Origin of the sequence: Kitasatospora sp. NPDC001527 (assembly GCF_040298605.1) — a bacterium.
Classification (GTDB): Bacteria; Actinomycetota; Actinomycetes; order Streptomycetales; family Streptomycetaceae; genus Kitasatospora.
Genome location: NZ_JBEPAM010000048.1, coordinates 1 through 57164, shown reverse-complemented (window position 1 = coordinate 57164; position 57164 = coordinate 1). Strand labels below are relative to the sequence as shown.

General features: G+C 71.9%; 51 protein-coding genes and 2 riboswitches (1 of these 53 running past the window's edge). Of the genes, 32 read left to right on the top strand and 19 right to left on the bottom strand.

Annotation, left to right across the window (positions count from 1 at the left end; genetic code table 11):
- The 7 genes from ABT238_RS31470 to ABT238_RS31440 all read left to right on the top strand — a co-directional run.
- On the top strand, nucleotides 1-21 hold the 3' end of the coding sequence (locus ABT238_RS31470; RefSeq protein WP_344337269.1) for a response regulator transcription factor. 717 nt of this gene lie to the left of the window's left edge; only the last 21 of its 738 coding nucleotides appear in the window; its start codon lies beyond the left edge, outside the window; the stop codon is at nucleotides 19-21.
- Nucleotides 22-104: 83 nt separating this feature from the next.
- On the top strand, nucleotides 105-1235 hold the full coding sequence (locus tag ABT238_RS31465) for a HAMP domain-containing sensor histidine kinase (protein ID WP_350562702.1): 1131 nt from the start codon (nucleotides 105-107) through the stop codon (nucleotides 1233-1235).
- 287 nt (nucleotides 1236-1522) lie between these two features.
- Nucleotides 1523-5284 carry a multifunctional oxoglutarate decarboxylase/oxoglutarate dehydrogenase thiamine pyrophosphate-binding subunit/dihydrolipoyllysine-residue succinyltransferase subunit gene (locus ABT238_RS31460; RefSeq protein WP_350802202.1) on the top strand — a complete coding sequence of 1254 codons (3762 nt, stop codon included), beginning with the start codon at nucleotides 1523-1525 and terminating at the stop codon, nucleotides 5282-5284.
- A 290-nt stretch (nucleotides 5285-5574) separates the two neighbouring features.
- Nucleotides 5575-7596, top strand: coding sequence for a serine/threonine-protein kinase (locus ABT238_RS31455; RefSeq protein WP_350802201.1), 2022 nt, complete (start codon nucleotides 5575-5577; stop codon nucleotides 7594-7596).
- A gap of 48 nt (nucleotides 7597-7644) precedes the next feature.
- Nucleotides 7645-7824 carry a DUF6104 family protein gene (locus ABT238_RS31450; protein ID WP_030309148.1) on the top strand — a complete coding sequence of 60 codons (180 nt, stop codon included), beginning with the start codon at nucleotides 7645-7647 and terminating at the stop codon, nucleotides 7822-7824.
- 212 nt (nucleotides 7825-8036) lie between these two features.
- Nucleotides 8037-8954 (top strand): DUF4097 family beta strand repeat-containing protein, encoded by a 918-nt coding sequence (locus ABT238_RS31445; RefSeq protein WP_350802200.1) that lies wholly within the window; start codon nucleotides 8037-8039, stop codon nucleotides 8952-8954.
- 1 nt (nucleotide 8955) lies between these two features.
- On the top strand, nucleotides 8956-10056 hold the full coding sequence (locus ABT238_RS31440; RefSeq protein ID WP_350802199.1) for a PadR family transcriptional regulator: 1101 nt from the start codon (nucleotides 8956-8958) through the stop codon (nucleotides 10054-10056).
- 102 nt (nucleotides 10057-10158) lie between these two features.
- On the opposite strand, the gene ABT238_RS31435 is transcribed toward ABT238_RS31440, so the two are convergent.
- Complete coding sequence (locus tag ABT238_RS31435; protein WP_350802198.1) at nucleotides 10159-11121, bottom strand: zinc-binding dehydrogenase; 963 nt, start codon at nucleotides 11119-11121, stop codon at nucleotides 10159-10161.
- Between the two features lie 93 nt (nucleotides 11122-11214).
- A complete protein-coding gene (locus ABT238_RS31430; protein WP_350802197.1) occupies nucleotides 11215-12411 on the bottom strand; it encodes an NAD(P)-dependent malic enzyme in 1197 nt (398 codons plus the stop codon).
- A gap of 621 nt (nucleotides 12412-13032) precedes the next feature.
- Between ABT238_RS31430 and ABT238_RS31425 the strand changes: the two genes are divergently transcribed.
- The 5 genes from ABT238_RS31425 to ABT238_RS31405 all read left to right on the top strand — a co-directional run bounded on the left by ABT238_RS31425 (nucleotide 13033) and on the right by ABT238_RS31405 (nucleotide 17834).
- Complete coding sequence (locus tag ABT238_RS31425; RefSeq protein WP_350802196.1) at nucleotides 13033-13959, top strand: ABC transporter substrate-binding protein; 927 nt, start codon at nucleotides 13033-13035, stop codon at nucleotides 13957-13959.
- Nucleotides 13960-14340: 381 nt separating this feature from the next.
- Nucleotides 14341-15276: an ABC transporter substrate-binding protein gene (locus tag ABT238_RS31420; protein ID WP_350562718.1), complete on the top strand. Its 936-nt coding sequence runs from the start codon at nucleotides 14341-14343 to the stop codon at nucleotides 15274-15276.
- Nucleotides 15277-15373: 97 nt separating this feature from the next.
- Complete coding sequence (locus ABT238_RS31415; protein WP_350562720.1) at nucleotides 15374-16285, top strand: amino acid ABC transporter permease; 912 nt, start codon at nucleotides 15374-15376, stop codon at nucleotides 16283-16285.
- Nucleotides 16282-17085 carry an amino acid ABC transporter ATP-binding protein gene (locus ABT238_RS31410; protein ID WP_502891479.1) on the top strand — a complete coding sequence of 268 codons (804 nt, stop codon included), beginning with the start codon at nucleotides 16282-16284 and terminating at the stop codon, nucleotides 17083-17085. Before ABT238_RS31415 ends, ABT238_RS31410 begins: the two co-directional genes overlap by 4 nt.
- A 158-nt stretch (nucleotides 17086-17243) precedes the next feature.
- Nucleotides 17244-17834, top strand: a complete 591-nt coding sequence (locus tag ABT238_RS31405) for a CGNR zinc finger domain-containing protein (protein ID WP_350562722.1) — start codon at nucleotides 17244-17246, stop codon at nucleotides 17832-17834.
- Here ABT238_RS31405 and sodX read toward each other — a convergent pair.
- Nucleotides 17831-18211, bottom strand: a complete 381-nt coding sequence (sodX, locus tag ABT238_RS31400) for a nickel-type superoxide dismutase maturation protease (RefSeq protein ID WP_350802207.1) — start codon at nucleotides 18209-18211, stop codon at nucleotides 17831-17833. The genes ABT238_RS31405 and sodX overlap by 4 nt on opposite strands.
- 277 nt (nucleotides 18212-18488) lie before the next feature.
- Between sodX and sodN the strand changes: the two genes are divergently transcribed.
- The 8 genes from sodN (at nucleotide 18489) to ABT238_RS31360 (ending at nucleotide 25088) form a co-directional block, all read left to right on the top strand.
- Nucleotides 18489-18884: a superoxide dismutase, Ni gene (gene sodN / locus ABT238_RS31395; protein WP_350562726.1), complete on the top strand. Its 396-nt coding sequence runs from the start codon at nucleotides 18489-18491 to the stop codon at nucleotides 18882-18884.
- A gap of 124 nt (nucleotides 18885-19008) precedes the next feature.
- A riboswitch (cobalamin riboswitch) is annotated at nucleotides 19009-19136 on the top strand.
- A gap of 106 nt (nucleotides 19137-19242) precedes the next feature.
- A complete protein-coding gene (locus ABT238_RS31390; protein WP_502884191.1) occupies nucleotides 19243-20331 on the top strand; it encodes a FecCD family ABC transporter permease in 1089 nt (362 codons plus the stop codon).
- Nucleotides 20332-20366: 35 nt separating this feature from the next.
- Nucleotides 20367-21137, top strand: coding sequence for an ABC transporter ATP-binding protein (locus tag ABT238_RS31385; RefSeq protein ID WP_350562805.1), 771 nt, complete (start codon nucleotides 20367-20369; stop codon nucleotides 21135-21137).
- A 47-nt stretch (nucleotides 21138-21184) separates the two neighbouring features.
- Complete coding sequence (locus tag ABT238_RS31380) at nucleotides 21185-22183, top strand: ABC transporter substrate-binding protein (protein ID WP_350802195.1); 999 nt, start codon at nucleotides 21185-21187, stop codon at nucleotides 22181-22183.
- Between the two features lie 103 nt (nucleotides 22184-22286).
- On the top strand, nucleotides 22287-22670 hold the full coding sequence (locus ABT238_RS31375) for a nuclear transport factor 2 family protein (protein WP_350562730.1): 384 nt from the start codon (nucleotides 22287-22289) through the stop codon (nucleotides 22668-22670).
- A 10-nt stretch (nucleotides 22671-22680) separates the two neighbouring features.
- Complete coding sequence (locus ABT238_RS31370) at nucleotides 22681-23157, top strand: GNAT family N-acetyltransferase (RefSeq protein ID WP_350562732.1); 477 nt, start codon at nucleotides 22681-22683, stop codon at nucleotides 23155-23157.
- Between the two features lie 278 nt (nucleotides 23158-23435).
- Nucleotides 23436-23846, top strand: a complete 411-nt coding sequence (locus tag ABT238_RS31365; protein ID WP_350562734.1) for an ATP-binding protein — start codon at nucleotides 23436-23438, stop codon at nucleotides 23844-23846.
- 162 nt (nucleotides 23847-24008) lie between these two features.
- On the top strand, nucleotides 24009-25088 hold the full coding sequence (locus tag ABT238_RS31360; protein ID WP_350562736.1) for an RNA polymerase sigma factor SigF: 1080 nt from the start codon (nucleotides 24009-24011) through the stop codon (nucleotides 25086-25088).
- Between the two features lie 87 nt (nucleotides 25089-25175).
- On the opposite strand, the gene ABT238_RS31355 is transcribed toward ABT238_RS31360, so the two are convergent.
- On the bottom strand, nucleotides 25176-25604 hold the full coding sequence (locus ABT238_RS31355) for a hypothetical protein (protein WP_350802194.1): 429 nt from the start codon (nucleotides 25602-25604) through the stop codon (nucleotides 25176-25178).
- 50 nt (nucleotides 25605-25654) lie between these two features.
- Between ABT238_RS31355 and ABT238_RS31350 the strand changes: the two genes are divergently transcribed.
- Together ABT238_RS31350 and ABT238_RS31345 are read left to right on the top strand one after the other, a co-directional pair.
- Entirely contained in the window at nucleotides 25655-26626 is a 972-nt protein-coding gene (locus ABT238_RS31350) for a diacylglycerol/lipid kinase family protein (RefSeq protein ID WP_350562740.1), read from the top strand.
- A gap of 369 nt (nucleotides 26627-26995) precedes the next feature.
- Nucleotides 26996-27247: a WhiB family transcriptional regulator gene (locus tag ABT238_RS31345; protein ID WP_014138019.1), complete on the top strand. Its 252-nt coding sequence runs from the start codon at nucleotides 26996-26998 to the stop codon at nucleotides 27245-27247.
- Between the two features lie 399 nt (nucleotides 27248-27646).
- Here the strand turns inward: ABT238_RS31345 and ABT238_RS31340 are convergent, their stop codons facing one another.
- The 7 genes from ABT238_RS31340 to ABT238_RS31310 form a co-directional block, all read right to left on the bottom strand.
- The gene (locus ABT238_RS31340) at nucleotides 27647-29167 is read right to left on the bottom strand and encodes a sensor histidine kinase (RefSeq protein WP_350562742.1); all 1521 of its coding nucleotides are present in this window, start codon (nucleotides 29165-29167) and stop codon (nucleotides 27647-27649) included.
- Nucleotides 29168-29583: 416 nt separating this feature from the next.
- A complete protein-coding gene (locus ABT238_RS31335) occupies nucleotides 29584-30636 on the bottom strand; it encodes an SIS domain-containing protein (protein ID WP_350562744.1) in 1053 nt (350 codons plus the stop codon).
- Between the two features lie 238 nt (nucleotides 30637-30874).
- A complete protein-coding gene (locus ABT238_RS31330) occupies nucleotides 30875-32170 on the bottom strand; it encodes an extracellular solute-binding protein (RefSeq protein ID WP_350802206.1) in 1296 nt (431 codons plus the stop codon).
- A 448-nt stretch (nucleotides 32171-32618) separates the two neighbouring features.
- Complete coding sequence (locus ABT238_RS31325; RefSeq protein ID WP_350802193.1) at nucleotides 32619-34172, bottom strand: glycoside hydrolase family 3 protein; 1554 nt, start codon at nucleotides 34170-34172, stop codon at nucleotides 32619-32621.
- Nucleotides 34173-34178: 6 nt separating this feature from the next.
- Entirely contained in the window at nucleotides 34179-35006 is an 828-nt protein-coding gene (locus ABT238_RS31320; RefSeq protein ID WP_350562748.1) for a carbohydrate ABC transporter permease, read from the bottom strand.
- A complete protein-coding gene (locus tag ABT238_RS31315) occupies nucleotides 35003-36031 on the bottom strand; it encodes a carbohydrate ABC transporter permease (RefSeq protein ID WP_502884192.1) in 1029 nt (342 codons plus the stop codon). Before ABT238_RS31315 ends, ABT238_RS31320 begins: the two co-directional genes overlap by 4 nt.
- 90 nt (nucleotides 36032-36121) lie before the next feature.
- Entirely contained in the window at nucleotides 36122-37423 is a 1302-nt protein-coding gene (locus ABT238_RS31310; RefSeq protein WP_350562752.1) for an extracellular solute-binding protein, read from the bottom strand.
- Nucleotides 37424-37760: 337 nt separating this feature from the next.
- On the opposite strand from ABT238_RS31310, the gene ABT238_RS31305 reads away from it, so the two are divergent.
- The 4 genes from ABT238_RS31305 (at nucleotide 37761) to ABT238_RS31290 (ending at nucleotide 41718) form a co-directional block, all read left to right on the top strand.
- The gene (locus ABT238_RS31305; RefSeq protein WP_350562754.1) at nucleotides 37761-38552 is read left to right on the top strand and encodes a GntR family transcriptional regulator; all 792 of its coding nucleotides are present in this window, start codon (nucleotides 37761-37763) and stop codon (nucleotides 38550-38552) included.
- 291 nt (nucleotides 38553-38843) lie between these two features.
- Nucleotides 38844-39125, top strand: coding sequence for a DUF3311 domain-containing protein (locus tag ABT238_RS31300; RefSeq protein WP_350562756.1), 282 nt, complete (start codon nucleotides 38844-38846; stop codon nucleotides 39123-39125).
- 59 nt (nucleotides 39126-39184) lie between these two features.
- Nucleotides 39185-40735, top strand: coding sequence for a monocarboxylate uptake permease MctP (gene mctP, locus ABT238_RS31295; protein WP_502884195.1), 1551 nt, complete (start codon nucleotides 39185-39187; stop codon nucleotides 40733-40735).
- A 167-nt stretch (nucleotides 40736-40902) separates the two neighbouring features.
- Nucleotides 40903-41718: a histidine phosphatase family protein gene (locus ABT238_RS31290; RefSeq protein WP_350562760.1), complete on the top strand. Its 816-nt coding sequence runs from the start codon at nucleotides 40903-40905 to the stop codon at nucleotides 41716-41718.
- A gap of 19 nt (nucleotides 41719-41737) precedes the next feature.
- On the opposite strand, the gene ABT238_RS31285 is transcribed toward ABT238_RS31290, so the two are convergent.
- Nucleotides 41738-42709 carry a helix-turn-helix domain-containing protein gene (locus ABT238_RS31285; protein WP_350562762.1) on the bottom strand — a complete coding sequence of 324 codons (972 nt, stop codon included), beginning with the start codon at nucleotides 42707-42709 and terminating at the stop codon, nucleotides 41738-41740.
- 93 nt (nucleotides 42710-42802) lie between these two features.
- Between ABT238_RS31285 and ABT238_RS31280 the strand changes: the two genes are divergently transcribed.
- A complete protein-coding gene (locus ABT238_RS31280; RefSeq protein WP_350562764.1) occupies nucleotides 42803-43162 on the top strand; it encodes a hypothetical protein in 360 nt (119 codons plus the stop codon).
- A complete protein-coding gene (locus ABT238_RS31275; protein ID WP_350562766.1) occupies nucleotides 43105-43599 on the top strand; it encodes a GNAT family N-acetyltransferase in 495 nt (164 codons plus the stop codon). The genes ABT238_RS31280 and ABT238_RS31275 overlap by 58 nt, the downstream gene beginning before the upstream one ends.
- A 19-nt stretch (nucleotides 43600-43618) precedes the next feature.
- Here the strand turns inward: ABT238_RS31275 and ABT238_RS31270 are convergent, their stop codons facing one another.
- The 5 genes from ABT238_RS31270 to ABT238_RS31250 all read right to left on the bottom strand — a co-directional run bounded on the left by ABT238_RS31270 (nucleotide 43619) and on the right by ABT238_RS31250 (nucleotide 50778).
- The gene (locus ABT238_RS31270; RefSeq protein ID WP_350802192.1) at nucleotides 43619-45283 is read right to left on the bottom strand and encodes a glycosyltransferase family 39 protein; all 1665 of its coding nucleotides are present in this window, start codon (nucleotides 45281-45283) and stop codon (nucleotides 43619-43621) included.
- A gap of 2 nt (nucleotides 45284-45285) precedes the next feature.
- Entirely contained in the window at nucleotides 45286-47112 is a 1827-nt protein-coding gene (locus tag ABT238_RS31265) for an ArnT family glycosyltransferase (RefSeq protein ID WP_350802191.1), read from the bottom strand.
- Nucleotides 47112-48206: a glycoside hydrolase family 26 protein gene (locus ABT238_RS31260; RefSeq protein ID WP_350562772.1), complete on the bottom strand. Its 1095-nt coding sequence runs from the start codon at nucleotides 48204-48206 to the stop codon at nucleotides 47112-47114. Before ABT238_RS31260 ends, ABT238_RS31265 begins: the two co-directional genes overlap by 1 nt.
- Nucleotides 48203-49720 carry a glycosyltransferase family 2 protein gene (locus ABT238_RS31255; RefSeq protein WP_350562809.1) on the bottom strand — a complete coding sequence of 506 codons (1518 nt, stop codon included), beginning with the start codon at nucleotides 49718-49720 and terminating at the stop codon, nucleotides 48203-48205. The genes ABT238_RS31260 and ABT238_RS31255 overlap by 4 nt, the downstream gene beginning before the upstream one ends.
- Before the next feature lie 209 nt (nucleotides 49721-49929).
- Nucleotides 49930-50778: a hypothetical protein gene (locus tag ABT238_RS31250; RefSeq protein WP_350562774.1), complete on the bottom strand. Its 849-nt coding sequence runs from the start codon at nucleotides 50776-50778 to the stop codon at nucleotides 49930-49932.
- Nucleotides 50779-51229: 451 nt separating this feature from the next.
- Nucleotides 51230-51358: riboswitch (cobalamin riboswitch) on the top strand.
- Nucleotides 51359-51541: 183 nt separating this feature from the next.
- Between ABT238_RS31250 and ABT238_RS31245 the strand changes: the two genes are divergently transcribed.
- Nucleotides 51542-53947 carry a ribonucleoside-diphosphate reductase subunit alpha gene (locus ABT238_RS31245; RefSeq protein WP_350562811.1) on the top strand — a complete coding sequence of 802 codons (2406 nt, stop codon included), beginning with the start codon at nucleotides 51542-51544 and terminating at the stop codon, nucleotides 53945-53947.
- On the top strand, nucleotides 53947-54963 hold the full coding sequence (locus ABT238_RS31240) for a ribonucleotide-diphosphate reductase subunit beta (RefSeq protein ID WP_350562776.1): 1017 nt from the start codon (nucleotides 53947-53949) through the stop codon (nucleotides 54961-54963). The genes ABT238_RS31245 and ABT238_RS31240 overlap by 1 nt, the downstream gene beginning before the upstream one ends.
- Before the next feature lie 62 nt (nucleotides 54964-55025).
- Here ABT238_RS31240 and ABT238_RS31235 read toward each other — a convergent pair whose 3' ends face one another.
- Both ABT238_RS31235 and ABT238_RS31230 read right to left on the bottom strand, forming a co-directional pair.
- Complete coding sequence (locus ABT238_RS31235) at nucleotides 55026-55247, bottom strand: DUF397 domain-containing protein (protein ID WP_350802190.1); 222 nt, start codon at nucleotides 55245-55247, stop codon at nucleotides 55026-55028.
- Nucleotides 55240-56103, bottom strand: coding sequence for a helix-turn-helix domain-containing protein (locus tag ABT238_RS31230; RefSeq protein ID WP_350802205.1), 864 nt, complete (start codon nucleotides 56101-56103; stop codon nucleotides 55240-55242). Before ABT238_RS31230 ends, ABT238_RS31235 begins: the two co-directional genes overlap by 8 nt.
- A gap of 231 nt (nucleotides 56104-56334) precedes the next feature.
- Here ABT238_RS31230 and ABT238_RS31225 point away from each other — a divergent pair, with 231 nt between their 5' ends.
- Nucleotides 56335-56766 carry an ATP-binding protein gene (locus ABT238_RS31225; protein WP_350802189.1) on the top strand — a complete coding sequence of 144 codons (432 nt, stop codon included), beginning with the start codon at nucleotides 56335-56337 and terminating at the stop codon, nucleotides 56764-56766.
- The gene (locus tag ABT238_RS31220) at nucleotides 56763-57035 is read left to right on the top strand and encodes a hypothetical protein (protein WP_350562784.1); all 273 of its coding nucleotides are present in this window, start codon (nucleotides 56763-56765) and stop codon (nucleotides 57033-57035) included. Before ABT238_RS31225 ends, ABT238_RS31220 begins: the two co-directional genes overlap by 4 nt.
- The last annotated feature ends 129 nt before the right edge of the window (nucleotides 57036-57164 follow it).

The window sequence follows — 57164 nt, the reverse complement described above, 5'->3', positions numbered from 1 at the left end:
CTGGAGGCCCCGCTCTCGTAGCGCTCGCCTCCGGACACCGGGCCGCCGGGGGGCCCGTGTCCCGGACCGCCGTGCGCACCCACGCGGGGGATCACAGGGGACCAATGACCTTTCCACAGCAACGCAACGGGGACCTCGACGGCAGCCGGCCGCCCACCCTGGCCGCCCGCGCCGCGAAACGGGTCTGGGCCGACATCCGGCCGCTCGACCCGGTCCGCTCGATCAAGGGCAAGCTCGCCCTCCTGGTGATCGTGTCGGTCTTCCTGGCCACCGGCATGGTGGTCGTGGCGATCCGGTCCGAGACCCAGATCCGGATCATCATGATCTTCTCGATGATCGCCTCGCTGCTCTTCATGCAGTTCCTCGCGCACGGGCTGACCGCCCCGCTGCGCGACATGACCGCCGCCGCCCGCGCGATGGCCTCCGGCGACTACAGCCGCCGGGTGGAGGTGAACTCGCGCGACGAGATCGGCGAGCTGGCCGCCACCTTCAACCAGATGGCGGCCGACCTGGAGGCCGCCGACCGGCACCGCCGCGAACTGGTCGCCAACGTCTCGCACGAGCTGCGCACGCCGATCGCCGCGCTGCGCGCCGTGCTGGAGAACGTGGTCGACGGCGTCGTCCAGCCGAACCCGGCGACCCTGGGTGCCGCGCTGGAGCAGACCGAGCGGCTCGGCCGGCTGGTCACCCACCTGCTCGACCTCTCCAAGATCGACGACGGCGTGGTCGCCCTGGACGCCCGCCCCTTCGAGGTGCGCGAGTTCCTGGACGGCGTGCTGCGCGGGGTCACCGTGGACGGCGCGACGGCGGGCGGCGCGTTCTCCCGGCGCGGCGACGTCCGGCTCGCGCTGGAGGTGAGCCCGGTGGGCCTGACCGGCGTCGCCGACTCGGAACGGCTCCACCAGGTGGTCGCCAACCTGGTCGACAACGCCTGCAAGCACTCCCCGCCCGGCGGCACCGTGACGGTGCGCGCCCGGCCCGGCGAGGGGCCGGGCGCGCTGCTGCTGGAGGTCGAGGACGAGGGTCCCGGCATCCCCGCGGCGGACCGGACCAGGGTCTTCGAACGGTTCGGCCGCAGCGGCACCGCGACCGCCGCCGGACCGGGCGCGGACGGCGGGACCGGCCTGGGCCTGGCCATCGCCCGCTGGGCGGTGGACCTGCACGGCGGGCGGATCGAGGTCGCCGAGGCCGCCCGCGGCTGCCGGATCGAGGTCCGGCTGCCCGGCCCGCGCTGACCGGGCCCCGGGCGAAGCGGACGAATGTCACAGATCCGACACAGAGCCGCTCCCGGGGCCCAAACCCCCCTTTGTCCTATTTTGTCTGTATTTGGGGGGCGATCAGAACCGGTCGGTTCCCCTCCGGCACGGCTTTCTAACGCACATTTTCAGCCAAACCGCAGGTCAGGACTGTGATCTGGGCGACGCCTGCCCCCCGGGGACTGCGCGATCACTGGTCGGAGGCGTAGCCTTAATCCCCGCTGTCCAAACATCCCAAAAGGAAGCGGAAGAGGGCGGTTGCCGCCGTGTCGCCACAGTCCCCTGAACACCCCAACAGCTCGGCAAGTTCCACTGGCTTCGGCCCCAATGAGTGGCTCGTCGACGAGATCTACCAGCAGTACCTCCAGGACCCGAACTCGGTCGACCGAGCCTGGTGGGACTTTTTCGCCGACTACAAGCCCGGTACCGAGGTGACCCCAGTGACCCAGGCCGCGACCCAGGCCGGCGCTACGCCGACCCCCGCCGCCGCCCCCGCGCCCGCCGCCGCGCCGGCCGTTCAGGCCCCCGCCGCTCCGGCCGCTCCCGCGCCGGTGCAGCCGGCCGCGGCCGCCGCCCCGGCTCCCGCGCCGCTCGCCGCCGCCCCCGCCGCTCCGCCGGCCCCCAAGGCCGCCGCCCCGGCGCCGACGCCCGCCCCCGCGGCCGCCGGCCCCGAGCTGGTCCAGCTGCGCGGCCCGGCCAAGGCCGTCGCGACCAACATGGACGCCTCGCTGGAGGTGCCGACCGCGACCTCGGTGCGCGCCGTCCCGGCCAAGCTGTTGATCGACAACCGCATCGTCATCAACAACCACCTGCAGCGCGCCCGCGGCGGCAAGGTCTCCTTCACCCACCTGATCGGCTACGCCCTGGTCCAGGCCGTCAAGGCCTCCCCGGGCATGAACCACAGCTACAAGGTGGAGGACGGCAAGTCCTACCTGGTCAAGCCCGAGCACGTGAACCTCGGCCTGGCCATCGACCTGGTCAAGCCGAACGGCGACCGCCAGCTCGTCGTCGCGGCCATCAAGAAGGCCGAGACCCTCGACTTCTTCGGCTTCTGGCAGGCCTACGAGGACATCGTCCGCCGGGCCCGCGCCAACAAGCTGACCATGGACGACTTCACCGGCGTCACGGTCTCGCTGACCAACCCCGGCGGCATCGGCACCGTGCACTCCGTGCCGCGCCTCATGCAGAACCAGGGCACCATCGTCGGCGTCGGCGCCATGGAGTACCCGGCCGAGTTCCAGGGCTCCGCCCCGGAGACCCTGGCCCGCCTCGGTGTCTCCAAGATCATGACGCTGACCTCGACCTACGACCACCGCGTCATCCAGGGCGCGGCGTCCGGCGAGTTCCTGCGCACGATCCACCAGCTGCTGCTCGGCCAGAACGGCTTCTACGACGAGATCTTCGAGTCGCTGCGGATCCCGTACGAGCCGGTCCGCTGGGCCACCGACGTGGCCACCACCCACGACGACGAGGTCAACAAGACCGCCCGCGTCATGGAGCTGATCCACTCCTACCGGGTCCGCGGCCACCTCATGGCCGACACCGACCCGCTGGAGTACAAGCAGCGCAAGCACCCCGACCTGGACGTCACCACCCACGGCCTCACCCTGTGGGACCTGGAGCGCGAGTTCGCGGTCGGCGGCTTCGGCGGCCAGCGGATGATGAAGCTGCGCGACATCCTCGGCCTGCTGCGCAACACCTACTGCCGCACCGTCGGCATCGAGTACATGCACATCCAGGACCCGAAGCAGCGCAAGTGGCTGCAGGACCGCCTGGAGAAGCCGTACACCAAGCCGGAGCGCGAGGAGCAGCTGCGCATCCTGCGCCGGCTGAACTCGGCCGAGGCCTTCGAGACCTTCCTGCAGACCAAGTACGTCGGCCAGAAGCGCTTCTCGCTGGAGGGCGGCGAGTCGCTCATCCCGCTGCTCGACGCCACCATCGACGCCGCCGCCGAGCACCGCCTCGACGAGGCCGTCATCGGCATGGCCCACCGCGGGCGCCTCAACGTGCTGGCCAACATCGTCGGCAAGCCGTACGGCAAGATCTTCGGCGAGTTCGAGGGCAACCTCGACCCGAAGTCGATGCACGGCTCCGGCGACGTGAAGTATCACCTGGGCTCCGAGGGCACCTTCACCGGCCTGGACGGCGAGACCATCAAGGTCTCGCTGGCCGCCAACCCCTCCCACCTGGAGGCCGTGGACCCGGTCGTCGAGGGCATCGCCCGCGCCAAGCAGGACATCCTGGACCAGGGCGGCACCACCTTCCCGGTGCTGCCGATCCAGATCCACGGCGACGCGGCCTTCGCCGGCCAGGGCGTCGTCGCGGAGACCCTGAACATGTCGCAGCTGCGCGGCTACCGCACCGGCGGCACCGTGCACGTCGTGGTGAACAACCAGGTCGGCTTCACCGCCGCCCCGGCCTCCAGCCGCTCCTCGATGTACTGCACCGACGTGGCCCGCATGATCGAGGCCCCGATCTTCCACGTGAACGGCGACGACCCGGAGGCCGTGGTCCGCGTCGCGCGGCTCGCCTTCGAGTTCCGCCAGGAGTTCCACAAGGACGTGGTGATCGACCTCATCTGCTACCGCCGCCGCGGTCACAACGAGGCCGACAACCCGTCGTTCACCCAGCCGCTGATGTACGACCTGATCGACAAGAAGCGCTCGGTGCGCAAGCTGTACACCGAGGGCCTGATCGGTCGCGGCGACATCACCATGGAAGAGGCGGAGCAGGCGCTCCAGGACTTCCAGGGCCAGCTGGAGAAGGTCTTCGCCGAGGTCCGCGACGCCGCCCAGGCGCCGGCCGCCGCGACCGGCGGCAAGCCGGTCGCCGACTTCCCGGTCACCATCCGGACCGGCATCTCCCAGGAGATGGTCAAGCGGATCGCCGCCTCCCAGGTCAACCTGCCGGACTGGCTGACCGTCCACCCGCGCCTGCTGCCGCAGCTGCAGCGCCGCGCCTCCTCGGTCGAGGACAACACCATCGACTGGGCGATGGGCGAGACCCTCGCCATCGGCTCGCTGCTCATGGAGGGCCACCCGGTCCGCCTGGCCGGCCAGGACAGCCGCCGCGGCACCTTCGGCCAGCGGCACGCCGTCCTGATCGACCGGGCCACCGGCGAGGACTACACCCCGCTGCAGTACCTCACCGAGGACCAGGCCCGCTACACCGTGTACGACAGCCTGCTGTCCGAGTACGCGGCGATGGGCTTCGAGTACGGCTACTCGCTGACCCGCCCGAACGCGCTGGTCATGTGGGAGGCGCAGTTCGGCGACTTCGTCAACGGCGCGCAGACCATGGTGGACGAGTACATCGCCTCCGCCGAGCAGAAGTGGGGCCAGCACTCGGGCGTCACCCTGCTGCTGCCGCACGGCTACGAGGGCCAGGGCCCGGACCACTCGTCCGCCCGCCCGGAGCGCTTCCTCCAGCTGTGCGCGCAGAACAACATGACGGTCGCCATGCCGACCCTGCCGTCGAACTACTTCCACCTGCTCCGCTGGCAGGCGCACAACCCGCACCACAAGCCGCTGGTCGTCTTCACCCCGAAGTCGATGCTGCGCCTGAAGGCCGCGGCGAGCGCCACCGAGGAGTTCCTGTCCGGCTCGTTCCGCCCGGTCATCGGCGACTCCACCGTCGACCCGGCGCAGGTCCGCAAGGTGGTCATCACCGCCGGCAAGTTCTACTACGACGTCGAGGCGGCCCGCACCGAGCGCGGGATCACCGACACGGCGATCGTCCGGGTCGAGCGGCTCTACCCGCTGCCGGTGGCCGAGCTCCAGGAGGAGCTGGCCCGCTACGGCGACGACGTCCAGTTCGTCTGGGCGCAGGAGGAGCCGGCCAACCAGGGTGCCTGGCCGTTCATCGCCATGAACCTGGTCGACCACCTGCAGGTCGTCATCGGCCGCAGCGCGGGCGGCTCGCGCCTGCGCCGCGTCGCCCGCACGGCCTCCTCGGCCCCCGCGGTCGGCTCGGCCAAGCGGCACGGCGCCGAGCAGCAGCAGCTGCTGGAGGAGATCTTCACGCTCTGACCCCCGGTCGGTCGCGCGGATCCCGGCACCTCGGCCCCCCGTCCCCCTGCACTCCAGGGGAACGGGGGGCCGCCGCCGTTCCCGGGGCCGGGGCGGTCTCCGGCACCGGGCACGCCGGTGCGCGGGCCGTGTGCGAAGGTCCCAGCTCTGCAACCAAACCGGCACCGACCTGCGCGGCGTTCTGACGGGTCGGTAGGTTATGCCTCGCCAGACCGCCGTCCGGGCGCCCGTCGCGCGCCCGCCGCCGCCGGTCCGGTGGACCTCACCGCTCTCCCAGGGGGATCAACCGCATGACCGCCGACACGCCACGGGACGCCACCGCAGCACCGCTCCCGCCGGTCTTCCAGCCGCTGCTTCCGGACGACCCCCGGGAGGTCGGCGGCTACCGGCTGTTCGCCCGGCTCGGGGCCGGCGGCATGGGCCGGGTCTACCTCTCGTACACCCCCGGCGGCCGGCCGGTGGCACTCAAGGTGGTCCGCCCGGAGTTCGCCGAGGACGGCGAGTTCCGCCGCCGGTTCGCCCAGGAGGTGTCCAACGCCCAGCGGATCCACGGCCTCTACACCGCCCAGGTGATCGACTCCGGCGGCCTGGACTCCGACGCCCCGTGGCTGGTCACCGCGTACGTGCCCGGCCCGTCCCTGCAACAGGTGGTGCGCGAGAACGGCGCGCTGCCGGTGCGCACCGTGCTGCTGCTGATGGGCGGCATCGCCGAGGCCCTGCAGGCGATCCACAGCGTCGAGGTGGTCCACCGCGACCTCAAGCCGGCCAACGTCCTGGTGGCCGGCGACGGCCCGCGGGTGATCGACTTCGGCATCGCCCGGGCCGCCGACGCCACCGCGCTCACCGGCACCGGCTACCGGATCGGCTCGCCCGCCTTCATGTCGCCCGAGCAGGCCCAGGGCCGCCCGGTCACCCCGGCCACCGACGTGTTCGCGCTCGGCGCGCTGGCCGCGTACGTGGCCGGCGGCGCGGCGCCGTTCGGCGACGGCCCGGACACCGCCGTGCTCTACCGGGTGGTGCACGAGCAGCCGGACCTGGACGCCGTCCCGGCCGGGCTGCGCGAGCTGATCCTGCGCTGCCTCGCGAAGTCCCCCGAGGACCGGCCGAAGCCGGCCGAGATCATCGACATCGCCCGCAACCACCCGAGTGTCGGCGGGCAGCTGCGGTTCTCCGACGACTGGCTGCCCAAGCAGGTCAACACCGAGATCACCCGCCGCTCGGACCTGCCGAAGACGCCGCCCACCCCGCTGCCGGCCGCGCCCGCCGCACCGCCCGCTCCCCCGGCCGGCCCGCCGAGCGGCGCGTCCTTCGCCGCGGCCCCGCCGGCCGCGCCCCCGACCCACCAGGCCACCGCGCCGTCCTTCGGCCCGCCGCCACCCGGGTTCGGCCCCGCCGCGGCGGACACCCCGCCGCCCGGCTTCGTCCCGCCGCCGCTCGGCGCGTACGGCGCCGCCCAGCCGCCCGCCGAGGCCCCCACCGGCCCGCTGCTCGGCACCCCGCCGACCGTCCAGCTGCGCCCGGAGCCGCCGTCCTACGACACCCCGCCGCCCGGCCCGGTGGTGACCGACACCCCGGCGCCCGCGCCGGAGCCGGCCCGCAAGGGCGGCGTCTCGTGGAAGGTGCTGCTGACGGTCGCCCTGGTGATGGCGCTCGGCGGCACGGCCGGCGGCGTGGTGCTGATGTCCAAGATCGACAAGGGCGACGACAAGCAGAGCAGCGCCCAGGACAAGCCGGCGGGCGACCAGCCCGCCGCCCCGCCGGCCGCCACCACCCCGGCCGCGACCACGCCCTCCGCGACCGCCACCCCGAGCCCCACCTCGGCGGCGGTCAGCGCCGCGCCGAGCACCTCGCCCTCGGCCGGCGGGGTCACCGCGCCGGCCCGGCCGGCCGGCTACCAGCCGGTGATCGAGAAGAAGCCGCTCTCCATCCCGGCCGCCGAGTACTCCAGCGAGGCCTACCGGATCGATCTCACGGCCGGCACCGTGGTGCCGCGCGGCTCCGACCTGAAGTGGGGCCTCGGCCTCAGCCGGGAGTCCACCTCCAGCGGCAGCCGGGCCGACTCCTTCGAGAGCGTCGGCGACAACAAGTCCGACTTCGCGGTGATCACCGAGACCGCCATCACCCCCGAGCAGTGCGCCATCGCGATCGACTCCCGGCCGGACACCGACCTGACGTTCAACCGGGTCACCCCGGGCCGGCTGCTGTGCATCCGCGACCGGGTCACCCGCAACATCGCCATCGCCGCCGTGGACGTCGCGGACCCCACCACGGGCGCCGCCAAGGTCACCCTGAACACCTACCGCGCGAGCTGACCCGGTCTATCCTGACCAGGTCTTATCCCCATCGGACCGGAGCGACCCGTGTACTTCACCGACCGCGGCATCGAGGAACTGGAGAGCCGGCGCGGCGACGAGGAGGTCACCTTCGAGTGGCTGGCCGAGCGCCTGCGCGAGTTCGTCGACCTCAACCCGGACTTCGAGGTCCCGGTCGAGCGGCTGGCCACCTGGCTGGCGCGGCTCGACGACGAGGACGACGAGTGACCGGCTGACCCGGTGAACGGCCGCCGAAAGGGCCCGGAGGCAACCGCCTCCGGGCCCTTTCGCATGCCCCCGTAGGGGCTGACCTCCGGGTCCGCTCCGGGTCCGCTCCGGGTCGGCCTCCGGGTCGGGCTCCCTTGACTTCGCCGTCACGCGATATATCGTCTTTACGAGAGAACGCGATACATCGCGAGTCCGAGAGGGAGGCGGCGGAGATGAGCCAGTGGACGGTCGAAGGACCCGAGAAGATCACCATCGAGGAGGCGGTCCGGACCCTGCAGGTACGCACGGTCGACGGCACGGTCAACGTGGTCGCCGCCGAGGGCCCCGCCCGCCTGGAGGTCACCGAGCTCACGGGCGAGCCGCTGCACGTCACCCTGGTCGACGGCGTGCTCACCGTCACGTACAAGGACCTCAGCAGCTGGAACGAGTTCGGCGACGTCCTCAAGTCGGTCGAGTCGGTGAAGGGCTTCTTCTCCTCCTTCAAGCGCAAGCGGACCGCCGCGGTCAGCCTGACCGTGCCGGCCGGCACCGAGGTCAAGGTCGGCACCGTCTCCGCCACGACGACGGTCTCCGGCTTCACCGGGCACGTCTCGACGCAGACCGCCAACGCCGACATCACCCTGGTCGGCCTGGCCGGCCGCACCGACGCCAAGACCGTCACCGGCGACGTCGACGCCCAGGCGGTGGCCGGACAGCTCCGGCTCAACACCGTCTCCGGCCGGCTCACCGTGGTCGCCGGCACCGCCGAGAAGGTGACCGCCAACGCCGTCACCGGCGCGGTCACCCTGGACCTCGCCGCCGCCACCCCGACCGAGATCAAGGTCAACACGGTCAGCGGCGCGGTCGGCGTCCGGCTCCCCTCGCTGGCCGACACCAGGGTCGAGGCCGGCACCACCAGCGGCGACCTCTCCTCCAGCTTCGAGCAGCTCAAGGTCGGCGGCAGCTGGGGCACCAAGCGCCTCTCCGGACAGCTCGGCGACGGCAAGGGCAGCCTCTCGGTCACCACCGTCTCCGGCGCGGTCACCGTGCTGCACCGGCCGGACGCCGAGGACGACGCCCAGGCCGTCGTCCGGGAGCTGCCCGCCGCGGACGGCCCGTCCACCGGCCCCGACCTCACCAAGGAGTCCTGACATGACCCCCGTCTTCGGCCACGGCCGGCTCCGGCTCTACCTGCTGAAGCTGCTCGACGAGGCCCCGCGCCACGGCTACGAGGTCATCCGCCTGCTGGAGGAGCGCTTCCAGGGCCTGTACGCGCCGTCCGCCGGCACCGTCTACCCCCGGCTGGCCAAGCTGGAGCAGGAGGGTCTGGTCGCGCACAGCACCGAGGGCGGCCGCAAGGTCTACCGGCTCACCGACGCGGGCCGCGCCGAACTCGCCGCCCGGCAGGGCGAGCTCGACGAGCTGGAGCTGGAGATCCACGACTCGGTGGCCCAGCTGGCCGGGGCGATCCGCGAGGACGTCCGGGACAGCGCCCAGGACCTGCGCGAGCAGCTCTGGGGCGCGGCCGAGCAGGCCCGGAGGAACGCCCCGCGACCGGAGGCGGCGGACGGGGACGACGACGGGAACGGGGCCGGGGACGGCGGCGGCAACCCGTGGGCCGGGCCCTGGGGCGACCAGGCCGCCTGGCAGCGCGCCAAGGAGGAGTTCGCCCAGTTCAAGCGGCAGGCCAGGGAGCAGGCCAAGCGGGCCAAGGAGCAGGAGAAGGCCGCCAAGGCCAAGGCCAAGGCGGCCGAGGAGGAGGCCCGCCGGCTGCGCGAGCAGTCCAGGGCGGCCCGGACGGCGGCCCAGCAGGAGGCGCTGCGGATCAAGCGCCGGGTCGAGCAGCAGGTGCGCGACCACGCGGCCCGCGGCGACTGGTCGACCGGACTGGCCGAGGGGCTCTCCGAGCTGACCAAGGGGCTGGCCGGGCTGGCCGACGCCGCCCGCTGGGGCCACCCGGCGGACGAGCGGACCGCGCCCTCCGCCGGCGCGCCCACCGCGGAGCGGGTCACCGTCACCCGGATCGACCTGGACAAGGACGAGCCGACCGGCGGGAGCCCGGCCGACCTGCCGCCGTGGACCGCCACCGACCCGGCCGGCGACCCGGCCCGGGAGCTGGAGCGGCTGCTCGACCGGTTCCGCGACCAGGTCCGCGACGCGGCCCGGGACGGCGGGGTGACGCCCGAGCGCCTCGCCGAGGCCCGCGGCGTGCTCGGCGCGGCCGGCGAACGGCTGAAGCGCCTGCTCGGCTGAGCCGGCCCCCGGACGCCCGGTACCCCGCTGCGGGGTACCGGGCGCCGGCGCGTCGAAGGTCCGTCAGGGGCCGCCGGGGCCGCCGGGGCCGTCAGCGGGCCGTCAGGGGGTGAGGACCAGCTTGCCGAAGACGTCGCCCCCGGCCAGCCGGGCGAGCGCGTCCGCCGCCCCGGCCAGCGGAAGCACCGAGTCGATCACCGGCCGGACACCGGTGGTGGCGCAGAACGAGAGCAGCCCGGCCAGCTCCTCCTTGGTGCCCATGGTCGAGCCGACCACCTTCAGCTCCAGGAAGAAGATCCGGTTCAGCTCGGCGGCCGGCGGGTTGGGGCCCGAGGTGGCACCGGAGATGACGATCGTGCCGCCCGGGCGCAGCGACTTCACCGAGTGCGACCAGGTGGCCGCGCCGACCGTCTCCATCACCGCGTCCACCCGCTCGGGCAGCCGCGCCCCGCTCGGGAAGGCCGCGTCGGCGCCCAGTTCCACCGCCCGGGCGCGCTTGGCCTCGTCCCGGCCGGTGACCCAGACCCGCAGGCCGGCCGCCTTGCCGAGGACCACCAGCGCGGTGGACACCCCGCCGCCGGCGCCCTGCACCAGCACGGTGTCACCGGGCTTCACCCCGGCGTTGGTGAACAGCATCCGATAGGCCGTCAGCCAGGCGGTGGGCAGGCAGGCGGCCTCCTCGAAGGAGAGGCCGGCGGGCTTGGGCAGCAGGTTCCAGGTGGGGACGGCCACCTGCTGGGCGAAGGTGCCCTGGTAGCGCTCGGTCAGGATCGAGCGCGGCTCGTCCGGCCCGACCCCGTGCCCGCTCTGGCCGATCACGGAGTGCAGGACCACCTCGTTGCCGTGCTCGTCCACGCCGGCGGCGTCGCAGCCGAGGATCATCGGCAGCTTCTCGGCGGGCAGGCCGACCCCGCGCAGCGACCAGAGGTCGTGGTGGTTCAGGCTGGCGGCCCTGACCGTGACCACGCTCCAGCCCGGGCGGGCCCGCGGTTCGGGGCGTTCGCCCAACTCCAGCCCGCTCAGCGGGTCGTCGGCGTCGATTCGTGCGGCGTAGGCGGCAAACATGCCCCGGACACTAGCCAGAACGGCCCCGGCCCCGGAACAACGCGGAGCTGTGACGCGTGTCCCGGGGCCGGGAGGGAGACCGTGCGAGGACCGTTACCGGCGCGCGACACCCTCGGCGCGGGCGGCCTCGGCGACGGCCTTGCTGACGGCCGGCGCGACCCGCTCGTCGAACGGCGAGGGGATGACCTTCTGCGGCGTCAGCTCGTCGGCCACGACGCCGGCCAGCGCCTTGGCGGCGGCCAGCTTCATGCCCTCGGTGATCCGGGTGGCCCGGACCTGCAGCGCGCCGGCGAAGATGCCCGGGAAGGCCAGCACGTTGTTGATCTGGTTCGGGAAGTCGCTGCGCCCGGTGGCCACCACGGCCGCGTACTTGTGCGCGACCTCGGGGTGGATCTCCGGGTTCGGGTTGGCCATGGCGAAGACGAACGCGCCCTCGGCCATGGTCGCGACGACCTCCTCCGGCACGGTGCCGCCGGAGACGCCGATGAAGACGTCGGCGCCGGCCATCGCGTCGGCCAGACTGCCCTTGAGGCCGGTGCGGTTGGTCAGCCCGGCGATCTCCGCCTTGACGTCGGTGAGGTCCCCGCGGCCCTCGTGCACCACGCCCTTGCGGTCGCAGACGGCCACGTCGCCGATGCCGGCGGCGAGCAGCATCTTGGCGATGGCGATGCCGGCCGCGCCGGCGCCGGAGATGACCGCGCGCAGCGCGCCGATCTCCCGGCCGGTCACCTTGGCCGCGTTCCAGAGCGCGGCGGTGGTGACGATGGCGGTGCCGTGCTGGTCGTCGTGGAAGACCGGGATGTCCAGGGCCTCCTGGAGCCGGCGCTCGATCTCGAAGCAGCGCGGGGCGGAGATGTCCTCCAGGTTGACGCCGCCGAAGGAGGGGGCCAGCCGGACCACGGTCTCGACGATCTCGTCGACGCCGGTGCAGGCCAGCGCGATCGGGACCGCGTCCACGCCGCCGAACTGCTTGAACAGGATCGCCTTGCCCTCCATGACGGGCAGCGAGGCCTCCGGGCCGATGTCGCCGAGGCCCAGCACGGCGGTGCCGTCGGTGACCACGGCCACCGTGTTGGACTTCCAGGTGTAGTCGTTCACCAGCTCGGGCTGCTCGGCGATGGCCGTGCAGACGCGGGCCACGCCGGGGGTGTAGGCGAGGGACAGGTCGTCCGCGTCGCGCACCGGGACGGTCGCCCTGACCTCCATCTTGCCGCCGCGGTGGAGCGCGAACACGGCGTCGACCGGATCGTCGGTGTCCTGGGTAGTGCTGTGGATGATCTCCGCTGCCACGATGACCTCTTCGTCATTGATCGAGCGAGGACACCCGGCCGACGGAGCGGACGACCCGGCCGGTTCCGGCATCCGGCGACCGGTGGCCGGTAACCGGAACCCGGGAACGCCGAAGCGTCCCCGGGAACGACTGGGTCGGGGCGCCGCCGTCGGACGGACGCCCTCGGATGAGGGTGTATGGATTTGTCTGCGTCTGGTCCGCGCTGTGCTTCCGGGCCGAGCGTAGGTCGGACGAGGGCATCGCACCCATGCCTTTTCGTCCAAGTCACATGGTTGTCGTACGCCTCACAGCCACCTGGGGCGCCAGCCGCCGTGAGAACCGGGCCCCGGCTGCGGCGATGGCACACGCGCACGCGCACCCGCAGGAGTGAACGCAGACGCGGAGGGGAGGCCGGTGCCTCGGATACGGAGTCGTCGTCCTGGACTTCCGTTCCTGCGCACCCCGGGCCTGTTGCGGCCCGGCGGTCTGGTTCGAGCGTCGGGGGTCACCCGGTACCGAATTCTGACACACCCGGCCACGGGCCGGGCAGACCGGGATGGGAGGATCCGTTCTTCCGCCATCTCGCGTACACCTCCGCGACGCCGCGGCGCCGTCCCCTCCCTCCCACAGGAGCAGAACCGATGCAGCACCACCGTGCCCCCTCCCGCCGGCCGACCGTCGCCGCGCTGGCCCTCGCCACCACCGGAGCGCTGCTGCTGAGCGGCTGCGGCGGGGACGACACGGCGGCCAAGGACCCGGTCCAGCAGATCCGGGCCAAGCTGCCGAAGGCCCAGCAGTCGGCCAAGGTGCTGCGGATCGGCATGGACGTGAACTACCCGCCGGTCGAGTTCCGGGGCGCCGACGGCAAGCCGGACGGTCTGGATCCGGACATCGCCGCGGCGCTCGGCCGGATCCTGGACCTGCGCGTCGAGTACGTCGACACCCCCTTCGACAAGCTCCTGCCCGGCCTCCAGAACAAGCAGTACGACGTGGTGATGTCCGCGCTCAGCGACATCCGCCAGCGCCGGGAGGGCGTGGACGAGAACGGCAAGTCGACCGGCCCGGCGGTGGACTTCGTCGACTACTTCATCGCCGGCACCTCGATCGTGGTCGCCAAGGGCAACCCGAAGGGCGTCCGCACCCTGGACGACCTCTGCGGCAAGACCGTCGCGGTGCAGTCCGGCACCACCCAGGACGAGATCGCCGCCCGCCAGGTCACCGCCTGCACCCGGGCCGGCAAGCCGCTCACCGTGCACGAGTTCGACACCGACGCCAAGGCGCTGGCCGAGGTCGCCGCCGGCACCGCGCACGCCGTTCTGAACGACTTCCCGGTGGCGGCCTGGGCGGCGAAGAACACCGACGGCGGCAACCGCTTCGAGGTGACCGGCGCGCAGTCCCGCTCCAACCCTTACGGGATCGCGCTGCGCAAGGAGGACACCGAGCTGCGCGACGGGCTGGCGAAGGCGGTCGACCAGCTGATCCGCAGCGGCGAGTACGACAGGATCCTCGCCAAGTGGAACGTCGCCGCGGGCGCGGCCCAGAACGCGGTGGTCAACGGGGGAATCTGAGTCCGTCCGGGCGGGGCCCGGGCGGGGCTCCGGTCAGGTGGCAGGGTGATCCGCATACTTATGCACAGGGTGACAGGGACACGGTATTCGTCCGAATAGCGGACGGCGCGGCCCCTCGTTATCCGATTTTGATCTGAATGAGGGCCACCCGACCGTCATCAGATGGCAGGATTCCCCCCATCTCGGATCGAGCCGACCACTGGTCGAGGCGGTTCGGTCAACGCCCACCTCGGCGGACGGTGGCGGAGACGCGGTACCCGGAACCACCCCTGCGCAGTTCTCCACGCCCCACCCGTACAGCGCCGTACGGCATCTGCTGCCCCGGTACGCCGCTCCCCCGCGGCGTACCCGCCCGACCTCTCCCTCAGGAGGAGATCCCCCATGATCGCCCGCACCCAGCGCACCCGCCTCCTCGCCACCGCGGCGGTGCTCGCGTCCGCGTCGCTCGTGCTGACCGCCTGCGGCAGCAGCAAGTCCTCCGACAACGGCGGGGGCGCCGGCGCCAACCCGAGCGCCAGTGTCGCCGCCGTCACCGCGGACCCGGCGCTCGCCCCGCTGGTCCCCGCCGACGTGAAGAGCGCGGGCAAGCTCGTCGTCGCCGCCGACGCCTCCTACGCGCCCAACGAGTTCAAGGACGACAAGGGCAACCTCGTCGGCCTCGACGTCGACCTCGCCGGCGCGATCGCCAAGAAGCTCGGCCTGACCGCCGACGTGCAGAACGCCGACTTCACCTCGATCATCCCGGGCATCACGGCGAAGAAGTACCAGCTCGGCATGAGCTCCTTCACCGACACCAAGGAGCGCGAGCAGACCGTCGACATGGTCACCTACTTCACCGCCGGCAGCGCCGTCGCGGTGAAGAAGGGCAACCCGGACAAGATCGACCCGAAGGACCTCTGCGGCAAGAAGGTCGCCGTCCAGACCGGCACCACCCAGGCCCAGGAGATCACCGACGTCCGCAACCCGGAGTGCGCCAAGGCGGGCAAGCCGGCCATCCCGAACGACGGCGACAAGTTCACCCTGCAGACCGACGTGACCACCGCGCTGGTCTCCGGCCGCGACCAGGTGATGATGGCCGACTCCCCGGTCGTCGACTACGCGATCAAGCAGACCAACGGCCAGCTGGAGAAGCTCGGCGAGACCTACGACAGCGCGCCCTACGGCGTCGTCGTCGACAAGGGCTCGCCGCTCGCCCAGGCCGTCCAGGGCGCCGTCCAGTCGCTGATCGCCGACGGCACCTACAAGCAGATCCTGGCGAAGTGGGGCGTCGAGGCCGGCGCGATCGAAAAGTCCGAGATCAACGCCGCCAAGAGCTGATTCCTCGCACCACCACACCCCCTGAGGCCCCAAGGTGAAATCTTCCGAACAGGGGGCGGTGAAATCGGGACGGCCTGAGACCATCAAGGCCGTCCCGGTGCGCCACCCCGGACGCTGGGCCGGAGCCGCCGTCATCGTCGTTCTCGCGGCGATGCTGCTCCACGCCCTGATCTTCAACCCCGCGTTCCAGTGGGACGTCGTCAAGGACACGCTGCAGAACGAGCAGATCCTGCGCGGCATCGTCGTGACGCTGGAGCTGACCGTACTGTCCATGCTGATGGGCGTGGCCGGCGGCGTGCTCCTCGCGATCATGCGGCTCTCGCCGAACCCGCTGCTGTCGGGGACCGCCTGGTTCTACATCTGGATCTTCCGCGGCACGCCCGTCCTGGTGCAGCTGGTGTTCTGGAACTTCCTGGGCGCCCTCTGGCCGAAGCTGTCGATCGGCATCCCCTTCGGACCCGAGCTCTGGTCCGAGTCGACCAACACCCTGATCCCCACCTTCACCGCCGCCCTGCTGGGCCTCGGCCTCAACGAGGCGGCGTACATGGCGGAGATCGTCCGCGGCGGCATCCAGTCCGTCGACGAGGGGCAGAGCGAGGCCGCCCACGCCCTCGGCATGAGCCGGGCGGCCACCCTGCGCCGGATCGTGCTCCCCCAGGCGATGCGGGTGATCATCCCGCCGACGGGCAACGAGACCATCTCGATGCTGAAGACCACCTCGCTGGTCCAGGTCATCTCGCTGTCCGAGCTGTTCACCGCCGGCCACGACATCTACTCGCGGACCTTCCAGACCATCCCGGTCCTCGTCGCGGTCAGCATCTACTACCTGATCATGACCTCGATCCTCACGGTGGGGCAGTACTACATCGAGCGGCACTACGCTCGAGGTGCGAACCGGACGCTGCCGCCCACCCCGCTCCAGCGGCTGCGGCTGCTGTTCGGCGGCAGGCCCACCCCGAAGGCCAAGAACGACGTGGTCCCCGGACTCGAGGGAGGCGGCCACGTATGACCGACCTGACCAAGACCCCTACCGGCGCCGCCCCGGGCGCCGGCCCCATGGTGAAGGCCGAGGCCGTCCACAAGTCCTACGGCCTGGTCGAGGTGCTCAAGGGCATCGACCTGGAGGTCAAGCAGAGCGAGGTCTTCTGCCTCGTCGGCCCGTCCGGCTCCGGCAAGTCGACCTTCCTGCGCTGCATCAACCACCTGGAGAAGATCAACGGCGGCCGCCTCTGGGTGGACGGCGACCTGGTCGGCTACCAGCAGCGGGGCGACAAGCTCTACGAGCTCAAGGACCGCGAGGTGGCGCTCAAGCGGCGTGACATCGGCATGGTCTTCCAGCGTTTCAACCTCTTCCCGCACATGACCGCGGTGGAGAACGTCATGGAGGCGCCGGTCCAGGTCAAGCGGGAGTCCAAGGCGGCGGCGAAGGAGCACGCCATGGCCCTGCTGGAGCGGGTCGGCCTGGCCGACAAGGCCGGGAACTACCCCTCCCAGCTCTCCGGCGGCCAGCAGCAGCGGGTGGCCATCGCCCGGGCGCTCGCCATGAAGCCCAAGCTGATGCTGTTCGACGAGCCGACCTCGGCGCTCGACCCCGAGCTGGTCGGCGAGGTGCTCGACGTCATGCGCGGGCTGGCCGACGAGGGGATGACCATGATCGTGGTCACCCACGAGATGGGCTTCGCCCGCGAGGTGGGCGACGCGCTGGTCTTCATGGACGGCGGCGTGGTCGTCGAGTCCGGCAATCCCCGCGACGTCCTCACCAACCCCCAGCACGAGCGCACCCGCGCGTTCCTCTCCAAGGTGCTCTGAGGGTGCCCTGAGAGTGCTCCGGGCCCGGTGCTCCGAACCGCACCGCCCCACGGCGCCCGGCAGGCCGGTCCTGCCGGGCGCCGGCGCTTTCCCGCTTTCGCCCCCCGGGTAATAGGCTGGAGGCGATCAGCCCGTTACCGATCTCTGGAAGGACCACCGTGGAGCTCGCCTCGTACGCCGATCTGGCCGTCCGGCTGGTGAACACCGAGGAACCCGGGCGCGGCACCGACTCGCTGACCTCGGTGGAGGCGGTGCGCGGCCTGTTCTCGGACGCCGCCCGGGCCCGCGACCTGGCCGACGAGTCCGACCTGCCCCGGCTGCGGGCCGTCCGCACCCGGCTGCGCGGGGTCTTCGAGGCCGCCGCCGAGGGCGAGGAGGTCCGCAGCGTCGACCTGCTGAACAGCCTGCTGATGGAGTTCCCGGTCAGCCCGCTGGTCTCCGGGCACGACTACCTCGACGAGGCCGGCCGGCCCCGCTGGCACCTGCACCTCGCCGACAACTCCCCCACCGCCACCGCGCACTTCAGCGCCGTGGCCTGCATGGGCCTGGCCGTGCACCTGACCGAGCTGGGCGCCGACCGGCTCGGCATCTGCCAGGCCGCGCCCTGCCGCAACGCCTACCTGGACACCTCCACCAACCGGTCGCGCCGGTACTGCTCGGACCGCTGCGCGACCCGCGCCAACGTCGCCGCCTACCGCGCCCGCAAGCGCCTGGAGGCCGCGGCCGCGGCCGGCGGCGCGGAAGGTTAGGGCGCGCCCCGCAGTTCCTCCGGGCGGACCCAGACGCCGAGGCGGCGGGCCAGCCCGGGGACCCTGGCGAGCGGCCCGGAGAGCAGCAGCCGCTCCAGCCGGCGGCCGGGCGCCAGCCAGACCGGGCGCGGGCGCAGCCGCAGCAGCACCCGGCCGAGCACCAGCTCGTCCGGCACCGCGCCGTAGCTGCGGCTGTCGCTGTCCACCGGCCGGTTGTCGGAGAGCAGCCACCAGCCCTTGGGGCGCCGCCCGTCGGCGCGCTTGACCACCAGCAGGTTCTGCTGGAACGGGTGGCGGAAGACCACCACCGCGCCGGGCCGGATCCGCGCGCCGTACCGCACCAGGAGCTGGTCACCGTCACGCAGGGTCGGCACCATCGAGTCCCCCGCCACGTCGATCAGCCCGAACGGCGCGCCGCCCGCCGGGGGCCCCTCCTCCGCTTCCGCGCTCCGTGCCACGACTCCTCCTCCCGGACCGCGTCCCACCGCGTCCCGCTGTCGCACACCAGTCTGCCGCACCGGACACCGCCCGCCGATGTCCGGAATCACCCGGTTCCGGCTCCGCCTTTTGCCCTAGGCCCGCCGCCCGACCGAGAAACCGCAGGGCCCGAAGGGTAATCTCGGGCGCGGGAAGACGATCTAAGGAAGGACTCCCATGTTCTCTCGTCTGTTTGCACCGCGCGCCACCGCCCACGCCCACTGCGACCTGCCCTGCGGTGTGTACGACCCGGCCCAGGCCCGCCTTGAGGCCGAGTCCGTGAAGGCCACCCAGGAGAAGTACCAGGCCAACGAGGACGCGCACTTCCGCGCCCGCGCCATCATCATCAAGGAGCAGCGCGCCGAGGCCGTCAAGCACCACATCTCGGTGCTGTGGAGCGACTACTTCAAGGCCCCGCACTTCGAGAAGTACCCGCAGCTGCACCAGCTGATCAACGACACCCTGAAGGCCGCCTCGGCCGCCAAGGCGTCCACCGACCCGGCCACCGGCCAGGCGCTGCTCGACCTCATCGCCGAGGTCGACAAGATCTTCTGGGAGACCAAGCAGGGCTGATCCCCGCTCACTCCATCTTTCGAGCGCCCCCCGTCCGCACGCCGGACGGGGGGCGCTCGTGTGGTCCCGGCCGCAGTGCTCTCACCCGCTCGCCTCCGGGGCGCTCGGGGCGGGGCGGTAAGGGATGCCTGCCCTTGGCGCTTGTTATGCTGCCAGGGCGTCCCGAGGGGGAAGCCGGTGAGAATCCGGCGCTGACCCGCAACGGTAAACGGTGCCCCGCGCCCGTGAGCCCGATCGCCCGAGGACGCCGACCTCCCGACAACTCGCCGTGGACTGCGAGGGGATGGCGCCCCGGCACACCCGCGCCCGGGCGTGCCGCCCCGTGCCGTGCGCGGCCCGAGGCAAGGCGCGCCCACCAGTGAGCAGCACCGCGACCGCACCGGCCACCGCCGCGGCCCCACCGGGCCCGCGCCGAACACCCGCGGTCCCGCTGGCCGCCGCCCTCGCCCTGGCGCTGCTGGTCTCCCTGGTCTGCGCCGTCGCGGTCGGCTCCTCCGGACTCGGCTGGAGCCAGGTCCTGCGGCTGCTGCGCGCCGGACTGACGGGCGGCCGGCTGGAGGCCGACGAGGCCGCCGCCTACGCGATCGTCTGGGAGATCCGGCTGCCGCGCGCCGTCCTGGCCGCGGTGGTCGGCGCCGGACTCGCCGCCACCGGGGTCGCCGTCCAGGCGATGGTCCGCAACGCGCTCGCCGACCCCTTCGTGCTGGGCATCTCCTCCGGTGCCTCGGTCGGCGCCAACGCCGTGCTGATGCTGGGCGCCTTCGCCTCGCTCGGCGTCTGGGCGCTGTCCGCCTCCGCCTTCGCCGCCGCCCTGCTCGCCATGGTGCTGGTCTACCTGACGGCCCGTACCGCCCACGGGCTCACCCCGCTGCGACTGGTGCTCACCGGCACCGCGATGTCCTACGGCTTCTCCGCGCTGACGGCGCTGATGGTCTTCGCCGCCGCCCGCGGCGAGGCCGCCCGCTCCGCGATGATGTGGCTGCTCGGCAGCCTCGGCGGGGCGACCTGGGGCTCGGTGCCGATCGCCGCCGTCACCGTGCTGGCCGGTCTGGCGTACCTGGCCTGCGCCGCCGGGCGGCTGGACGCGCTGGCGATGGGCGACGAGACGGCCGCCTCGCTCGGCGTGGACCCGGACCGGCTGCGCCGCGAGCTGTTCGTGGTCACCGCGGCCGTCACCGGCACCGTGGTCGCGGTCAGCGGGGCGATCGGCTTCGTCGGACTGATGGTCCCGCACCTGGTGCGGATGCTGGTCGGCGCCGGCCACCGCCGGGTGCTGCTGGTCGCGCCGCTCGCCGGAGCGCTGCTGCTGGTCTGGGTGGACATCGTCTCCCGCACCCTGCTGGCGCCCGCCGAGCTGCCGGTCGGCGTGGTCACCGCGGCCCTCGGGGTGCCCTGCTTCCTGCTGCTGATGCGCCGTCGCGGCTACTCCTTCGGAGGTGGCCGGTGACCGCCCTCCCCACCACCGCCCTCCCCACCGCCGCCCTGGACCTCGCCGTCGACGGGGTCTCGGTCGACCTGGCCGGCGTCCGGCTGGTGCACGACGTCACGCTGACCGCCGCCGCCGGCCAGGTGGTCGGCCTGATCGGCCCGAACGGCAGCGGCAAGTCCACCCTGCTGCGCTGCGTCTACCGGGCGCTGCGGCCCGCCGCCGGCGCCGTCCTGCTGGGCGGCGACGAGCTGCACGCGCTCGCCCCGCGCGAGGCCGCCCGCCGGGTGGCGGCGCTGCCGCAGGAGCACTCCGCCGAGTTCGACTTCACGGTGGCCGAGGTGGTCGGCATGGGCCGGCTGCCGCACCGGCGCGGTGCCCTGGCCGGGCCGTCCGCCGGGGACGCGGACCGCTGCGCCGAGGCGCTGCGCCGGGTCGGCGCCGCGCACCTGGCCGCCCGGGGCTTCCTGAGCCTGTCCGGCGGCGAGAAGCAGCGGGTGCTGATCGCCCGCGCACTCGTCCAGGAGCCCCGGGTGCTGGTCCTCGACGAGCCCACCAACCACCTGGACATCGCCCACCAGCTGGAGGTGCTGGCACTCGTCCGGGAGGCCGGGCCGACGGTGCTCACCGCGCTGCACGACCTCAACCTGGCCGCCGGGCACTGCGATCTGCTCTACGTGGTCGCGGACGGCCGGATCGTCGCCTCCGGGCCGCCCGCCGAGGTGCTCGAACCCGGGCTGCTGGCCGAGGTGTTCAGGGTCCGCGCGACGCCCGTGCGGCACCCGGTCACCGGCGCCCTCCAGTTGCTCCTCGACCGCCTGCCGTAGCCCCCCCGTCCCCGTCCTTCCGCTCGCCCCTTCCCCGAGGACCTCCCATGCGTACCAAGGCCGTTGCCGCCGCCGCCCTGCTCGCCCTCGCGCTCACCGGCTGCGGCGCCGAGATCGCCCCGCGCGGCGACGGCGCCGCCACCGCCTCCGCCCACTACCCGGTGACCGTGGAGAACTGCGGCACCAAGGTCACCTTCAAGGAGAAGCCGGCCCGCACGGTGACCAACGACGTCGGCATCACCGAACTGATGTTCGCGCTCGGCCTGGAGGACCGGATGGCCGGCTACGTGATGCCGGACGACAAGGGCCGGGTGGACCGGGTCGCCTGGAAGGACGCCTACCAGCGCGCGACCTGGCTCTCCAAGGACCGGATCACCAAGGAGATCGCGCTGGAGGCCAGGGCCGACCTGGTCTTCGCCGGCTGGCACTACGGCTTCGACGAGGGCGCCGGCTTCACCCCGCAGACGCTGTCCGGCCTGGGCATCGGCTCCTACGTGCTCAGCGAGTCCTGCCGCAGCGGCAAGGGCCCGGAGCGCGGGGTGATGTCCCCGCTCGACGCGCTCTACACCGACCTGGCCAACCTGGGCGAGATCTTCGACGTCCGGGACCGGGCCGACCGGCTGATCGCCGACTTCAGGGCGCAGATCGCCGCCGTCCCCGAGCCCGCGCACCGGCCGGGCGTCTTCCTGTACGACAGCGGCGAGGACAAGCCGTACACCTCGGGCCGGTTCGCCGCCCCGGAGGAGATCATCGCCAAGGCCGGCGGGCGCAACGTGATGGGCGACGTCGCCGACTCCTGGACCACGGTGGGCTGGGAGAGCGTGGTCCAGCGCGACCCCGAGGTGATCGTGATCAACAACTACGGCACCCCGGACGCCGGGGCGAAGCGGAAGTTCCTGAAGTCCTTCCCGCCGCTGGCCGGCGTCTCGGCCGTCCGCAACGACCGGATCTTCGTCCTCGACTACGTCGACCTGGTCGAGAGCCCGCGCAACCCGGCCGCGATCACCGCTCTGGCCGCCTACCTGCGGACCGTCCCGGCGCCCTGAGCCCGGGGGCCGTCCCACCGCCGTCCGCACCGCCCCGCGGCCGGTTCCGACCGGCGTACGCTCAACAGTACGAGCCGACGGAACCGACCGGAGGAGCGAGAACATGACCACCATGGCCGCACCGTCCGCCTTCGACGTCCGGGCCCTGCGCGAGGGCATCGAGCGCGCCGACGCCCGGGCCCTGCTGGCGCTCTACGCGGACGACGCCGAACTGCGCGTGGTCGACCGCAAGACCCAGCCCAGCCACCCGCTGGTGATGCACGGCCGGGACGAGATCGGCGCGATGCTGGACGACCTCTACGGCCGCGAGATGAGCCACACCCTGGAACAGGTGGTGGTCCAGGAGGACCGCCTCGCCTTCCTGGAGTCCTGCCGGTACCCGGACGGGGTCCGGGTGCTGGTCAGCTCCACCGCCGCGCTGCGCGACGGCCGGATCGTCGACCAGACCTCCGTCCAGGCCTGGGACGAGAACGAACCCGCCCAGTAGGCTCGGGACCATGATCCGCACCACCGTTCCCACCGACGTCCCCGTCATCCACGCCATGATCCGCGAGCTCGCGGAGTACGAGAAGGCCGCCCACGAGGCGGTCGCGACCGAGGAGCAGCTGCACGACGCGCTGTTCGGCGCCACCCCGGCGCTGTTCGGCCTGGTCGCCGAGGACGGCACCACCGGCGAGCCGGTCGGCTTCGCGCTCTGGTTCCTCAACTTCTCGACCTGGCGCGGCACCCACGGGGTCTACCTGGAGGACCTGTACGTCCGCCCGCAGGCCCGCGGCGGCGGCCACGGCAAGGCGCTGCTGCTGGAACTGGCCCGGATCGCCGTCGAGCGCGGCTACTCCCGGATGGAGTGGTCGGTGCTGGACTGGAACACCCCGTCGATCAACTTCTACAAGTCGCTCGGCGCCGTGCCGATGGACGGCTGGAGCGTCTACCGCCTCACCGGGGACGCCCTCACCGCCGCCGGCACCCGCTGAGACCGGCGCGCGGACGGCGCGCGCCGGAGGCGTGCGGAGGCGGCGTTCGAACCACTGCCACCCTGCGTCGCGATGCCTTACCATGAGTGACTCCCGCACCGGGGCAGGAACGCGGTAACGTCTCGGGCGGACGGCGGCGTCCGGCCACCCCCCGAGGGGTATGACCAGTACGTACCGCACCACCCCTCTGGACAGTTGGGGCGAAGCAGTTGAGCCAAGCAACAGACAGTGCCGCGGCCACCGGCCCGGAAGCACAGCGCGTCACCCAGGAGGTGAGGGTGTCCCAGATCGACGGCGAGCCCGGAGTGCAGGACTTCGTGGAGGTCCGGCTGCCCGCGGCCGGGGCCTATCTCTCGGTCCTTCGGACGGCCACGGCCGGCCTCGCGGCCCGGCTGGACTTCACCCTGGACGAGATCGAGGACCTGCGCATCGCGGTTGACGAGGCCTGCGCCATCCTCCTCCAGCAGGCCGTTCCCGGCTCGGTGCTCTCCTGCGAGTTCCGGCTGGTCGGCGACTCCCTGAAGGTGATCGTCTCGGCGCCCACCACCGACGGCCGGGCGCCGGAGCGGGACACCTTCGCCTGGACGGTGCTCTCCGCGCTCGCGGGCGAGGTCGAATCGGCGGTCGCCGAGGACAGGACCGTGTCGATCAGCCTGCACAAGAAGCGCGGCGGCTCCGCCGCCCACTAGAACCGCCGCACCGACGCGGCAGCAGCACCGAACAAGGGCCGTCCGCCCGGCACCACCGGGCCGGACGGACGGCTCCCGGTACCGCCCGACCGGCGGTACGACCAACGAGACGAACCGGGGCCGACCGCCCCGGTGCTCCCGGAACGGAACGGGGGAATGGCCGTGAGTGATCTGGACCGTACCGGCCTCGCGACGGCGGGCCCTGCCGTACCGACCCAGGCGAGCGTTCCCGGCCTCGCCGCCAACGACGAAGCGCACCCGAAGGACGCCCACCGGATGAGCCAGCCGACCGAGCCGACGCCCCAGTCGTCGCCCGATCAGTCGCCCCCGCCCGTGCCCTCGGCCTCGGACCTCCCGGACGCCGAACGCCCGGACGAGGAGCCGGACGGCGGCGCCCCGGGCACCGGCCCGGAGGGCGAGGACGCCGCCGGGGCGGCGGAGGCGCTGCGCGCGGCGGTGCCCGCCCAGGGCCCGCAGCGCACCGGCGCACCGGACCGCGAGGCGGCCCGGGCCCTGTTCGTGCGGCTCTCGGCACTGCCCGAGGGCTCCCCGGAGCGCGTCGAACTGCGCAACCAGCTGGTGCGCATGCACATCCCGCTGGTCGAGCACCTCGCCCGGCGCTTCCGCAACCGGGGCGAGCCGCTGGACGACCTCACCCAGGTCGCCACCATCGGGCTGATCAAGTCGGTGGACCGGTTCGACCACGAGCGCGGGGTCGAGTTCTCCACCTACGCGACGCCGACCATCGTCGGCGAGATCAAGCGGCACTTCCGGGACAAGGGCTGGGCGGTCCGGGTGCCGCGCCGGCTCCAGGAGCTGCGGCTGTCGCTGACCACGGCGACCAGCGAGCTCTCCCAGCGGCACGGCCGCTCCCCCACGGTGCACGAGCTCGCCGAGCACCTGGGGATCTCCGAGGAGGACGTGCTGGAGGGCCTGGAGTCCGCCAACGCGTACTCCACGCTGTCGCTGGACGTGCCGGACAGCGACGACGAGTCGCCGGCCGTCGCGGACACCCTGGGCGCCACCGACGAGGCGCTGGAGGGCGTCGAGTACCGCGAGTCGCTCAAGCCGCTGCTCGCCCAACTGCCGCCCCGCGAGCAGAAGATCCTGGTGCTGCGGTTCTTCCGGAACATGACGCAGTCGCAGATCGCCGCCGAGGTGGGCATCTCGCAGATGCACGTCTCCCGGCTGCTCGCCCGGACGCTGGCGCAGCTGCGGGAGAAGCTCCTGGTGGAGGAGTAACCGGAGGAACGGCGCAGACGACCGACGGCCGCTCAGCGGCGGCCGTCGGGTCGTGGAGAAGTGGTGGAAGGCGGTGGCCCTCCGCGCTCAGCCCTCGTGCGGAGCGTAGAGGGCCGCCGTCGCCTTCGGGCTGAGCAGCGCGCCGATGCCGACCAGGCCCAGCAGGCCGACGACCACGCCGACACCGGCCATCGCCCCGCCGCTCTGCCACATGTAGTACGCGACCGGCAGGCAGATCGAGTTGGTCAGCACGGCGGGGCTGCGGCCCCAGCGGCGGGTCTTCAGCAGTGCCCGGGCGGCCAGGATCGGCAGCACGCCGAGCAGCACGATCACCAGGCCGCCGAACTCGTTCAGGGCGAGCTGCTTGGACTGGCCGGACAGGGCGGCGACCATGTCCCAGACGCCGACGACGGCCAGCACGGCGCCCTCCACGGCGGTGATGGCGGCGCCCAGGGTGAGGGCGGCCGGCCGGTCGGCGCCGGGCGCGGGTACGGGTGCGGAGGATTCTGCGGTCACTCCAGCAGGGTAGCCGCCGGTTGGTCCGTACCGACCCGTAGGCTGGGCCCATGCGCGCTCTCCTGGTCGTCAATCCGAAAGCGACCACCACCAGCGGTCGCACCAGGGACGTCCTGATCCACGCCCTGCGCAGCGACCTCAAGCTGGAGGTGGCGCAGACCGAGTACCGCGGCCACGCGCGCGATCTGGCCCGCGAGGCCGTCGAGGACGGCGCGGTCGACCTGGTGGTGGCGCTGGGCGGTGACGGCACCGTCAACGAGGTGGTCAACGGGCTGCTCTCGCACGGCCCTGGCGACCGGGTCCCGCGCCTCGCGGTGGTCCCCGGCGGTTCGACCAACGTGTTCGCCCGCGCCCTGGGCCTGCCGAACGACCCGGTGGAGGCCACCGGCGCCCTGCTGAACGCGCTGGAGCACCGGAGCGAGCGGCCGATCGGGCTGGGCAAGGCGATGACCGAGGGGCTGCCGGACCGCTGGTTCACCTTCACCGCCGGCCTCGGCTTCGACGCCGGCGTGGTCGGCCGGGTCGAGGAGCAGCGCCGGGCGGGGCGCAAGTCCACGCACGCGCTCTACGTCACCCAGGCGCTCCGGCACTTCGTCACCCAACGTGAGCAGCGCAGATCAGGCCCGGTCTCGCTGGCGCTCGCGGGCCGCGAGCCGGTGCCGGGCCTGGTGCTGGCGATAGTCAGCAACACCTCGCCGTGGACGTTCCTGGGCAACCGCCCCGTCTACCCCTCGCCGCGCGCCTCCTTCGACGCGGATCTCGATGTCTTCGGCATCACCCGGATGACGGCGTTCGGCACCGCTCGAACGGTCCGTCAGATCCTGCGGTCGCACGGTCCTTCGAGCGACGGGGGCACTCCGGACGGCCCTTCCGGGAAGCATGTCGTCTCCTATCACGACGTCCGGCACTTCACCTTGGTTTCGGAGGAACCGGTCCCGTTCCAGGTCGACGGGGACCACCTTGGATCCAGGAGTCGCGTCAGTTTCACAGGCGTACGGCGGGCACTGCGTGTGATTGTGTGACTAGAAGGGCCGTTCCTCCTTCTTCTCGAACGCACAAGCCCCCTTCACTCCATAGAAGTACCGGCTGTGAGCTAGGCGACACCGAAGAATCCAAAATTCCTCCCTGAAGGGGGTTGTATCCGGGCCCGAGGTTTGCGAACCTCTACATGGCGATCGGGACACATCGCAGCGACGGCAACCCTCGAAACCTGGGGGGCCGACCGCGGGGTGTCCCTCGAATCGCCGAATCCCTCCCCAGCACAGACCTCCCGGGCCCGATGGGCCTTTGGTCTCTTTTGCTGTTGCGGGATTCGTGAAAGCGTTCACATTCACAAGGACCATCGATGTGCCGACCGGGCAACCCCCGCCGGCAGGAGGAGTTGGACGACCATGGACTGGCGCCACCGCGCTGTCTGCCGCGAAGAGGACCCGGAGCTGTTCTTCCCGATCGGGAACACCGGTCCTGCTCTGCTGCAGATCGAGGAAGCCAAGGCCGTGTGCCGGCGCTGTCCGGTCATGGAGCAGTGCCTCCAGTGGGCCCTCGAGACCGGCCAGGACGCCGGCGTCTGGGGCGGCATGAGCGAGGACGAGCGCCGCGCCATGAAGCGTCGTGCCGCCCGCAACCGCGCCCGCACCGCCTGATCACACGCCGTAGTACCAGCAGTAACCGTAGAACCGATCAACACATGATCACAGGCTTCCCCTGCACCTCCTGGTGAAGCCTTCCGTACAAAGGGCCTTGATCGACGAGGTCCCGCGACACCGGCCCGCCCAGCCACTTGATACTGTTCACTTAGAGCAATATCGTGGAGCTGTGGCGCTCACCGTGTGCAACGCACCGGCTTGTGTCGCACCACCCAGAGCCCCCGTTCCGGCCGACTCCCCCCGACGGCCGGAACGGGTTGAGAGGCCCTGTCGACCCACCCCCCCCGGTCGACAGGGCCTCGTTTCTGTTTCTGCCGCCGGACTTCCGCCACCGAGTAGAGGTGGTGAAGGGGCGTACGGCCGGCGCTCGCACCGGACGTACGCCCCCCGCACGCTTCAGCGCACCGGGATCTCCAGGACCACCTTGGTGCCGCCGTCCGGCCCGGCCACCATGTCGAAGGTGCCGCCCAGCTCCCCGGTGGCCAGGGTCCGGACGATCTGCAGCCCGAGGTTGCCGGCCTGCTGCGGGTCGAAGCCCTCGGGCATGCCCCTGCCGTCGTCCTGCACCGTGATCAGCAGGTACTCCTCCGGTCTGGCCCCGCCGTTCCAGCTGTCCGACCAGCCCATGCCGGTGGCCGGCGCCCGCCCGCGCAGCGCGCTGACCTCCAGATTGCCGGAGGCGCTCGGACCGAACGCGTGTTCCAGCGCGTTCTGCAGCAGCTCGGTCAGCACCATCGCCAGCGGGGTGGCCACCTCGGCGGACAGGATGCCGAAGCTGCCGCTGCGGCGGGTCGCCACCCGGCCGTCCTGGGACAGCTCCATCACCATCGCCAGCACCCGGTCGGCGATCTCGTCGAAGGCCACCTGCTCGTCCAGCGCCTGGGAGAGCGTCTCGTGCACGATCGCGATCGAGCCGACCCGGCGCACCGCCTCGTCCAGGGCGGCGCGGCCGGATTCCGAGTCCATCCGGCGGGACTGCAGGCGCAGCAGCGCGGCGACGGTCTGCAGGTTGTTCTTCACCCGGTGGTGGATCTCCCGGATGGTGGCGTCCTTGGTCATCAGCTCGCGGTCGCGCCGGCGCAGCTCGGTGACGTCCCGGCAGAGCACCAGGGAGCCGGTCAGGGTGCCCTTGGGCTTGAGCGGGATGGCCCGCAGGGTGACCACGCCGCCCTGGGCCTCGATCTCGGTCTGCCGGGGGGCCCAGCCGCTGGCCAGCTTCACCAGCGCCTCGTGCACGGCGGCCCGGGAGGGCGGGGCGAGGTCGGCGGTGGTCCGGCCGAGGTGGCTGCCGACCAGGTCGGTGGTGAGGCCGAGCCGGTGGTAGGCGGAGAGCGCGTTGGGGCTGGCGTAGGTGACGGTGCCGTCGGCGTCCAGGCGGATCAGGCCGTCACCGACCCGCGGTGCGGCGTCCATGTCGGCCTGCTCGACGCCGGGGTAGGGGAAGGTGCCGGCGGCGATCATCTGGGCGAGGTCGGAGGCACTCTGCAGGTAGGTGAGCTCCAGCCGGCTGGGGGTGCGCACGGTCAGCAGGTTGGTGTTGCGGGCGATCACGCCGAGCACCTTGCCCTCGCGCCGCACCGGGATGGACTCGACCCGGACCGGCACCTCCTCACGCCACTCCGGGTCGCCCTCGCGCACGATCCGCCCCTCGTCGTAGGCGGCGTCCAGCAGCGGGCGGCGGCCGCGCGGGACGAGGTGGCCGACCATGTCGTCCTGGTAGGAGGTGGGGCCGGTGTTGGGGCGCATCTGGGCGACCGAGACGTACCGGATGCCGTCCCAGGTGGGGATCCAGAGCACCAGGTCGGCGAAGGAGAGGTCGGAGAGCAGCTGCCACTCCGAGACCAGCATGTGCAGCCACTCCACATCGGCACCGGTCAGGGTGGTGTGGCGGCGGACGAGTTCGTTCAGCGAGGGCACAGGGCGAGCGTAGCTCCAGGGGGGCTCGGACGGGCCCCGCGCACCCCCCGACCGGCGGCTCCGCCCACCCCTCCCCCATGTTGTCCAGACCAATTTTCGGGGAGGCCTGGACAACCCAGATTGGTCTAGTCCACAATGAAAGGGCACCAAGGAGAGGCACCCGCGCAACTGCCCTGACCGCGCGATGCCCCTCCTCGGTCGGACGCCGCCGAACGAGGACCCCGCACAGTTCTCGATCGTCACCGGCGCCCGACGACAGCTCCGGGCCGCGGAGCCGCATGGGTTGAGGGTCCCGTGTCGGCACCGTGGCCCGAAGTGCTTTCCGGCCCCGTTTCCGGGCCCGCTCCAGGACTCGACAACGCCCGAGCCCCCGTCCACAGGCTGTGGACGGGGGCTCGGGCGTTGCCGGGGGCGCGTCAGTGGGTCTCGGTGACCTTGGCGAGCGCGCGGGGGGCGTCCGGGTCCTGGCCGCGGGCGATGGTGACCTCGTAGGCCAGCAGCTGCAGCGGCAGGATCTCCAGGATCGGCTGCACCTCCTCGGGCACGCCGGCCGGCAGCGCGAAGCCCGCCGAGGCGGCCTCCACCTGCGCCTGCTGGCCGACCACGACCAGGTCGGCGCCGCGGCCGCGCAGGCGGTCGAGGACCGGCTGCAGGGCCTCGCCGCCCTTGCCGTCCGGGACGATCGCGATGACCGGGGAGACGTTGTCGACCATGGCCAGCGGGCCGTGCAGCAGGTCGGCGCCGGAGAACGGGGAGGCCGGGATGTAGGTGGTCTCCATCAGCTTCAGCGCCGCCTCGCGGGCGGTCGGGTAGCCGTAGCCGCGCGAGGTGATGACCAGGCGCTGGGCGAAGCGGTAGCGCTCGGCCAGGGCCTTGACCTCGCCCTGGCGGGCCAGGACGCCGGCGGCCAGCTCCGGCAGGCCCTTGGCGGCCGCGCCGTCGCCGCCGCGCAGGCCCTCGACCAGCAGGTAGAGGGCGAGCAGCTCGGCGGTGTAGGTCTTGGTGGCGGGCAGCGCCTTCTCCGGGCCGGCCAGCACGTCGATGTGGAACTCGGAGACCTCGGCCAGCGGCGAGCCGGCGTTGTTGGTGACCGCCAGGGTGATGGCACCGGCCTCACGGGCCGCCTTGGTGGAGGCGACGAGGTCCGGCGAGCCGCCCGACTGGCTGACGGTGATCACCAGCACGTCGGTCAGGTCCGGCTTGGCGCCGTAGGCGGTGGTGGTGGACATCGAGGTCAGGCCGGCCGGCTTGCCCAGCAGGATCTCGATGAGGTACTTGGCGTACAGCGCCGCGTTGTCCGAGGTACCGCGCGCGGTCAGGAGGACGAACCGCGGGTTGCGGGCGGCGATCCGGGACGCGATCTCGAAGATCTTGGGAGCGCCCTCGTCGAGGATGCGCTGCAGGACGGCCGGCTGCTCGGCCATCTCCGCCGCCATGATCCGGCCTGGGACGGTCTGCGTGTCGGACATCGTGGGTGGGCCTCCGATGAGATGGTTCCACCCCGACCGGACGGGAATGCCCGGCGGGGACCTCTACGGCGGCGAGTCCGCACACTCGCTGCGGTGAATGCTGCGGCAATCCTACGGGGGCCGTCCGCCCTGGGCACATCCGAGGAGGGCCTTCGGGCAGGTCCCGGGGCCCCGGCGGTGCGCGGAGCCCCTCCCGGCGGTGCGGGGAGGGGCTCCGGCGTCCCGGGGCGGCGGCGGCTCAGCCCGCCTTGTTGATCAGCTGGTCGATGGCGGCGTCGGCCTCCTTGGTGGCCTGGTCCACCGGCTTGCCCTTGAGGATGGCGTTCAGCATGTCGGGCAGGATCTTCTGCTTCTCCACCAGGCCCCAGCCGGGGGCCAGCGGCGTGAACCAGGCGTCCGGCACCGCGTTGGCCGCGGCGGCGGTGGCCGGCTTGTTCTTCAGCGGGTTCAGCTGGGTGAGGTTGTTCGGCAGGATGTCCTTGTCGGCCAGCGCCTGCTCGGACTTGGCGCTGGTGAACATCCGGACCCAGTCGGTCGCGAGGTCCACCGAGGGCGACTTCGCGGTGACGCCGAGGGCCGAGCCGCCGATGAAGGTCGGCAGCGGCTTGCCGTTCGGGCCGGGCATGGTGGCGACCTTGACCGAGTCCTTGAGGCTCGGGTCGCCGGTGACCGGCGCGGCGACGCTGGACGCCTCGTAGCCGTTGCCGTAGAAGGACGCCGCGTGGCCGCGGGCCATCGCCTCGTACTGGTTCTGCTCGTTCTGCGACAGGTCGCCCTTGTTGTACTTGCGCACCAGTTCGACGAAGTGGTTGATGCCCTGCTGGGACTTGGGGTCGCTCAGCGTGCCGTGCCAGGTGCCGCCGCTGTCGAAGCGGGCGATGGCGCCGCCGTACGCCGAGACGTAGCTCATCGCGGCGTACCAGTACGGGCCGGGCAGGTAGAGCGGGGAGAAGGTCCGGTCGGCCTTGTTCTTGTCCGCGATCTTGTCGAGCGCCGCACGCAGCTCGTCCTCGGTCTTGGGGAACTCGGCGCTGCCGGTGGCCTGCTGGAAGGCCGCGGAGTTGTAGATGGCGACCCGCGCGCCCGCGTAGTAGGGCACGCACCAGAGCTTGTCCTGGTAGGTGCAGGTGTTGGCGAGCGCCTTGATCCAGGTGTCGGAGTTGTCGAAGCTGCTGCGCTCCACCGGGGCCAGCGCGCCGGACAGCACGTACTTCATGGTCTCGGTGTTGCCGAGCTCGACCACGTCCGGGGCGGCGCCGTCGGCGATCGCCTTGTCGAGCTTGGCCACCTTGTCGGCCCAGCCCTGGTAGGCGAGCTTGAGGGTCGCCTTCGGGTACTTGGCGGCGAACTCGTCGTTCACCCGCTGGACGAGGTCGGGCCAGTTCTTCTGGGCGTCGTCCATCAGCCAGACCGTGACGGTGCCGGTCGCGTTCTGCGGGTCCGCCGAGGCGGTCTTGGCGCCGTCCGACGACGAGCCGCCCGACGAACACGCCGTCAGCCCGACGGCCAGGGCCATGATGCCGACCGTCGCCATGAACCGACGCTTTCTCACGCCATCCTCCGAGGGTGTTGGGGAGCCTGTGCCCGCCGGCAGCGCGCTGGTGCCCGACAGGACGGTGTCCGGGGAGGGGCGGCGAAGAGCTTAGGGGTGGGCCAATACCACATCCGGGCAAATTGAAATTCGAACCGGATGGACTGGAGCCTGGCCTAGACCACAGTTGGTGTCAACGCCAAATGGCCTGGCGGCCATGGCCGTTGCAGACCTGTTGTACCGCGTGGCGATCAGTCGCCCGACGGTGACCCTATGTAGAACTTAAGGCTGCCTTAAGGGCGATTTGAGGGAACATCGTCAGGTCGGGAAACCGCAGGTCACACGGCGTCATAAAGCCGTGGAAACAGAGCGGGCCCGCCATGCGCCATGCGCATGACGGGCCCGCTGGGCGGATGCCTCCCGGCACCCGGTGTCACGGTCCGACGTGGACTCAGCCGATCGCCCCCGGCTGTCCGGTGAGCACCTCGACGGCGGCCAGCCCGCAGACCCGGGCGGCGCCGTGGGTGGCGATGTACAGCGCGCCCACCGGCTCGGACTGCGGCAGGCCCATCTCGACCACCGCGGCGTCCGGACGGGCCGCCACCAGGCGGGCCAGCGCGGCCGCCATCCACTCGTGCCGGTGCGCGTCGCGGACCACCAGCACCAGGCGGCGGTCGGCGGCACCGGCCAGCACCTCGGACACCAGCGCGTCCAGCGCCCCGGCCTCGGCGATCTCCGGGCCGACCTCGCGGGTGCGGGTGCCCGGGAAGCGGTCGGCCAGCATGCCGGCCACGCCCCACGGGGTGACGTCGCCGACGGCGATGTTCGGCTCGGCGGAGAACGAGGCCACGAACGGGCGCTCGGTCACCGGCAGGGGCTCGTGGCCCGGCGCGCGGACCACGCGCAGCGCCCGGCGGGCGGCCCGCAGGCCGACCGCGAGGTCCGCCTCCGGCCGCTCGCCCTGGGCGGCGATCCGGCCCCAGCTGCCGAGCGCGCGCACCCGGGCGGCCGCGTCGGCGAGCCGCTCCTCCGGGAGCCGGCCGGACTGCACGCCCGCCACGATGGCGTCGCGCAGCATCAGCACGGTGTCCTCGTCGGCCAGGCCGCCGCCCACGCAGATCGCGTCCGCGCCGGCCGCCAGGGCCAGCACGGTGCCCTCGCCCATGCCGAAGGTGTCGGCGATGGCGCCCATCTCGATGGCATCGCTGACGATCAGGCCCTGGTAGCCCAGGCCGCCGTCCTCGGGGGCCGCGCGCAGCAGGTCGCGCAGCACGGTGGGGCTGAGCGTGGCGGGCAGCCTGGGGTCGAGCGCCGGGATCATGATGTGGGCCGTCATCACGGCCTTGGTCCCGGCGGCGATCGCGGCCTGGAACGGGATCAGGTCACGGGCGCGCAGCACCTCCAGGTCGACGTCGATGACCGGCAGGCCGTGGTGCGAGTCGACGGCGGTGTCGCCGTGGCCCGGGAAGTGCTTGGAGCAGGCCGCGACACCGGCCGACTGCAGGCCCTCCACCCAGGCGGCGGTGTGCCGGGCGCACAGCTCCGGGTCGGCGCCGAAGGAGCGCACGCCGATGACCGGGTTGCGCGGGTTGGAGTTGACGTCCGCGGTGGGCGCCCAGTTGTAGTTCACGCCGGCCGCGGCCAGCGCGCGGCCCAGCTCGCGGGCCACGTCGCGGGTCAGCGCCGGGTCGTCGATGGCGCCGAGGGCGAGGTTGCCCGGCCAGGACGAGCCGGAGCCCGCCTCCAGCCGGGTGACGTCGCCGGACTCCTCGTCGATGGCGATCAGCAGGTCGGGGTTCTCGGCCCGCAGCGCGGCGGTGAGCGCGGCGAGCTGGCCGAGGTCGGCCACGTTGCGGTCGAACAGCGCGACCGAGCCGAGGCCGGCCGCCAGGTGGCGGCGCAGCCACTCCGGCGGCTCGGTGCCGACGAAGCCGGGCTGCAGGACGGTCAGCGCGTCACGGTGCAGCTGGTCGGAGGCCGGGAGGGTGGGAACGAGGATACTCACGGGGGATCAGCCCTTCACGGCGCCGTCGGTGAGGCCACCGACCGCCTTGCGCTGCAGGAAGACGAACAGGATCAGCACCGGGAGGGCGAACAGCGTCGACGCCGCCATCGTGGCGCCCCAGTCGTTGCCGAAGGCGGTCTGGAAGGAGGACAGCCACAGCGGCAGGGTCTGGCCGTCGGTCTTGTTGATGATCAGGACGAGGGGGAACTCGTTCCAGGCCGTGATGAAGCCGAACAGCGAGGTGGACATCAGGCCCGGCGCCAGCAGCGGGAAGATCACCTTCACGAAGGCCTGGGTGCGGGTGCAGCCGTCGACCATCGCCGACTCCTCCAGCTCCTTCGGCACCGCGGCGATGAAGCCGCGCAGCGTCCAGATGGTGAAGGGCAGCACCATCATCATGTAGAAGGCGGTGAGCGGGACGAGGCTGTTCAGCATCTCGTTGTCGCGGGAGATCAGGTAGACCGCGATGGTCATGACCTCCCAGGGCGCCATCTGGGCGGCCATGATGACCAGGACGAAGGTCTTGCGGCCGCGGAACCTCATCCGGGCGATGGCGAAGGACGCCAGGGTCGCGATCACCAGCGAGATCGCCACCGCGAGGACCGTGACGATGAAGCTGTTGGCGGTGTACGTCCAGAACTTCGGCACGTTGACCGCGGTCTTGAAGTGCTCCAGGGTCGCTTCGAACGGGATGAACACCGGCGTCTTGCTGACGATGTCCTTCGTCGGCTTGAAGGCCGTGCTGATCATCCAGTAGACGGGGAACGCGAAGAAGACGAAGAGGACGACCGCGATGACGTTCGGCCAGGTGCGTCCGATGAGCGAGCGCCTCACAGCTCGTCCTCCTGCTTCAGAATGATCCGGAAGTAGTACGCCATCAGGACGCCCAGGATCAGGATGGTGAGCACCGCGATCGCGGCACCGGTGCCGTAGTGCTGGCGGCCGGAGCCCTCCAGGAACGCGTGGATGGGGAGGGTGCGGGTGAGCCCGTCGGGGCCGCCGGCCTTGATCGCGTAGATCTGGGTGAAGGCCTTGAAGATCCAGATGACCTCAAGGAAGGTCGTGGCCAGGAAGAACGGCTTCAGATTGGGGAACATCACCGCGGTGAAGATCTTGACCGGGCCGGCGCCGTCCATCCGGGCCGCCTCGTAGAGCTCCTTCGGGATGGTGGTCAGCGCCGCGTACATGTTGAACGCCACGAACGGGATCGAGCCCCAGACCAGCAGCAGCAGGATCACGAAGAAGGTCGAGTACTGGGTGCCGGTCCAGTTGTAGGCGGCCATCGAGTGCCAGCCCAGGGTGTCCAGCAGCCAGTTGACCACACCGAAGTTGGTCTCGAAGAGCCAGGTGTAGACGGTGGTCGAGGCGACCACCGGCATCGCCCAGGCGAGCAGCAGTCCGATCGACAGCAGCAGCCGCATCTTCTTGCCGAGGCGGTTGAGCAGCAGGCCGACCAGCGCGCCGCCCACCATGATCAGGAAGACGTTGAGCGCCGTGAAGGCGACCGACCGGCCGGTGACCGACCAGAACTCCGGGTCGGACAGCTGCTCGGTGTAGTTCTCGAAGCCGTTCCACTCCGTCAGGTGCTGAACGAGCTGGCGCGCGTTCAGGTTCTGGAACGACACCAGGACGGTCTTCAGCAGCGGCCAGCCCAACAGGCCCAGGGTGGCCACGGTGGCCGGCAGGAGCAGCAGGTACGGCGCGAACCGGGAGCCCAGGCTCCGGCCGTCCGCCGGTCTGGCGCTCTTCTTCGGGGTGCCGGAGCCGCCACCGCGCGCGGCACCCGTCTCAATAGTGGCCACAGCGCCCTTCCCTGAATCCGGGGACTGTGTCTGCACCCGCTCCGAATGCACAGCCATCGTTCTCTCTTCCTAACAACCCGACCACGACGGACGGGCGCCGCCCACCGGCCCCCCGCCGGGAGCCGGTGAGCGACGCCGCTCGACTGCTTACTGCTTGGCGTTGAGACGCTTGGCGATCTCGTCGTCCGCCTTCTTGGCCGCGGTGGCGTAGTCGCCGGTCAGGGCCGAGGTCAGGAACTCCTTGATCGGGTTCGGGTCGTTCTCGACGCTCGCCCAGTTCGGGTGGGTCGGGGTGATGCCACCGACACCGGAGGCCAGCTTCGCGGCGGAGGCGAAGTCACCGACGACCTTGTCGTTGAGCGAGGCCTTGTTCGGGATGAGGCCCGAGGCGGCGACCGCGCCCTCGTTCTTGTCGTTCAGGGCGATCTTCAGGAAGTCCTTGGCCATGTCGGAGTTCTTGCTGGCCTGGGCGATGGCCAGGTTCGAGCCACCGAGGAACACGCCGGAGGGCTTGTCGGCGGTCTTGCCCGGGAGCGGGAAGAAGCCGATCTTGTCCTTGGCCATGGCCTTCTCGTCCGGGAGCTCCCAGCCGAGGCCGATGATCGAGCCGATGTCGCCCTGGCCGAAGATGTCCTTCTGCTGCGGCTTGGCCTCGTCCTTGTCCTTACCACCCAGGACCGAGTAGCTCTGGAGCTTCTTGTAGGTGTCGAAGGCCTTCTGCGCCTCGGGGCTGGACAGGCCGCCGACCCACTTGTCGCCCTCCTTCTTCGCCAGCTTGCCACCCTCGCTGGTGAGCAGACCGAAGTAGACGTACCACTCCTGGCCCGGCATGTAGATCGGGTCGGCGACACCCTGGGTGGCCTTGAGCTTGTCCAGGGCGGTGTAGAACTCTTCCAGGGTCTTCGGGGTGGTGGTCAGGCCGGCCTTGGCCCACAGGTCCTTGTTGTAGGAGACCACGCGGTTGGTCACGAACCACGGGGCGGCGTACTGCTTGCCGTCCAGGATCGCGGACTCGCTCTGGTTCGGGGCCCAGTCGGCACCGCCCAGGGCGGCCTTGTCCTTGGTGATGTCCAGCAGGCCACCGGTGGAGGCGTAGCCGGCGGTCTGGGTGTTGCCGATCTCCAGGACGTCGACGGAGCCCTCGGACAGCGCGGCGGTGACCTTGGGGCCGATGCCGGTCCACTCCTGGATCTGGTACTCGACCTTGGAGCCCGGGTAGGTGGTCTCGAACTCGGTCTTCACCGCCTCGTCCCAGCCCTTGGGGGCGGAGCCGGTCATCAGCCACACCTTGAGCGTCTTGCCGCTGTAGTCCTTCTTGCCGCCGTCGGCCGCAGTGGACGAGTTGCCCGACGCGTTGTTGTTCTCGTCCTTCTTGGCGTCCGAGCCGCAGGCCGCGAGACCAACAACCATGGCCGCGACGCCGACCGCCGCGATGAGCTGACGCTTCACGCCATCCTCCTGAGGGATGCCTTGGTTACCCCCGTCGGGTGGCAGCGGCATACCCACGCGAAGTGGGAGGAATGGTGCCGCGGACTCCAGCGAACGGGTGGGGGGATTCATAGTGACCGGCCTAGTGGTGTAGACCAGATGCCTGGAGCTTGGCCTAGACCAATGGGCCTGTCAACGGCTGTTCGACCGATCCGGACCACCCGTTATCAAGCCGACACCGCACATCGTTCATCGCGTGATGAGGTATTCGTTCCGTAGCCATACATGCAACGATGTGAGCTGTTAATGAGGCGGTGGGGCTCCCGGAGGGCCCTGCGAGAAGCGGGAGACAGGTCCGATGAGCACCGACGGGGGCAGCACGGCCCAGGTCAACGACCCCCTGGCGAAGAACATCGCCCCCCAGGGCGGCGCGGACCCCACCGCCCGGGTACCGAAGTACTACGGACTCAAGCGCCATCTGCTGCAGCTCACCGAGACCCAGCCCGCCGGCACCCCGGTCCCGCCCGAGCGAGCCCTGGCGGCGCAGTTCGACACCTCCCGCACCACGGTCCGCCAGGCCCTGCAGGAGCTGGTCGTCGAGGGCCGGCTGGAGCGCATCCAGGGCAAGGGGACCTTCGTCGCCAAGCCCAAGGTCGCCCAGGCCCTCCAGCTCACCTCCTACACCGAGGACATGCGCGCCCAGGGCCTGGAGCCCACCTCCCGGCTGATCGAGATCGGCTACATCTCCGCCGACGACCGGCTGGCCCCGCTGCTGGACATCAAGCCCGGCGGGCGGGTGCTGCGGATCGAGCGCCTGCGGCTGGCCAACGGCGACCCGATGGCCATCGAGGTGGCCCACCTGTCCGCCAAGCGCTTCCCGGCCCTGCGCCGCAACCTCGCCAAGCACAACTCGCTGTACACCGCGCTGCGCGAGGTCTACGGGGTCACCGTGGCCGAGGCCGAGGAGACCATCGAGACCACCCTCGCCAACCCGCGCGAGGCCGGACTGCTCGGCTCCGACCTCGGCCTGCCGATGCTCCAGCTCGCCCGGCACTCCTTCGACCCGGAGGGGAACCCGGTCGAGTGGGTGCGCTCCATCTACCGGGGCGACCGCTACAAGTTCATCACCCGCCTGAAGCGGCCGGAGTAGTCCGGCCCGGCGCCCGCACACGCCCGGGCCCCGGCGCGCGAGGAGCGCGCGCCGGGGCCCGTTGTGTTGTCCCGGCGCGCGGGGTGTCCGGATTTCGGGAAGTTGTCCCGGATCCGGTGACACGGATCACGTGATGCCATAGATTCCGCATCCGTACTGACTGCCGATCACCAGTGGTGCTGCTCGGCGGACCCAGGGGGTGCGCGGCTCCCCCGGGGTTGCGGCGCCGGCGAGGTGAATCCTCCGAAGCGGAGCCGACCCATGTCGTCAGAGCACACCGACCGACCTGTCATGCCCGAGCCAGAAGAGCCCGGCGGCGCCGGCCTGCCGGTGGTGACCCCCGAGCGGGTGCTCGCCGCGCTCGCCCTGCTGGTGCCGATCGTCGCGATGCTCTGGGTGGGCTCGTACGACAAGCCCGAGCCCGAGGCGGGCGGCGTCCCCTTCTTCTACTGGTACCAGCTGCTCTGGGTGCCGGTCTCGGCGGTCTTCACGGTCGCCGCCTACCTGCTGGTCAACCGGGACGAGAAGGCCCGCCGGGCCGCCGGGGCGCGGAAGGCGGGTGGCGCCCGGTGAACGGGGTCAACGTGCCGGCGCTGTCGGTGTTCGTCCTCTTCTTCCTGCTGGTCACCGTGATGGGCTTCCTCGCCTCCCGGTGGCGGCGGGCCGACAACGCGCTCCATCTGGACGAGTGGGGCCTCGGCGGGCGCAGCTTCGGGACCTGGATCACCTGGTTCCTGCTCGGCGGCGACCTCTACACCGCGTACACCTTCGTCGCGGTGCCCGCCGCCGTCTACGCGACCGGCGCCGCGGGCTTCTTCGCCGTCCCCTACACGATCATCGCCTACCCGCTGGTCTTCCTCTTCCTCCCCCGGCTCTGGTCGGTCTCCCGGGTGCACGGCTACGTCACCCCGGCCGACTTCGTGCGCGGGCGCTACGGCTCCCGGCCGCTGTCCCTGGTGGTCGCGCTGACCGGCATCCTCGCCACCATGCCGTACATCGCGCTCCAGCTGGTCGGCATCCAGGCGGTACTGGACGTGCTGGGCGTCGGCGGCGGCGAGAACGCCAACTGGTTCGTCAAGGACCTGCCGCTGTTCATCGCCTTCGGCGTGCTCGCCGCCTACACCTACTCCTCGGGCCTGCGCGCGCCGGCGCTGATCGCGTTCGTCAAGGACACCCTGGTCTACCTGGTGATCATCGTCGCGGTGATCTACATCCCGATCCGGCTCGGCGGCTACGGCCACATCTTCGACGCGGTCGGCGAGCGGTTCAGCGCCCCCAAGTCGGGCGGCTCGCTCACCCTGCCGGAGAACAAGCAGTGGACGTACGCCACGCTGGCGCTCGGCTCGGCGATGGCGCTGTTCCTGTACCCGCACTCGGTGACCGGTGTGCTGGCCGGCAAATCGCGCAACACGGTGCGCCGGAACATGGCGATCATGCCCGCGTACTCGCTGATGCTGGGGCTGCTGGCGCTGCTCGGCTTCATGGCGATCGCGGCCGGGATCGGCAAGGGCGACAAGAACTTCAACACCCAGCTCTCGGTGCCGCAGCTGTTCGAGAACATGTTCCCCGACTGGTTCACCGGCGTCGCCTTCGCGGCGATCGGCATCGGCGCGCTCGTCCCGGCGGCGATCATGTCCATCGCGGCGGCCAACCTGTTCACCCGCAACGTCTACAAGGAGTACCTGAGGCCCACCGCCACCCCGGCGGACGAGACCCGGGTCGCCAAGCTGGTCTCGCTGCTGGTCAAGGTCGGCGCGCTGGTCTTCGTGCTCGGCATGGACAAGCAGGCCGCGATCAACCTCCAGCTGCTCGGCGGCCTGTGGATCCTGCAGACCTTCGTCCCGATCGTCGGCGGCCTGTTCACCCGCTGGTTCCACCACTGGGCGCTGCTCGCCGGCTGGGCGGCCGGCATGGTCTACGGCACCTGGGTGGCCTACGGCATCGCCAGCCCCAAGACCAGGCACTTCGGCGGGAACGCCGCCGAGATCCCCGGCATCGGCGAGATCGGCTACATCGGGCTCACCGCCTTCGTCCTCAATCTGCTGGTCTCGGTGGTGCTCACCCTGGTGCTGCGCGCCGTCAAGGCGCCGGACGGACCGGACGAGACCCGTCCGGGGGACTACAGCGCCGAGAGGGGCGAGGAGGAGCCCGAGAACGCGCCGGAGCCCGTACCGGCGCACTGATACGCCCTGCACGCCCTGTGGTCGCGCCGTCTCCTCAGTCAACACTGGAGGGGGCGGCGCGATCATATGTATGAACAGCCGGGTGCATGGGGCACCACACTCAGGGCACCAACCAGACCGGACCGGCAACCGGCCGGCAACTGATCGACCCACGGGGAGCGGCGGCAATGGCAGAACTCGGCACCACCCTCAACGGCCAGCACCACACCGACGGACGGCACCGGCCGACCGCCCCGCACCGCGGGGCCGGCTCCGCCGCGGCCCCGGCGGCCACCGGGCTGCCCCCGCTCCCCTCCGTGCTGATCGCCACCCGCCACGGCGAGTCCACCGCCAACGTCGAGTTCCAGCTCGCCGAGGCGGCCGGCGCGCTCAGCGTGCCGATCAGCAGCCGGGACGCCGACATCCCGCTCTCCCTGCACGGCCAGCAGCAGGCCCACGCGCTCGGCCGCTGGTGGGCCGCCCTGCCCAGCGCCGACCGGCCGCGCAGCGTCTGGTGCTCGCCCTACGTCCGCACCACCGAGACCGCCCGGATCGCGCTCGCCCAGGCCGCCGGGCTCGGCTCCGTCCCGGTCTCGCTCGCCGTCCGCTACGACGAGCGGCTGCGCGACCGCGAGCTCGGCATCCTGGAGATGCTGCCCAAGGCCGCCATCGAGACCGGGCACCCCGAGGAGGCCGCCCGGCGGCGCAAGATGGGCGAGCTGTACTACCGCCCGCCCGGCGGCGAGTCCTGGGCCGACGTGGCGCTGCGGGTGCGCAGCGTGCTGCGCGACATCTGCGCGGAGGAGGCCGGGCGGCCGGTCCTGGTGGTCGCGCACGACTGCACGGTGCTCATGCTCCGGTACGTGCTGGACCGGCTCACCGAGGAGCAGCTGACCGCGCTGGAGCCGGTGCGCAACTGCTCCGCGAGCGTCTGGCGGGCCGAGGGCGGGCGGCTGCGCCCGGACCGCTGGAACCAGACCGGGCACCTGGAGGACGCGGGCTGAGCCGGCCGGTCCGGGTGGTTCAGACCCGGGCGGCGACCGCCGCGGCGGGCTCGGCGAAGCAACGGCGGTAGGCCAGCGGCGTGGTGCCCAGCCGGCGGCCGAAGTGGTGGCGCAGGGTGGCCGCGTTGCCGAAGCCGCAGCGGGCGGCGATCACGTCCACCGGCTCGGTGGTCGACTCCAGCATCCGCTGGGCGAGCAGCAGCCGCTGCCCGGTCAGCCAGCGGTGCGGGGTGGTGCCGGTCTCCTGGTGGAAGCGCCGGGCGAAGGTGCGCGGCGACATGTGGACCCGGGCGGCCAGCTGCTCGACGGTCGTCTCCTCGTCCAGGTGGTGGCGCAACCAGTCCAGCAGCGGGGCGAGCGACTCGCCGTCGCCCTCCGGCAGCGGCCGGTGCACGAACTGGGCCTGCCCGCCCTCCCGGTGCGGCGCCACCACCATCCGCCGGGCGATCCCCCGGGCCACCTCGGCGCCCTGCAGCTTACGCACCAGGTGCAGGCAGGCGTCGATGCCGGCCGCCGTGCCGGCGGAGGTGATCACCGGGTCGTCGTCCACGTAGAGGACGTCCGGCTCGACGGTGGTCCTCGGATGGCGGGCGGCCAGATCGGCGGTGTACCGCCAGTGCGTGGTGGCCCGGCGGCCGTCCAGCAGGCCGGCGGCACCGAGCGTGAAGGCGCCGCTGCAGATGGACAGCACCCGGGCGCCGCCGTCCACGGCCGCCCGCAGCGCCTCCAGCAGCGGCTCCGGGTACTCCCCGCGCAGCGAGGTGGCGGTGACCACCACCAGGTCGGCGGCGGCGAGCCGTTCGGGCCCGTGCGGGACGTCCACGGCGAAGCCGGCGTGGGTGCGGTGCGGGCCCGGCCGGGCGCCGGCGATCGCGAAGTCGTAGGCGGGCAGCCCGTCCTCGGTCCGGTCCAGGCCGAACACCTCGCAGGCCACGCCGAGTTCGAAGGGGTGGACGTCCTCCATGACCACGGCCACGACGTTCTTCAGCATGCCGCCAGGGTAGCCCGCCCGCTGGCAGTTTTTCGATGTGATCGGGCATTCCTGCCACTCGCCCCGGCCCGGCTCCGCGGCGAAGGTGGAGCCATGGATTCCGACACGCTCGCCAGCGCACTCGCCCTGCTCGGCGCCGTCGGCGGGTTCGGCCTGCTCGGCGCCCTGATCGGCCGCGAGGTGGCGCAGCAGAAGGCCACCGGACGCGACAACTGGCACCGTCCGGGCGGCTACCCCGACGACCCCGCGCTGCCCGACCGGCTCTACGGCACCCTGCCCGCCGCCTCGCTCCGCCCGTCCGCCGACCCCGTCACCCCCGTCACCGTCACCGCCACCGAAGCGGAGGCCCGCACCCCGCTCAGCTCCGTCCCGTGCGATTCCGGCACACTGGCCGGATGGACATCGTCATCCGCCCGGCCCGCGCCGAGGAGTTCGAGGAAGCCGGCCGCATAACCGTCGAGGCCTTCGTCGGCGACGGCTTCACCTCGCCCGGGAGCGAGTACGTGCACCGGCTGCGCGACGCCGCGACCCGGGCCGCCGAGGCCGAACTGCTCGTGGCGGTGGACACGGCCGGGGGGACGGTCCTCGGCTCCGTGACCTTCGCGGTCGGCGGCACCCGGTGGGCGGACATCGCCACCCCCGAGGAGGGCGAGATCCGGATGCTCGCCACCGCCGCGGCCGCCCGCGGGCGGGGTGCCGGCGAGGCCCTGGTACGCGCCGCGCTCGCCCGCAGCCGCGAACTCGGCCTGAGCGGCATGGCCTTCTCCACCCAGCCGGAGATGACCGCCGCGCACCGGATCTACGAGCGGGTCGGCTTCCGCCGCGCCCCGGAGCGGGACTGGTCGCCGGTCCCGGGCCTGGAGCTGATGGTCTACAGCCTGGCCTTCTGACCGCTCGCCCGGCCACCGGTCACCCGCTCTTGCGCTCCAGCAGCACCACCCGCAGGTGCGGCACGTTCTCGGTGCGGACCACGCGGAACCCGTTCAGCTCCTTGGCCAGCTTGTCCGAGACGGCGCCGAACGGCCGGCGGTCGGTGCCGGACACCAGCAGCCAGACCCGCCGGGTGCCGGCCAGGCAGCGGGCCGGCTCCTCGCACTCCAGCCCGCCGAAGCTGCCGGCCCGCTCCGGGGACACCCGCAGCAGGACGTCCGCGGGCGCCGGCCGGCCGCGCAGCTCGTAGGCCAGCGACCGGCGCAGCGAGCTGCCCGGCTCGTACACCACGCCGTCGCCCGGGCGCAGTCCCCCGCCGATCAGCCGGGCGGCGGCCCGGGCGTCCGCCTCGCCGGGCAGGTCCGCGCGCACCGACGCCTGGGCGGGCGCGGCGAGCGCGGCGGCCAGCGCGACGGCCGCCAGCAGCGGAGCCGGTCCGGCCACCCAGCGCGGCGGCGTCCCCGAGGCGGTGAACCGGGAGACCAGGCCGGGCAGCCGGCCGACCGCCTCGGCGCCCAGCAGGGCCCAGGCGGGCACCGTGAAGAGCAGGTAGCGGGCGAGGAACAGGTGCAGCCAGTGCGCGGTCCCCAGGGTCAGCAGCACCGGCACCAGGGCCCAGCAGATCAGCAGACCGGCGCCCTGCTGGCGCAGCACCAGCAGGCTCACCGCCCCCAGCACGCCCACGACCAGCAGGGTCCAGCCGAGCGCGGCGGACCCGGCCAGGTCCGTGACCAGCGCGCCGAGGTCGTCCCAGTCGCGCTCGTTCCACGCGATCTGCCCGCTCTGCCCGGCGCCGAGCAGCAGCAGCGGGCTCAGCAGCAGCACCGCCCCCGCCGAGGCCAGCGCCCACCGGCCGAGCAGCACCCAGCGGGCGCCGCCGTCGTGCGCCGCGGCCGGCGCGCGGCGGAACTCGCGGGCCACCAGCAGCAGGTGGCCGGGCAGCACCATCAGCGTCACCACATGGGTGAGCCCCATGGCGACCACGGTGAGCCCGTAGCCGGCCCAGGCGAGCAGCACGGCGCGCGGCGCGGCCGGCACCGCTCCCGGGCGGTCCTGGACCAGCCGGGTGAGCAGCAGGGTGCTGCCGACGGCCGCCAGCACGGCGAAGGCGTACGGCCGGGCGTCCTGGCCGTACCAGGTGATCGCGGGGCAGACGGCGAACAGCAGGCCCCCGAGCAGTCCGGCCCGCGGCGAGAGCAGGCGCCGGCCGAGCAGGGCCACGCAGCCGGCGGCGGCGGTCATGGCGAGCGCCGAGGGCAGTCGCAGCGCGGCCTCGGAGTCGCCCGCGACCGCGATCCACAGGTGCAGCAGCACGTAGTAGGGCGCCAGCACCAGGTCCATGTTGCCGGTCAGCGCGCCGAGGTCCGACCAGGAGAGGTCGGCCGCCCACCAGGAGGCGTGCTCGTCCCGCCAGAGCTGGCGGTCCCCGATGCCGTAGAGGCAGAGCGCCAGGGTGAGCAGCGCCGGCGGCAGGGCGACGGCGAGCGCGGCGCGCCACGGCGGGACGGCGCGCTCGCCGTCGCCCGGCGCCACCGCCGGGGCGGGCGGCGCGGCCGGGGCGGGCGGGAACGGGGGTATCGGCGGGTGGCCGGGCCGCGGCGGCAGGTTCGCCGCCCCGCCCGTCGCCTTGATCGGGGTGGTCATCGCTACTGTTTGACCCAGATCCGGTAGTACCCGGTTCCACCGACGTGTGTGAAGGGAATGCGTCCGAGCAGCCGGTAGTGCGGGCTCTGCGCGAGCGCCTCCGCCACCACCCGGTCGGTGTCCGGGGTGGCGACGCCGTCGAGCACCACCAGGTCGAACCAGCCGTCCGCGATCGCGGTCCGGTAGCCGTCGTCGCCGGTGTGCAGCGCGCCCGCCTTGTCGACGTACCCGATGCCGTAGGTGGAGGTCCACTGGCTCTGCAGGGTCAGGTCGCGGGTGTAGTAGACCGGGACGTTGTCGGCCGACGCCAGGTAGCGGCCGGTGCTGGTCACGTGCTGGCGCACCACCTCGGTCATCCGGCTGGAGTCGGGCCAGGTGTCGAACCGCCAGGTCGACTGGGTCAGCCCGAGGGCGAGCGTCACCACCCAGAGCAGGATGCCCAGTTGCGGGTGCCGGAAGTGCGGGCCGACCAGCCGGGCCAGGCCGATGCCGGCCATCGGGGCGGCGAACAGCAGGCCGAAGCCGAGGTGCTTGTAGAGCGCCACCGAGGTGTTGAGGTGCATCTGGTACGCCGGGGCGAGCAGCGCGGTGCCGGTCAGCAGCAGGCCGAGCAGGATCCGGCGGCGGCGCCCCGGGCCGGTCATCGTGCGCACCAGCGGCGACTCGTTCATCCGCCCGCGCAGCGCGTACGCGACCGCGCCGCCGACCGCGGTGACGAACACCAGGCCGCCGAACTCCACGCACTGGCGGGCCAGTTCCGTCCAGGGCTCGGTGCCGTGCGCGCGCTGGGTGGTGGTCGCCCGGACGCCCTTGAGGACATCGGTGAAGGTCATCCCCAGCCAGAGCAGGCCGCCCGCGCCGACCGCGAGCAGGACGCCGCGCAGCGCCGGCTGGCGGTTCCGGTTCCGCCGCCCGGTCAGCACCGCCAGCAGCACCAGGCTGGGCAGGTAGAGCGCGGAGGCGTACTTCAGCCCGACCGCCAGCACCGCGAACGGCGCGGCCGCCAGCACGGCGGCCGCGGGCGCCCGGTCGGTGCGCACCACGATCCAGATCGCCAGCGCGAGCAGCAGCACCGCCGGGGCGTCGTAGGTGGCGAAGAAGCCGAGCACCACGGTCGACTGGGTCACCGCGAACATCGCCGCGGCGCCGAGCGCCACCCGCTCGTTGAACAGGCGGCGGGTGAAGCCGTAGAGCAGCGAGGTCGCGCCGAGCATGCAGGCCAGGCTGAACAGCCGGACGCCGAGCATGCCGAAGTGGTTCTCCAGCACGGCGGCGGCGATCGGGTACAGGGTCGGCGCGCCGGAGAAGTAGGTGTTGTAGTCCTTCGGCACGGGGGTGTCGTAGAGCCAGTGCGAGAGCTGCGCGTGCCCGGCGTACATGTAGAGCGCCTCGTCCTGGAACGCGGTGTTCGACAGGCGGACGGACATTGCGGTCTGGATCATCAGGATGACCAGCAGCAGCCCGCGGCTGATCCAGGAGCGGCGGCGGCCGGGGTCGAGCGTCCAGCTGGCCTCGGGCACCGTCGGCAGGGTGTAGCCGGGGCCCTCGGGCCGCTCGCCGTCGGGGGCGTCGGCGTCGGGGGCGTCCGGGTCGGGACCGTCGGCGTCGGGCAGCTCGCCGCCCTCGGGCCCGTCCTCGGGCGGACCGTCCTCGGCCGGTCCGTGCTCGGCGGGGCCGTCGTTGAACCGCGCGCCGTCCTCGGGCCGTTCCTCCTGCGGGAGGGACGGCGGCGCCGGGTGGCTGCCCTCGAACCACGAGCCGCCGGTGTCGGGCACCCGGACCGGCGTCTGCTCGGCGATGCGGTTGCGGGGCGTGGGGATGGACGTCATCAGGGGCTCTTCACATCGAAGCTGTAACGGCCGTCGGAGACCGCCTGTTTGAAGGCGTTCTGGGACTGCGGGTCGCCCTCGATCCGCCAGTCGACCTCCTTGTTGAGGTTGAACCAGATGAAGCCCAGGCAGTCCGGACGCTTGATCACGTTCGCGGCGAGGTTGTAGATGTCGGACACCTTGCGGGTGCCCGGTTCGGAGCCCGTCTCGGCGATGATCCACGGCTTGTTGGTGAAGGTGCGGATCTGGGTGAGGGTGGGCGTGTAGAGGGTGTCGAAGGTGCCGGCTTCCAGGTGGGTGTAGTAGGCGACGATGCCCACCCAGTCGACGTAGGTGTCGCCGGGGTAGTACGGCTTGAGCGCCACCGTCGGCACCGGGTTGATGCTGTTCGGGCTCCAGACCCAGATCACCTGGCCGGCGCCGAGCTGGGTGAAGACGTCGTGCAGGTGCTGGTAGGCCGCGACGAAGTCGGCCGGCGTGGTCGTCTTGGTGCCCCAGTCGTACCAGGTGCCGTTGAACTCGTGGGCGAAGCTGATCGCGACCGGCACGTTGGTGTTGCGCACGGCCGCCGCGTAGCGCTTGATGTAGTCGTCGTGCTTGCCCGCCGCGATGTCGGCCAGCGGCGTCTTGTACGGCTCCCAGGCGATGAACGGCAGCGCGCCGCCCCGCCAGGCGTTGGTCACGCCGTTGACGTCGTACTCGTCGCCCCAGCCCGAGTAGTACTCGACGATGTTCGGCCGCTTGCCGATCCGGCCGGCGAACTCGTCCACGCCGGCCATCGACGCCGGGGCGCCGTCCACGGCCACGCCCAGGTACTTCTTGGCCGGCTTGAGCAGCGGGCGGACGTCGTAGGGCAGCGCGGCGTCGGGGGTGGCGGTCCTGGTCGGCGGGGCCGGGGCGGCGCCGGACGGGCTCCCGGAGGCCGTGCCCCCCTCGGAGGGCGCGGCGGGAGCGGCCGCCGCGGGCCCCAGCGGCTTCTCGGCGAGCAGGTCGCAGGCCGCCAGCGGCAGCACCAGCAGGGCCGCCGCGAGGGCGCGGAACAGTGCGGCACGCACCCGGCGGCCGGCGCCGGGCGTGCGGGTGGGGAGGCTCATGCCACGGCGTCCTGGGATCGGGGCTGGATGAGGATGCGGCCGACCGTCACCGCGTAGAACAGGCCCGAGGAGAGCACCAGGGCGAAGTCCAGCGGGTACAGCGTGAACATCCGGTAGACCGCCGCGACCACCCAGACCAGCGCGGTGCCGCCGCCCCAGACCACGACGCCGGCCCAGAACCGCCGCTGCCGGTTCTTGGCCTTGCTGGAGCCGGTCGGCTGCCAGCCGCGCTGGCGGCCCCGGACCAGGTCCCAGACCGCGAAGAAGTGCGCCCAGCCGTACATCATCCGGCCCGCCCAGGCCTCCAGCCGGTAGGGCGCCCGGTGCCAGAGCGGGAAGATCAGGGTGGCGTACACCAGGCTGGGGAGGACCAGGACCAGGTGCTGGACCTGCAGCAGGTCCGGCCGCCACAGCAGCAGCATGATCGGCAGCATCGGCAGCGCGAAGGTCAGCAGCGCGGTGTGGATGTAGTAGAGGAACCCGGATATGTAACAGAGCCGGGTGGTGAAGTCGAGCTTGGTGTGCCAGAACTTGCGGCTGGTCATCAGCGACATCGAGCCCATGCACCAGCGGTACTGCTGGTTCTGGAACGCCGGGGCGTTGTCCGGGCAGACGCCGGTGGACAGGGCCACGGGTATGTACTGCAGGTCCCAGCCGAGGGCCCGCAGGTCGAAGCCGGTGTGCACGTCCTCGGAGTGGGCGATCAGCGTGGTGCCGCCGTTCTCCACCAGCGCGGCCCGCCGGTAGACCGCACAGCTGCCGACGCAGATCGCGCCGTCGTTGCGCTGCCGGGCGACCTGGACCGAGCGGTAGAAGAGCTCCTGGATGGCACCGGCCCCGCGCTCGATCCAGTTCTGCGAGTCCAGCACCCGGAAGAACTGCGGCGACTGGACGATGCCCAGCTTCGGGTCCCGCTGCAGGTACGGCAGCACCTCGTGCAGCAGGTCGTGCCGGGGCGCGAAGTCGGCGTCCAGGATGAGGATGAACTCGCCGTCCGAGCGGCCGAACCCGTAGTGCAGGTTGCCGGCCTTCTTGAACCAGCCGCGGTTCTCCCGCACCCCGTACCGGAAGCCGAAGTCCGCGGCCATCGCCTCGACCTCCGGGCTCGCGGCGTCGTCCAGGACGTACGGCATGACCAGGCCCGGGTAGTGCTCGGCCATCTTGCGCACGTACGTCCAGGTGTTGTGCAGCACCTCGATCGGCTCGCCGCAGACCGGGAGGAAGACGTCCACCGTCGGGTACTCGGCGGGGTTCCACTTCCGGACCAGCCGGCGGTGCTCCTTGACGTCGAAGTTGGGCGTGAAGCTGTTCACGCGCAGCGACACCACGTAGTAGACGACGGTGAAGAACAGGAACGGCACGCAGAGCCAGAACCACGATCCCAACGAGTACAGCTCGGCCTGGCTGAGCACCAGGCATCCGAAGCTCACCATCGAACAGAGGGTCAGCACCCACTGGTGCCGGATGGTGTAGCTGTACTTCTCCTGCGAAGTGGGCGGCGCCGGCAGCAGCATCGCCGGAACGGACTCGCCCGTTCCGCGTCTGCGGCCCGCCGCTCTGCGCCGTCTGCTGGTCGCATTGACGGCAGCGCTCACCGCGCGGTACCTCCTGCTCGCTGATTCCCCGTCCGGGCGGCCGCGGGGGGCGCCTTCCTCCCCCGAGGGCGGTCATCCTATCCGACCGCTCCGCGCCGCCCGTCCGGGGCACCCACCCCGCCCGGGGGTCAGCCGGTGCGGCTGCCCCGGGCCAGCAGGACGTCCTTGGTGCGATCCGCCAGCGGGCCGGCGGCGGCCGCGGCGAGCTGGTCGCTCTGGTCCGCGCCCTGCTTCAGCGAGCCGGCCACCGTGAAGTAGCCGAAGCGGCCGATCGCCGCGTGCGTCTCGGCGCAGCCGGACTTGTCGGTCACGCAGAACATCGCGACCCCGGTACCGGACAGACCCTGGATCAGGCCCGCGTGCCGGCCGAGCGCCCGGTCCGCGCCGGCCTTGTTGTCGAAGACCGCGACGCCGACGGTGACGGCGCTCTCGCCGTTGACGTAGGTCGCGCGGACCACCGTCCGGCAGGTGTCGTCGCCGAGCGCGAGGCCGAGGCCGCCGGTGGTCGCCTTGGAGCAGGGGGCGGTCGCGCCGGTCACCTGACGGGTCCACACCTTGCCGTCGATGGTGCGGGTCTGGTCCGGGAACAGCGTCGCCGCGTCGACCGGCAGCTTGTCGGTGGCGGCGTCGGAGATGACCGCCAGCGCCTGCTCGGTGGGCGTGGCCGTGACGGACGGGCTGCCGGCCGTGGACGTGCTCGCGTTCGGCTTGGGGTCGTCACCGCCCTTGTCGCGGCCGTTGATCCACACCCCGGCCCCGACGATGCCGCCGACCACGACGAGAGCCGCGATCACGGCGCCGATCCCCAGCCGCTTGCGGCGGCGCGACTCGGAGGCGTGCCGGTCCGCCATCGCGTTCCAGTCCGGCTCCCTCGGCACCTGCTGCTGGGCGCTCTGCTGCGGCCACGGGGCGAACTGGGCCGGCCCACCGGCCGCCGCCTGGGGCTGCGGGGGTCCTGGCTGCGGCTGGGGCTGCACGGGACCGGGCTGAGGTCCGGGCTGCGGCCCCGGCTGGGGCCCCGGCTGCGGGTACGGCACCGCGCCGGACGGCACGTGCGGCGCCACGGGAGGCTGGCCCTGCGGCGGCACCCCCGCCCCGGGCTGGACGTACGGCGTCGCAGGCGGCCCGAAGCCGCCTGGCGGCGGCACCGGCGGCTGCCCCGGCTGCGGCGCCTGCCCCGGCGTGCCAGGCTGCTGACCCTGCTCCGGCGGCACGGCCCTACCGGCCCAGTCCCCCGCAGCGCCCGTTCCCTCGCTCATGTGCCGAGATCGTAGGGCATGCACCGGACGAGGGATCGATCCGGTGACCAATCCGTTTCAGAACCCGGCCCGCCACGGGCACCGCAGGCCCCGTCCCCGTACCACTGGTCATCGGAGCAACACGCCACGCTGCACTACATGTGGTGTCGCATCCAGCAAGCACCACTAGATGTATGCTCACTCCTGCTGTCGACGCAGGGGAACCCGGTGTGACTCCGGGACTGCCCCGCAGCGGTGTGCGGCCGCCTTCCCCAGGTGCGCCGCGAGTCCGAGTGCCTGCCGACGGCGTGCCGACGCCTCCCCGCAGAGGCCATGGCACCAGCACCACCTTCCGGGCCTCGCGGGCGGGCCGGGGACGACACGCGCGCGGCGCCTCCGGGCCCGCGCGGCGGTCTCCCCTGCCCCGAACGGCCCGGCCCCGAGCCACCGCCGTCGACCGCCGCCAGGAGAGAGCGCCTTGACCACCGCTGCCTCAGCCACCCTGCCCGCCCAGGGTTCCAGCTCCGCCCCCGCCGACCCGACGGTCTCCGACCCCGGCGGTGCGCTCCTGCGCCTCCTGACCGACCGCAGCGCCGACCTCCCCCAGGTCGACCCCGGCCATGTCGCCGCCGCCGCGCTCCGCGGCCGCCACGCCGGCTCGGACTTCGCCGAGCTCCGCGGGCTGGCCGTCGACGCCGCCGCCTCGATGATCGCCGAGGACCCGCAGTACTCGAAGCTCGCGGCCCGGCTGCTGGCGCTGGAGATCGTGGACGAGGCGGCGAGCCAGGGCGTGGTCTCGTTCTCCACCTCGATCGCGGTCGGCCACGCCGAGGGCCTGATCGGTGACACCACCGCCGCCTTCGTCGCCAAGCACACCGCCGCCCTGGACGCCCTGGTCGACCCGGCCGGCGACGACCGCTTCGAGTACTTCGGCCTGCGCACCGTGCAGTCCCGGTACCTGCTGCGCCACCCGATCACCCGCAAGGTCGTCGAGACCCCGCAGTACTTCCTGCTCCGCGTCGCCTGCGGCCTGGCGGTCGGCGACACCGAGCAGTCGGTCGCCGAGGTCGCCGAGCTGTACCGCCTGATGAGTCGGCTGGAGTACCTGACCTCCTCGCCGACCCTCTTCAACTCCGGCACCCGGCACCCGCAGATGTCCAGCTGCTACCTGCTGGACTCCCCGCTGGACAACCTGGACTCGATCTACTCCCGGTACGCGCAGATCGCCCGCCTGTCCAAGCACGCCGGCGGCATCGGCCTGTCCTACTCCCGGATCCGCTCGCGCGGCTCGCTGATCCGCGGCACCAACGGTAAGTCCAACGGCATCGTGCCGTTCCTGCGCACCCTCGACTCCTCGGTCGCCGCCGTCAACCAGGGCGGCCGCCGCAAGGGCGCGGCCTGCGTCTACCTGGAGACCTGGCACGCGGACATCGAGGAGTTCCTGGAGCTGCGCGACAACACCGGCGAGGAGGCGCGCCGCACCCACAACCTCAACCTGGCGCACTGGATCCCGGACGAGTTCATGCGCCGGGTCAACGCCAACGCGGACTGGTCGCTGTTCTCCCCCGCCGACGTCCCCGAGCTGGTCGACCTGTGGGGCGAGGAGTTCGACGAGGCCTACCTCAAGGCCGAGCTGGCCGGCAAGGCCGTGCGCACCATCCCCGCGCAGACCCTCTACGCCCGGATGATGCGCACCCTGGCGCAGACCGGCAACGGCTGGATGACCTTCAAGGACGCCTCCAACCGCGCCGCCAACCAGACCGCGCTGCCCGGCCGCACGGTGCACTCCTCCAACCTCTGCACGGAGATCCTGGAGGTCACCGACGACTCCGAGACCGCCGTCTGCAACCTCGGCTCGGTCAACCTCGGCGCCCACGTCGCCGACGGCGCGTCGGCCGACGACCTGCTGAACGCGCTGGACTGGGAGCGCCTGGACGCCACCGTCCGCACCGCCGTCACCTTCCTCGACCGCGTGGTGGACATCAACTTCTACCCGACCCCCGAGGCCGGCGCCTCCAACTCCCGCTGGCGGCCGGTGGGCCTGGGCGTGATGGGCCTGCAGGACGTCTTCTTCAAGCTGCGGATCGACTTCGACTCCGCCGAGGCCGCGCGGCTGTCCACGCTCATCGCCGAGCGCATCATGCTCACCGCCTACGAGCGCTCCGCCGACCTGGCCGAGCAGCTGGGCCGCCACGAGGCCTACGGCGAGACCCGCGCCGCCCGCGGCGAGCTGCACATCGACCACTTCCCGACGGCCGCGCCGGAGTGGGCCGACCGCTGGGCCGCGCTGCGCACCCGGATCGCCGAGACCGGCCTGCGCAACTCGCTGCTGCTCGCGATCGCGCCGACCGCGACCATCGCGTCCATCGCCGGTGTCTACGAGTGCATCGAGCCGCAGGTCTCCAACCTGTTCAAGCGCGAGACCCTCTCCGGTGAGTTCCTCCAGGTCAACCCGTACCTGGTGCGCGACCTCAAGGAGCTGGGCGTCTGGGACCAGCAGACCCGTGACGCGCTGCGCGACGCCAACGGCTCGGTGCAGGAGCTCGGCTGGCTGCCCGCCGAGGTCCGCTCGCTGTACCGCACCGCCTGGGAGCTGCCGCAGCGCGCGCTGATCGACCTGGCCGCGGCCCGCATGCCGTACATCGACCAGAGCCAGTCGCTGAACCTGTTCATGGCGGCGCCGACCATCGGCAAGCTCAGCTCGATGTACGCCTACGCGTGGAAGGTCGGTCTGAAGACCACCTACTACCTGCGCTCGCGCCCGGCCACCCGGATCGCCCAGGCCGCGTCCGGCACCGCCCGCGCCGCCGCCCCGGTGCCCGTGAACGCCCCCACCATGACCCAGGCCGAGCAGGACGCCATCGCCTGCTCCCTGGAGAACCCCGAGTCCTGCGAGGCCTGCCAGTAATGTCCGACGACGACCGCAAGATGCTGCTCGACCCCGGCTTCGAGCTGACGCTGCGCCCGATGCGCTACCCGTCGTTCTACGACCGGTACCGCGACGCGATCAAGAACACCTGGACCGTCGAGGAGGTGGACCTGCACTCCGACGTCGCCGACCTGGCCAAGCTCAGCGAGGGCGAGCGCCACCTCATCGGCCGGCTGGTCGCCTTCTTCGCCACCGGGGACTCGATCGTCTCCAACAACGTGGTGCTGAGCCTGTACAAGCACATCAACTCCCCGGAGGCCCGGCTCTACCTGAGCCGGCAGCTGTTCGAGGAGGCCGTGCACGTCCAGTTCTACCTGACGCTGCTGGACACCTACCTGCCCGACCCGGAGGACCGCAACGCGGCCTTCGCCGCGGTGGAGAACATCCCCTCCATCCGCCAGAAGGCCCAGTTCTGCTTCAAGTACATGAACGCGGTCGACCACATCGACTCGCTGCAGACCAAGGAGGACCGCCGCGCGTTCCTCCTGAACCTGATCTGCTTCGCGGCGTGCGTCGAGGGCCTGTTCTTCTACGGCGCGTTCGCCTACGTGTACTGGTTCCGGAGCCGGGGTCTGCTGCACGGCCTGGCGACCGGCACCAACTGGGTGTTCCGCGACGAGTCCATGCACATGGACTTCGCGATGTCGGTGGTCGACACCGTCCGCGAGGAGGAGCCCGACCTCTTCGACGAGGAGATGGCCAAGCAGGTCACGGAGATGCTGGAGGAGGCCGTCGAGGCCGAGCTCCAGTTCGCCCAGGACCTCTGCGGTGACGGCCTCCCCGGCATGAACACCGAGTCGATGCGCGAGTACCTCCAGGCCGTGGCCGACCAGCGTCTGGCCCGTCTGGGCCTGCCGATCCGGTACGGCTCGACGAACCCGTTCGGCTTCATGGAGCTGCAGAACGTCCAGGAGCTGACCAACTTCTTCGAGCGCCGGGTCTCCGCGTACCAGGTCGCCGTCGAGGGCTCGGTCTCCTTCGACGACGACTTCTAGGAACAGAAGACGACAAAGAGGTGCCCCGCACGGCCACAGCCGCGCGGGGCACCTCTGCTGTGTCAGCCGCCCGGAAACTCCCCACCCTTGACCCCAGCCAGGAACGAAGCCCAAGCATCAGCCTCGAACAGCAACGCCGGCCCACCCGGATCCTTCGAGTCACGCACCGGCACAGCATCGGCCACACCACCGGCCACCTCTACACAGTTGCTCTGCGCGCCAGAGTATGAGGACTTCCGCCAGATCAGGTCAGCAGTGGCCGAACCCTGAGGGATGCTACTCATCGCTGTGATTTCCCTTCGCGATGCGCTTGATGAGCGCGATTGACTCCTTGCGCGGCAGGGCTTCGGCCAGCGCCCGCCGGAACAGGTTGGAGTAGTTGAAGACTTCTCCCGGCTCCTCGATGTAGAGCGTGCTGAGGAGGCTGTCCACATAGACGACGTCCGTCTCGGTGCTCTCGGGGAAGCTGAGGATCACCAGCGGACCGAACAGCGCGGCATGAACGTCCGATTCCTCCGGCAACACCTGGATATTGATGTTCGGCTGGTCCGCCATGGTGACCAGGTAGTCGAGCTGCTCCCGCATCACCACCCGACCACCGATCTGGTGCTTCAGCGCGGACTCCGATAGCACAACCCATAGCCGAAGCGGAGATTCGCGTGTGAGCACCGACCGCCTCTCCAACCGGACCTTCGTCAGCCGCTCCACCTGCTCGACGCTGGCGTCCTCTATCTGCGCCCGGACCACGGCCCGGGTGTAATCCTCCGTCTGCAAGAGGCCCGGGATCAGGAAGGTCTCCACGCTGTAGGCGTCGGAGGCATCGGCCTCCAGCGAGATGTAGTCGGCGTACAGAGGCGAGAGGGTGTCGGAATACCTGTCCCACCACCCACGCAGGCGCCCGTCCCGGGACAAGTCCTCCAGTTGGCTGCGCTTCGCCTGCTCCGTCATCCCGTAGAGGTCGAGCAACAGCCTGAGATCCACAAGCCTGATGCCGGACTGGGCAGCCTCGATCCGACTGATCTTGCTCTCGGCGCAGGCCAGCTGTCTGGCCGATTGAGCGATCGTCATACCCGCAGCAAGCCGCAACTCCTTGAGAGTTCGAGCGAGCCTCCGCTGTCGGACCGTCGGATTCCTGTTCACCGGCACGCGTGACCTCCCAGCGTCTGTGCGCTGTCAGTCTGCCGCCCCCGGCCCGCGACAACAATCTTTGATCACTTCCAAAGTGGGGACTTGCACTTTGGAAGTCCCCAGTAGCATGCTACTCAACGTAGTCCGCCCTTCGACACGTTGTGATGATGGCGGGCCATTCACCGGGCATCCCCATGCCTGCTTCAGCTGCTGTCACCCAGACCGACCAGAGGTGGCTCCGCCATGCCTGAAACCGTCTCCCCCACCCCCGCCGAGCGGACCTGCTGGCTGCCCCGGCACCGCAAGTCGCCCCGCCTCGCCCGGCAGGAGCTCCGCTCCTTCCTCCTCCCCCTCCCCTCCGGCGAACTCCTCCTCCCCAGCGGCGAGCTGCTGGTCAGCGAGCTCGTCACCAACGCCGTCCAGCACGCCCGCACCCCCCGAGACCGGCTGATCTACGTCCGCTTCCACCTCGCCCCCGACCTCACCCTCCGGATCGAGGTGCACGACGCGGACAACGAGAAGCCCGCCCTCCGCACCGCCTCCGACGCCGACGAGGCCGGCCGCGGCCTGCTGCTCGTCCACGAGTTGGCGACCCAGTGGGGCTACTGCCCCCGCGTCGGCGGCGTCGGCAAGTTCGTCTGGTGCCACGTCTCCCCCGACCCGGCCTCCGCGTGAGCGCCGTCCGGGCCGGGATCTCGGGCATCATGCTGCCCGCCGTCTTCCCGAGCCTCGACCACGCGCTCCCCGTGCTCTGGGAGCGCGTCCGCCCGCTCCCGATCCGCGCCGCCCACCGCGACTTCATCCGCATCTGCATCGGCCCGGGCAGCGGCGACGGCATCGCCCGCTGCCTCGCCCGGGGCGGCCCCTGGAGCGTCACCCTCTACGTCGGCGAACTCGCCAGCTGGACCGCCCACCCGATCACCATCACCACCCACCACCCCTGAGCTCTGCCCAAGCACTGGTGCCCCGCGCGGCCACACCCCCGCGGGGGCCCACCCGCGGTTGAGCGGCCCGGGAAAACCCCCCCCCTGTCCCCCGCCCGGGACCAAGCCCCACCCACACCCCCGCACAGC

Bases quoted from the DNA above. Each gene is read 5' to 3' on its own strand.
- ABT238_RS31465 (WP_350562702.1), top strand. From the start codon at position 105: ATGACCTTTCCACAGCAACGCAACGGGGACCTCGACGGCAGCCGGCCG.
- ABT238_RS31455 (WP_350802201.1), top strand. From the start codon at position 5,575: ATGACCGCCGACACGCCACGGGACGCCACCGCAGCACCGCTCCCGCCG.
- ABT238_RS31445 (WP_350802200.1), top strand. From the start codon at position 8,037: ATGAGCCAGTGGACGGTCGAAGGACCCGAGAAGATCACCATCGAGGAG.
- ABT238_RS31440 (WP_350802199.1), top strand. From the start codon at position 8,956: ATGACCCCCGTCTTCGGCCACGGCCGGCTCCGGCTCTACCTGCTGAAG.
- ABT238_RS31435 (WP_350802198.1), bottom strand. From the start codon at position 11,121: ATGTTTGCCGCCTACGCCGCACGAATCGACGCCGACGACCCGCTGAGC.
- ABT238_RS31425 (WP_350802196.1), top strand. From the start codon at position 13,033: ATGCAGCACCACCGTGCCCCCTCCCGCCGGCCGACCGTCGCCGCGCTG.
- ABT238_RS31420 (WP_350562718.1), top strand. From the start codon at position 14,341: ATGATCGCCCGCACCCAGCGCACCCGCCTCCTCGCCACCGCGGCGGTG.
- ABT238_RS31410 (WP_502891479.1), top strand. From the start codon at position 16,282: ATGACCGACCTGACCAAGACCCCTACCGGCGCCGCCCCGGGCGCCGGC.
- sodX (WP_350802207.1), bottom strand. From the start codon at position 18,211: ATGGTGCCGACCCTGCGTGACGGTGACCAGCTCCTGGTGCGGTACGGC.
- sodN (WP_350562726.1), top strand. From the start codon at position 18,489: ATGTTCTCTCGTCTGTTTGCACCGCGCGCCACCGCCCACGCCCACTGC.
- ABT238_RS31380 (WP_350802195.1), top strand. From the start codon at position 21,185: ATGCGTACCAAGGCCGTTGCCGCCGCCGCCCTGCTCGCCCTCGCGCTC.
- ABT238_RS31375 (WP_350562730.1), top strand. From the start codon at position 22,287: ATGACCACCATGGCCGCACCGTCCGCCTTCGACGTCCGGGCCCTGCGC.
- ABT238_RS31370 (WP_350562732.1), top strand. From the start codon at position 22,681: ATGATCCGCACCACCGTTCCCACCGACGTCCCCGTCATCCACGCCATG.
- ABT238_RS31350 (WP_350562740.1), top strand. From the start codon at position 25,655: ATGCGCGCTCTCCTGGTCGTCAATCCGAAAGCGACCACCACCAGCGGT.
- ABT238_RS31345 (WP_014138019.1), top strand. From the start codon at position 26,996: ATGGACTGGCGCCACCGCGCTGTCTGCCGCGAAGAGGACCCGGAGCTG.
- ABT238_RS31335 (WP_350562744.1), bottom strand. From the start codon at position 30,636: ATGTCCGACACGCAGACCGTCCCAGGCCGGATCATGGCGGCGGAGATG.
- ABT238_RS31330 (WP_350802206.1), bottom strand. From the start codon at position 32,170: ATGGCGACGGTCGGCATCATGGCCCTGGCCGTCGGGCTGACGGCGTGT.
- ABT238_RS31315 (WP_502884192.1), bottom strand. From the start codon at position 36,031: ATGGCTGTGCATTCGGAGCGGGTGCAGACACAGTCCCCGGATTCAGGG.
- ABT238_RS31305 (WP_350562754.1), top strand. From the start codon at position 37,761: ATGAGCACCGACGGGGGCAGCACGGCCCAGGTCAACGACCCCCTGGCG.
- ABT238_RS31300 (WP_350562756.1), top strand. From the start codon at position 38,844: ATGCCCGAGCCAGAAGAGCCCGGCGGCGCCGGCCTGCCGGTGGTGACC.
- mctP (WP_502884195.1), top strand. From the start codon at position 39,185: ATGGGCTTCCTCGCCTCCCGGTGGCGGCGGGCCGACAACGCGCTCCAT.
- ABT238_RS31290 (WP_350562760.1), top strand. From the start codon at position 40,903: ATGGCAGAACTCGGCACCACCCTCAACGGCCAGCACCACACCGACGGA.
- ABT238_RS31285 (WP_350562762.1), bottom strand. From the start codon at position 42,709: ATGCTGAAGAACGTCGTGGCCGTGGTCATGGAGGACGTCCACCCCTTC.
- ABT238_RS31280 (WP_350562764.1), top strand. From the start codon at position 42,803: ATGGATTCCGACACGCTCGCCAGCGCACTCGCCCTGCTCGGCGCCGTC.
- ABT238_RS31275 (WP_350562766.1), top strand. From the start codon at position 43,105: ATGGACATCGTCATCCGCCCGGCCCGCGCCGAGGAGTTCGAGGAAGCC.
- ABT238_RS31270 (WP_350802192.1), bottom strand. From the start codon at position 45,283: ATGACCACCCCGATCAAGGCGACGGGCGGGGCGGCGAACCTGCCGCCG.
- ABT238_RS31265 (WP_350802191.1), bottom strand. From the start codon at position 47,112: ATGACGTCCATCCCCACGCCCCGCAACCGCATCGCCGAGCAGACGCCG.
- ABT238_RS31260 (WP_350562772.1), bottom strand. From the start codon at position 48,206: ATGAGCCTCCCCACCCGCACGCCCGGCGCCGGCCGCCGGGTGCGTGCC.
- ABT238_RS31255 (WP_350562809.1), bottom strand. From the start codon at position 49,720: ATGCTGCTGCCGGCGCCGCCCACTTCGCAGGAGAAGTACAGCTACACC.
- ABT238_RS31240 (WP_350562776.1), top strand. From the start codon at position 53,947: ATGTCCGACGACGACCGCAAGATGCTGCTCGACCCCGGCTTCGAGCTG.
- ABT238_RS31235 (WP_350802190.1), bottom strand. From the start codon at position 55,247: ATGAGTAGCATCCCTCAGGGTTCGGCCACTGCTGACCTGATCTGGCGG.
- ABT238_RS31225 (WP_350802189.1), top strand. From the start codon at position 56,335: ATGCCTGAAACCGTCTCCCCCACCCCCGCCGAGCGGACCTGCTGGCTG.